The organism is Kineococcus sp. TRM81007, from assembly GCF_022669155.1.
GTDB lineage: Bacteria > Actinomycetota > Actinomycetes > Actinomycetales > Kineococcaceae > Kineococcus.
The window spans coordinates 1-57,088 of sequence record NZ_JALBVB010000034.1 but is presented as its reverse complement, the minus strand read 5'-3'; the positions used below and the strand labels follow the sequence as shown (position 1 = coordinate 57,088).

Annotated in this window: 55 protein-coding genes and 1 pseudogene (1 of these 56 cut by a window edge); 27 read left to right on the top strand and 29 right to left on the bottom strand. The window is 75.0% G+C overall.

Annotation, left to right across the window (positions count from 1 at the left end; translation table 11 throughout):
• On the bottom strand, positions 1 to 244 hold the 5' end (the start) of the coding sequence (locus MN205_RS04065; protein WP_242124545.1) for an ABC transporter ATP-binding protein. It extends 578 nt beyond the left edge of the window; the window shows 244 of its 822 coding nt (coding positions 1-244); the start codon lies at positions 242 to 244; its stop codon lies off the left edge, out of view.
• A 71-nt stretch (positions 245 to 315) separates the two neighbouring features.
• Between MN205_RS04065 and MN205_RS04060 the strand changes: the two genes are divergently transcribed.
• Positions 316 to 1,116, top strand: a complete 801-nt coding sequence (locus MN205_RS04060; protein WP_242124543.1) for a hypothetical protein — start codon at positions 316 to 318, stop codon at positions 1,114 to 1,116.
• A 45-nt stretch (positions 1,117 to 1,161) separates the two neighbouring features.
• Here the strand turns inward: MN205_RS04060 and MN205_RS04055 are convergent, their stop codons facing one another.
• Entirely contained in the window at positions 1,162 to 2,070 is a 909-nt protein-coding gene (locus MN205_RS04055; protein ID WP_242124541.1) for a LysR family transcriptional regulator ArgP, read from the bottom strand.
• Positions 2,071 to 2,142: 72 nt separating this feature from the next.
• Between MN205_RS04055 and MN205_RS04050 the strand changes: the two genes are divergently transcribed.
• Entirely contained in the window at positions 2,143 to 2,760 is a 618-nt protein-coding gene (locus MN205_RS04050) for a LysE family transporter (RefSeq protein WP_242124539.1), read from the top strand.
• Between the two features lie 44 nt (positions 2,761 to 2,804).
• Here the strand turns inward: MN205_RS04050 and MN205_RS04045 are convergent, their stop codons facing one another.
• The 3 genes from MN205_RS04045 to glgA are packed head-to-tail and all read right to left on the bottom strand — an operon-like array spanning position 2,805 to position 5,634.
• Positions 2,805 to 3,338, bottom strand: coding sequence for an isoprenylcysteine carboxylmethyltransferase family protein (locus MN205_RS04045; RefSeq protein ID WP_255817920.1), 534 nt, complete (start codon positions 3,336 to 3,338; stop codon positions 2,805 to 2,807).
• A 5-nt stretch (positions 3,339 to 3,343) separates the two neighbouring features.
• On the bottom strand, positions 3,344 to 4,429 hold the full coding sequence (locus MN205_RS04040) for a type III polyketide synthase (protein ID WP_242124535.1): 1,086 nt from the start codon (positions 4,427 to 4,429) through the stop codon (positions 3,344 to 3,346).
• 14 nt (positions 4,430 to 4,443) lie between these two features.
• Positions 4,444 to 5,634: a glycogen synthase gene (gene glgA / locus MN205_RS04035; protein ID WP_242124533.1), complete on the bottom strand. Its 1,191-nt coding sequence runs from the start codon at positions 5,632 to 5,634 to the stop codon at positions 4,444 to 4,446.
• Between the two features lie 122 nt (positions 5,635 to 5,756).
• Here glgA and glgC point away from each other — a divergent pair, with 122 nt between their 5' ends.
• The 3 genes from glgC to serB are packed head-to-tail and all read left to right on the top strand — an operon-like array spanning position 5,757 to position 9,155.
• On the top strand, positions 5,757 to 6,998 hold the full coding sequence (gene glgC / locus MN205_RS04030) for a glucose-1-phosphate adenylyltransferase (RefSeq protein ID WP_242124531.1): 1,242 nt from the start codon (positions 5,757 to 5,759) through the stop codon (positions 6,996 to 6,998).
• Between the two features lie 49 nt (positions 6,999 to 7,047).
• Positions 7,048 to 7,875 carry an LLM class F420-dependent oxidoreductase gene (locus tag MN205_RS04025; RefSeq protein WP_242124529.1) on the top strand — a complete coding sequence of 276 codons (828 nt, stop codon included), beginning with the start codon at positions 7,048 to 7,050 and terminating at the stop codon, positions 7,873 to 7,875.
• 17 nt (positions 7,876 to 7,892) lie between these two features.
• Positions 7,893 to 9,155, top strand: a complete 1,263-nt coding sequence (gene serB / locus MN205_RS04020; protein WP_242124527.1) for a phosphoserine phosphatase SerB — start codon at positions 7,893 to 7,895, stop codon at positions 9,153 to 9,155.
• A gap of 165 nt (positions 9,156 to 9,320) precedes the next feature.
• On the opposite strand, the gene fabI is transcribed toward serB, so the two are convergent.
• Entirely contained in the window at positions 9,321 to 10,088 is a 768-nt protein-coding gene (gene fabI / locus MN205_RS04015; protein WP_242124525.1) for an enoyl-ACP reductase FabI, read from the bottom strand.
• Between the two features lie 28 nt (positions 10,089 to 10,116).
• Positions 10,117 to 10,872: a 3-oxoacyl-ACP reductase FabG gene (gene fabG, locus MN205_RS04010; RefSeq protein ID WP_242124523.1), complete on the bottom strand. Its 756-nt coding sequence runs from the start codon at positions 10,870 to 10,872 to the stop codon at positions 10,117 to 10,119.
• 100 nt (positions 10,873 to 10,972) lie between these two features.
• Between fabG and MN205_RS04005 the strand changes: the two genes are divergently transcribed.
• The 4 genes from MN205_RS04005 (at position 10,973) to MN205_RS03990 (ending at position 13,628) form a co-directional block, all read left to right on the top strand.
• The gene (locus MN205_RS04005) at positions 10,973 to 11,389 is read left to right on the top strand and encodes a DUF3099 domain-containing protein (RefSeq protein ID WP_242124521.1); all 417 of its coding nucleotides are present in this window, start codon (positions 10,973 to 10,975) and stop codon (positions 11,387 to 11,389) included.
• Positions 11,390 to 11,529: 140 nt separating this feature from the next.
• The gene (locus MN205_RS04000) at positions 11,530 to 11,721 is read left to right on the top strand and encodes a hypothetical protein (RefSeq protein WP_374115838.1); all 192 of its coding nucleotides are present in this window, start codon (positions 11,530 to 11,532) and stop codon (positions 11,719 to 11,721) included.
• Entirely contained in the window at positions 11,718 to 12,797 is a 1,080-nt protein-coding gene (locus tag MN205_RS03995; RefSeq protein ID WP_242124518.1) for an SURF1 family protein, read from the top strand. The genes MN205_RS04000 and MN205_RS03995 overlap by 4 nt, the downstream gene beginning before the upstream one ends.
• 78 nt (positions 12,798 to 12,875) lie before the next feature.
• Positions 12,876 to 13,628 (top strand): SDR family oxidoreductase, encoded by a 753-nt coding sequence (locus MN205_RS03990; protein ID WP_242124517.1) that lies wholly within the window; start codon positions 12,876 to 12,878, stop codon positions 13,626 to 13,628.
• A gap of 70 nt (positions 13,629 to 13,698) precedes the next feature.
• Here the strand turns inward: MN205_RS03990 and MN205_RS03985 are convergent, their stop codons facing one another.
• Together MN205_RS03985 and MN205_RS03980 are read right to left on the bottom strand one after the other, a co-directional pair.
• Positions 13,699 to 13,977, bottom strand: coding sequence for a helix-turn-helix domain-containing protein (locus MN205_RS03985; protein WP_242124802.1), 279 nt, complete (start codon positions 13,975 to 13,977; stop codon positions 13,699 to 13,701).
• Between the two features lie 70 nt (positions 13,978 to 14,047).
• The gene (locus MN205_RS03980) at positions 14,048 to 15,646 is read right to left on the bottom strand and encodes an ABC-F family ATP-binding cassette domain-containing protein (protein WP_242124515.1); all 1,599 of its coding nucleotides are present in this window, start codon (positions 15,644 to 15,646) and stop codon (positions 14,048 to 14,050) included.
• A 136-nt stretch (positions 15,647 to 15,782) separates the two neighbouring features.
• Here MN205_RS03980 and MN205_RS03975 point away from each other — a divergent pair, with 136 nt between their 5' ends.
• The 3 genes and pseudogenes from MN205_RS03975 to MN205_RS22250 form a co-directional block, all read left to right on the top strand.
• On the top strand, positions 15,783 to 16,424 hold the full coding sequence (locus MN205_RS03975; RefSeq protein ID WP_242124513.1) for a biotin transporter BioY: 642 nt from the start codon (positions 15,783 to 15,785) through the stop codon (positions 16,422 to 16,424).
• A 46-nt stretch (positions 16,425 to 16,470) separates the two neighbouring features.
• Positions 16,471 to 17,142 carry an energy-coupling factor ABC transporter ATP-binding protein gene (locus tag MN205_RS03970; RefSeq protein ID WP_242124511.1) on the top strand — a complete coding sequence of 224 codons (672 nt, stop codon included), beginning with the start codon at positions 16,471 to 16,473 and terminating at the stop codon, positions 17,140 to 17,142.
• Positions 17,067 to 17,735 (top strand): annotated as a pseudogene (locus MN205_RS22250) (CbiQ family ECF transporter T component); the annotation flags it as partial. The gene MN205_RS03970 and the pseudogene MN205_RS22250, both read left to right, overlap by 76 nt.
• Positions 17,736 to 17,858: 123 nt before the next feature.
• Here MN205_RS22250 and MN205_RS03960 read toward each other — a convergent pair.
• From MN205_RS03960 to MN205_RS03940, 5 genes are read right to left on the bottom strand one after another with little or no spacing between them, the layout of a single operon-like run.
• Positions 17,859 to 18,242 carry a metal-sulfur cluster assembly factor gene (locus MN205_RS03960; RefSeq protein WP_374115831.1) on the bottom strand — a complete coding sequence of 128 codons (384 nt, stop codon included), beginning with the start codon at positions 18,240 to 18,242 and terminating at the stop codon, positions 17,859 to 17,861.
• A gap of 16 nt (positions 18,243 to 18,258) precedes the next feature.
• On the bottom strand, positions 18,259 to 19,017 hold the full coding sequence (gene sufC, locus MN205_RS03955) for a Fe-S cluster assembly ATPase SufC (RefSeq protein WP_242124507.1): 759 nt from the start codon (positions 19,015 to 19,017) through the stop codon (positions 18,259 to 18,261).
• Entirely contained in the window at positions 19,017 to 20,243 is a 1,227-nt protein-coding gene (gene sufD, locus MN205_RS03950) for a Fe-S cluster assembly protein SufD (protein WP_242124505.1), read from the bottom strand. Before sufD ends, sufC begins: the two co-directional genes overlap by 1 nt.
• Complete coding sequence (gene sufB / locus MN205_RS03945; RefSeq protein ID WP_242124503.1) at positions 20,243 to 21,691, bottom strand: Fe-S cluster assembly protein SufB; 1,449 nt, start codon at positions 21,689 to 21,691, stop codon at positions 20,243 to 20,245. The genes sufD and sufB overlap by 1 nt, the downstream gene beginning before the upstream one ends.
• Positions 21,688 to 22,488 carry a helix-turn-helix transcriptional regulator gene (locus MN205_RS03940; RefSeq protein ID WP_374115830.1) on the bottom strand — a complete coding sequence of 267 codons (801 nt, stop codon included), beginning with the start codon at positions 22,486 to 22,488 and terminating at the stop codon, positions 21,688 to 21,690. Before MN205_RS03940 ends, sufB begins: the two co-directional genes overlap by 4 nt.
• Positions 22,489 to 22,600: 112 nt before the next feature.
• Between MN205_RS03940 and MN205_RS20235 the strand changes: the two genes are divergently transcribed.
• The 3 genes from MN205_RS20235 to MN205_RS03925 all read left to right on the top strand — a co-directional run bounded on the left by MN205_RS20235 (position 22,601) and on the right by MN205_RS03925 (position 25,357).
• Positions 22,601 to 23,563, top strand: coding sequence for an ABC transporter ATP-binding protein (locus MN205_RS20235; RefSeq protein WP_308220230.1), 963 nt, complete (start codon positions 22,601 to 22,603; stop codon positions 23,561 to 23,563).
• Positions 23,564 to 23,631: 68 nt separating this feature from the next.
• Positions 23,632 to 24,375, top strand: coding sequence for an ABC transporter permease (locus MN205_RS03930; protein ID WP_255817902.1), 744 nt, complete (start codon positions 23,632 to 23,634; stop codon positions 24,373 to 24,375).
• Positions 24,376 to 24,463: 88 nt separating this feature from the next.
• Positions 24,464 to 25,357 (top strand): heme A synthase, encoded by an 894-nt coding sequence (locus MN205_RS03925; RefSeq protein ID WP_374115837.1) that lies wholly within the window; start codon positions 24,464 to 24,466, stop codon positions 25,355 to 25,357.
• Between the two features lie 322 nt (positions 25,358 to 25,679).
• Here the strand turns inward: MN205_RS03925 and MN205_RS03920 are convergent, their stop codons facing one another.
• The gene (locus tag MN205_RS03920; protein ID WP_242124495.1) at positions 25,680 to 26,702 is read right to left on the bottom strand and encodes a heme o synthase; all 1,023 of its coding nucleotides are present in this window, start codon (positions 26,700 to 26,702) and stop codon (positions 25,680 to 25,682) included.
• 386 nt (positions 26,703 to 27,088) lie between these two features.
• Here MN205_RS03920 and tkt point away from each other — a divergent pair, with 386 nt between their 5' ends.
• The 5 genes from tkt to pgl all read left to right on the top strand — a co-directional run bounded on the left by tkt (position 27,089) and on the right by pgl (position 34,060).
• On the top strand, positions 27,089 to 29,182 hold the full coding sequence (gene tkt / locus MN205_RS03915; protein ID WP_242124493.1) for a transketolase: 2,094 nt from the start codon (positions 27,089 to 27,091) through the stop codon (positions 29,180 to 29,182).
• A 121-nt stretch (positions 29,183 to 29,303) separates the two neighbouring features.
• Complete coding sequence (gene tal / locus MN205_RS03910; protein ID WP_242124491.1) at positions 29,304 to 30,425, top strand: transaldolase; 1,122 nt, start codon at positions 29,304 to 29,306, stop codon at positions 30,423 to 30,425.
• Positions 30,422 to 31,957, top strand: coding sequence for a glucose-6-phosphate dehydrogenase (gene zwf / locus MN205_RS03905; protein WP_242124489.1), 1,536 nt, complete (start codon positions 30,422 to 30,424; stop codon positions 31,955 to 31,957). Before tal ends, zwf begins: the two co-directional genes overlap by 4 nt.
• Before the next feature lie 61 nt (positions 31,958 to 32,018).
• A complete protein-coding gene (gene opcA / locus MN205_RS03900; protein WP_242124487.1) occupies positions 32,019 to 33,311 on the top strand; it encodes a glucose-6-phosphate dehydrogenase assembly protein OpcA in 1,293 nt (430 codons plus the stop codon).
• Complete coding sequence (gene pgl, locus MN205_RS03895) at positions 33,308 to 34,060, top strand: 6-phosphogluconolactonase (RefSeq protein WP_242124485.1); 753 nt, start codon at positions 33,308 to 33,310, stop codon at positions 34,058 to 34,060. The genes opcA and pgl overlap by 4 nt, the downstream gene beginning before the upstream one ends.
• 105 nt (positions 34,061 to 34,165) lie before the next feature.
• On the opposite strand, the gene MN205_RS03890 is transcribed toward pgl, so the two are convergent.
• The 12 genes from MN205_RS03890 to MN205_RS03835 all read right to left on the bottom strand — a co-directional run bounded on the left by MN205_RS03890 (position 34,166) and on the right by MN205_RS03835 (position 47,276).
• Entirely contained in the window at positions 34,166 to 34,516 is a 351-nt protein-coding gene (locus tag MN205_RS03890) for an RNA polymerase-binding protein RbpA (protein ID WP_242124483.1), read from the bottom strand.
• Between the two features lie 83 nt (positions 34,517 to 34,599).
• On the bottom strand, positions 34,600 to 34,851 hold the full coding sequence (secG, locus tag MN205_RS03885) for a preprotein translocase subunit SecG (RefSeq protein WP_242124481.1): 252 nt from the start codon (positions 34,849 to 34,851) through the stop codon (positions 34,600 to 34,602).
• 121 nt (positions 34,852 to 34,972) lie between these two features.
• Positions 34,973 to 35,758: a triose-phosphate isomerase gene (gene tpiA / locus MN205_RS03880; RefSeq protein ID WP_242124479.1), complete on the bottom strand. Its 786-nt coding sequence runs from the start codon at positions 35,756 to 35,758 to the stop codon at positions 34,973 to 34,975.
• A gap of 44 nt (positions 35,759 to 35,802) precedes the next feature.
• A complete protein-coding gene (gene pgk, locus MN205_RS03875; RefSeq protein ID WP_242124477.1) occupies positions 35,803 to 37,029 on the bottom strand; it encodes a phosphoglycerate kinase in 1,227 nt (408 codons plus the stop codon).
• A gap of 95 nt (positions 37,030 to 37,124) precedes the next feature.
• Positions 37,125 to 38,129 (bottom strand): type I glyceraldehyde-3-phosphate dehydrogenase, encoded by a 1,005-nt coding sequence (gene gap / locus MN205_RS03870; protein WP_242124475.1) that lies wholly within the window; start codon positions 38,127 to 38,129, stop codon positions 37,125 to 37,127.
• Between the two features lie 187 nt (positions 38,130 to 38,316).
• Positions 38,317 to 39,297, bottom strand: a complete 981-nt coding sequence (gene whiA / locus MN205_RS03865) for a DNA-binding protein WhiA (protein ID WP_242124473.1) — start codon at positions 39,295 to 39,297, stop codon at positions 38,317 to 38,319.
• Between the two features lie 94 nt (positions 39,298 to 39,391).
• Positions 39,392 to 40,441: a uridine diphosphate-N-acetylglucosamine-binding protein YvcK gene (gene yvcK, locus MN205_RS03860; protein WP_308220229.1), complete on the bottom strand. Its 1,050-nt coding sequence runs from the start codon at positions 40,439 to 40,441 to the stop codon at positions 39,392 to 39,394.
• Complete coding sequence (rapZ, locus tag MN205_RS03855; protein WP_374115836.1) at positions 40,438 to 41,268, bottom strand: RNase adapter RapZ; 831 nt, start codon at positions 41,266 to 41,268, stop codon at positions 40,438 to 40,440. Before rapZ ends, yvcK begins: the two co-directional genes overlap by 4 nt.
• Before the next feature lie 279 nt (positions 41,269 to 41,547).
• Positions 41,548 to 43,614 (bottom strand): excinuclease ABC subunit UvrC, encoded by a 2,067-nt coding sequence (gene uvrC / locus MN205_RS03850; protein ID WP_242124469.1) that lies wholly within the window; start codon positions 43,612 to 43,614, stop codon positions 41,548 to 41,550.
• Positions 43,615 to 43,685: 71 nt separating this feature from the next.
• Positions 43,686 to 44,804: an FAD-dependent oxidoreductase gene (locus MN205_RS03845; RefSeq protein ID WP_242124467.1), complete on the bottom strand. Its 1,119-nt coding sequence runs from the start codon at positions 44,802 to 44,804 to the stop codon at positions 43,686 to 43,688.
• Positions 44,805 to 45,046: 242 nt separating this feature from the next.
• Positions 45,047 to 45,856, bottom strand: coding sequence for an SDR family oxidoreductase (locus MN205_RS03840; protein ID WP_242124465.1), 810 nt, complete (start codon positions 45,854 to 45,856; stop codon positions 45,047 to 45,049).
• Positions 45,857 to 45,953: 97 nt separating this feature from the next.
• Positions 45,954 to 47,276, bottom strand: a complete 1,323-nt coding sequence (locus MN205_RS03835; RefSeq protein WP_255817891.1) for a M20/M25/M40 family metallo-hydrolase — start codon at positions 47,274 to 47,276, stop codon at positions 45,954 to 45,956.
• Between the two features lie 128 nt (positions 47,277 to 47,404).
• Between MN205_RS03835 and MN205_RS03830 the strand changes: the two genes are divergently transcribed.
• The 6 genes from MN205_RS03830 (at position 47,405) to MN205_RS21480 (ending at position 53,369) form a co-directional block, all read left to right on the top strand.
• Positions 47,405 to 48,115: a GntR family transcriptional regulator gene (locus MN205_RS03830; RefSeq protein ID WP_242124461.1), complete on the top strand. Its 711-nt coding sequence runs from the start codon at positions 47,405 to 47,407 to the stop codon at positions 48,113 to 48,115.
• 121 nt (positions 48,116 to 48,236) lie between these two features.
• Positions 48,237 to 49,244, top strand: a complete 1,008-nt coding sequence (locus MN205_RS03825) for a sugar phosphate isomerase/epimerase (protein WP_242124459.1) — start codon at positions 48,237 to 48,239, stop codon at positions 49,242 to 49,244.
• A gap of 22 nt (positions 49,245 to 49,266) precedes the next feature.
• On the top strand, positions 49,267 to 50,976 hold the full coding sequence (locus tag MN205_RS03820; RefSeq protein WP_242124457.1) for a dihydroxyacetone kinase family protein: 1,710 nt from the start codon (positions 49,267 to 49,269) through the stop codon (positions 50,974 to 50,976).
• 15 nt (positions 50,977 to 50,991) lie between these two features.
• Positions 50,992 to 51,501 (top strand): ribose-5-phosphate isomerase, encoded by a 510-nt coding sequence (locus MN205_RS03815; protein ID WP_242124455.1) that lies wholly within the window; start codon positions 50,992 to 50,994, stop codon positions 51,499 to 51,501.
• A 31-nt stretch (positions 51,502 to 51,532) separates the two neighbouring features.
• On the top strand, positions 51,533 to 52,327 hold the full coding sequence (locus MN205_RS03810; protein WP_242124040.1) for a triose-phosphate isomerase family protein: 795 nt from the start codon (positions 51,533 to 51,535) through the stop codon (positions 52,325 to 52,327).
• Between the two features lie 64 nt (positions 52,328 to 52,391).
• The gene (locus MN205_RS21480) at positions 52,392 to 53,369 is read left to right on the top strand and encodes a 3-hydroxyacyl-CoA dehydrogenase family protein (RefSeq protein WP_242124042.1); all 978 of its coding nucleotides are present in this window, start codon (positions 52,392 to 52,394) and stop codon (positions 53,367 to 53,369) included.
• A gap of 46 nt (positions 53,370 to 53,415) precedes the next feature.
• Here MN205_RS21480 and MN205_RS03800 read toward each other — a convergent pair whose 3' ends face one another.
• Both MN205_RS03800 and MN205_RS03795 read right to left on the bottom strand, forming a co-directional pair.
• Positions 53,416 to 54,294, bottom strand: coding sequence for a hypothetical protein (locus MN205_RS03800; protein ID WP_242124044.1), 879 nt, complete (start codon positions 54,292 to 54,294; stop codon positions 53,416 to 53,418).
• A gap of 219 nt (positions 54,295 to 54,513) precedes the next feature.
• The gene (locus MN205_RS03795; protein WP_242124046.1) at positions 54,514 to 55,656 is read right to left on the bottom strand and encodes a DUF2332 domain-containing protein; all 1,143 of its coding nucleotides are present in this window, start codon (positions 55,654 to 55,656) and stop codon (positions 54,514 to 54,516) included.
• Positions 55,657 to 55,866: 210 nt separating this feature from the next.
• On the opposite strand from MN205_RS03795, the gene MN205_RS03790 reads away from it, so the two are divergent.
• Positions 55,867 to 57,088 (top strand): methyl-accepting chemotaxis protein (locus MN205_RS03790; RefSeq protein ID WP_242124048.1); only part of this gene is annotated, 1,222 nt, incomplete at its 3' end.

Below are 57,088 nucleotides of genomic sequence, written 5' to 3'. Positions count from 1 at the left end.
CGAGCCGCTCGCCGAGGACGCGCACGGCGCCGGTGGTGGGGAACAGCCGTGCGGCGGCCACCGACAGCAGCGTGGACTTGCCGGCGCCGTTGGGGCCCAGGACCACCCAGCGCTCGCCCTCGTGCACGCGCAGGTCCACCGCGTCCAGCAGCAGGCTCGTGCCGCGGCGCACGGTGACGGCGTCGAGGCCCAGGACCTCGTCCTCGTCGGGGGCGGTCTGCGCGGCGGCGGGGGTGACGGGCACGGGGGGAACCCTAGCCAGGGCGGGGCCCCGCCGCCGCCGGGGGTGGGCGGCGCCGTCGTAGGCTGCCGCGCGTGCTGGACCTGCCCCGTTCCGCGCGGCTGGCGGCCTGGGGCACCGGTGTGCTCACCGGTGCCGCCGGGCTGGACGCCGCGGTCGCCGCGGTCGTGCGCGACGACGAACCGCACGCCGTGCGCTGGGCCGAGGGAGCGCCCGACGCGCCCGGCCCGGACCCGGCCGACGTGCGCGGCCTGCTGGGTGCGCTGACGGCGGCCGGGTGCGGCCCGCTGCTGCTGGCGCTGCCGGTGCCGGGCGACCCGCGCGGGTTGCCCGGGCCGGCGGCGGTCAACGCGGCGGCGCTGGAGGCCGGCGAGTGCGTGGTCGCCGAGCCGCCGGGCGCGCGGGGCCGCTGGGCACTGGTGCCGGAGGTGACCGAGTTCGGCTCGGTGTGGGAACCGGGCGCCTTCGTGACGTGGTCGGTGCTGGGCGCGGCGCCGCGGCGCGCGCCGGAGTCCTCCAGCGTGGCGGAGGCGGAGGCGGAGCTGCGCGGGGCGCTGGCCACCGCGACGCGGGCGCTGGCGGCGCTGGACGTGGCGCGCTGGCGCGAGGACGCCGCCGACCGCATCGCCGCGGTGCGCGACGGCGGCCTGGCCCGCGACGCCCTGCCGCCGGGCACGGCGCCGCGCGCGGCCCGGGTGCTGCAGACGGCCGCGCGCGTGCTGGCCATCGTGGAGCTGGCCGCCGAGGACGACGGCGCGGCCGTCACCAGCTTCGAGGCGACCTCCCGCGCGCAGGCGCTGCGGGAGGTCGCGCAGGTGGCGCGGCGGGCCGTGGTCGCAGCGGTCAACGCGCACGCGGAGCCGGTGCGCGCCTAGTTGCCCGGCCCCGGGGCACCGGGGGTCACTGCACCAGGCCGGGGGTCACTGCACCAGGTGGCGGCGCGCGGCGGCGGTGACGGCGGCCGCCACCCGGTCCAGCGAGGCCGAGCGCAGCTTCCACTGCTGCCAGTGGAGGACGACGTCGACCGCACCGGAGGGGTCGACGTCCACCAGTGACCCGTCGGCCTCGTCGGGACGGCTCTGCAGGTCCGGCAGCATGCCCCAGCCCAGGCCCAGGCGGACGGCGGTCAGGAAGTCCGCCGAGGAGGGCACGTGGTGCACCGGTGGCTGCGCGGCCCGCTGCGTCCCGGGCAGGCGCCGCCGCAGGTACCGGTGCTGCAGGTCGTCCTCGCGGTCGAAGACCACCACGGGGGCGCGCGCCAGGGCCTGGGCGGTGGGGCCGTCGGGGAACCACTCGCGGGCGCGGGCGGCGGCCACCAGCGGCCGGTAGCGCATGGCCCCCAGCCGGGTGACCGAGCAGCCGGACACCGGCTCGGCGTCGGTGGTGACGGCGGCCACCACCGTGCCCTCGCGCAGCAGGGACGCGGTGCGCCCCTCGTCCTCGCGGTGGATCTCGAAGCACGCGGAGCCGGCCAGCGGGGCCAGCGCGGGCAGCGCCCAGGTGGCCAGGGAGTCGGCGTTGACGGCGATCGGCAGCGTCTGCACGCCCCGCGGCGCCGGGCCGCCCGCCCCGTCGGCGTCCAGCTCGGCGAGGGTGTCGCCGGCCAGCAGCTCGACCTGGCGGGCCAGGCGCAGCAGGACCTCACCGGAGCCGGTGGGCCGCACCGGTCTGCTGCGCACCAGCAGCACCCGGCCGGTGGCGACCTCCAGGGCGCGCAGGCGCTGGCTGATCGCCGAGGGGGTCACGTGCAGGGCCCGTGCGGCGGCCTCGAAGGTGCCCCCGGACACCGCTGCGCTCAGGGCGCGCAACTGCCCCAGGTCCAGGTCCACGAACAGCGATGCTAATGGTGGGACAGGAACGTGAGCTTCTCTCCCGCCACCTCCGGTGCCTACGGTCGTCGGGTGCTCCCCGGTCTCCTCGCCGCCGCCTCCGGCCTCGGCCTCGGCCTGTCGCTGATCGTCGCGATCGGCTCGCAGAACGCCTTCGTCCTGCGCCAGGGCCTGCGCCGCCGGCACGTGGGCGCGGTGGTGCTGGTGTGCCTGCTCTCCGACGCGGTGCTCATCACCGCGGGCGTGGCCGGCGCCGGCGCCGCCGTCCGCAACCACCCCGGCCTCCTGGACGTCGTGCGGATCGCCGGCGCCGCCTTCCTGGCCGCCTACGGGTTCCTCGCGGCCCGCCGCGCGCTGCGCCCGCAGGCCCTGGACGCCACGGGCGCGGCCTCGCCGGCCTCACCTCTCGCGGCGGTGGCCACCGCCCTGGCGCTGACCTGGCTGAACCCGCACGTCTACCTGGACACCGTGGTCCTGCTCGGCTCGATCGCCCAGAGCCACCCGGGGCGCCAGTGGTGGTTCGCCGCCGGTGCGGTCCTCGCCAGCGCCGCGTGGTTCGCCGCCCTCGGGTACGGCGCGGCGCTGCTGCGCCCCCTGTTCGCCCGCCCGCGCGCCTGGCGGGTGCTCGACGCGGTGATCGCCTCGGTGATGTTCGCCCTGGCCGCGTCCCTGCTGCTGTCCACCGCCTGAGCGGCGCCCCGCGACGGGCCCGACCGCCGCGGCGCCGCCCCGCGTCAGCCCGCGGTGCGCTGCGCGGCCGGCAGCGCGGCCAGCGCCCGGTTCTCCGCCGGCAGCCGGAACCGCAGCAGCAGCACCGCGTTCAGGACGGTGAACGCCGCCGCGGTGACCCAGCAGGTGTGCACCAGCGGCAGCGCGAAGCCCTCGACGACCACGACGACGTAGTTGGGGTGCTTGAGGAACCGGTACGGCCCGCGGGTGACCAGGGGCATGCCCGGCACCACGATGACGCGGGTGTTCCACCGCCGTCCCAGCGAGCCGATGCACCACCAGCGCAGCACCTGGCTGAGCAGCGCGAGCGCCAGCATCGGCCAGCCGAGGGCGGGCAGGAACGGGCGGTCGGCGAGCGCCGCCTCGGCCAGGCAGGCCAGGAGCAGACCGGTGTGCAGCACGACCATGGGGCCGAAGTGACCGCGGCCGGTCTCGATCCCGCCGCGCGCGAAGGACCAGCGCGCGTTGCGGGTGGAGACCACCAGCTCGGCCACCCGCTCGGCACCGGTGGCCAGCACCAGGGCGGTGAACCAGGCCAGCGAGCTCACGCGGCGGCCCGCAGCAGGACCTGCTCGGTGCCCACCCCGGGCCCGACGGCCAGCACCACGGCGTGCTCGCCGGGGTGGTGCTCGGTGGCGGCGAGCACGTGCAGCACGGAGGAGCTGGAGAGGTTGCCGACCTCGCGCAGCGAGGCCCAGCTGGCGGCCAGGGCGTCCTCGGGCAGGTCCAGGGCACCGGCCACGGCCTGCAGCACCTTCGGCCCGCCGGCGTGCACCACCCAGCGCCGCACCTGCTCCACGTCCAGGTCGGCGCCGGTGAGCAGGGTGCTCACCTCGCCGCCGAGCTCGTCGGCGAGCAGGCCGGGCAGGTCCGGGGAGAGCACGATGCGCATCCCGGAGCTGCCCACGTCCCAGCCGAGGGCGTCGGCGGTGCCGGGGAACAGCCGGCTGCGCGAGTCGAGCACGTCCCACCCGGGCGTGCCCGCGGCGCGCTCGGCACCGGCCAGGACGACGGCGGCGGCGCCGTCGCCGAACAGGCCGCTGGCGACGAGGTTGGCGGTGGAGGGGTCCTCGCGCTGCAGGGTCAGCGAGCACAGCTCCACCGAGACCAGCACCCCCACCTCGCCGGGGCGGCCCAGGAGGTAGTCGGCCACCCGGGCCAGCCCGGCGGCGCCGCCGGCGCAGCCCAGCCCGAAGCTCGGCAGGCGCTTGACGTCCGGGCGCAGGCCCACCCGTCCGGCGAGCACCGCGTCCAGGGAGGGGGCCGCCACACCGGTGACGGTGGTGAACAGCAGGAAGTCCACCTCCTCCGGTGCCACGCCGGCCGTCGCGAGCGCCCCCTTCACGGAGCGCTCGGCCAGGTCGAGGCCCACCTCCGCGAACGCCGCGTTGGCGGCGGTGAAGGAGCCCAGGTGCGCGTAGCGCTCCAGGGGCAGCGCCAGGTGCCGGTGCTCCACGCCACCGGCCGCGTGCAGGCGGTGCAGCAGCTGGCGCCGCGCGCCCTCGGGGACGAGCAGGGGCGCCAGCTCGGCGGTGATCTCCGCCTGCTCGTAGCGGTGCGGCGGCAGGACCGGCTCCACCGCCACCACCCGCGGGGGCGGTGGCGCGGCGGGCGGTCGGGTGGCGGGCATGGCCCGATGCTGTCTCAGAGCACGGACTCGTACACCTCGAGAGTGCGGCGGGCGATCGCAGACCAGCTGAACGCCTCCACGGCGCGGCGCCGGCCGGCAGCGCCGCGCTCGCGGGCGCGGTCGGGGTCGGAGACGGCGTCGGTGAGGGCGGCGGCCAGGTCGGCGACGAACCGGTCGGGGTCCACCGGGGCGCCCGTGCCGTCCTGCACCTGTTCGATGGGCACCAGCCAGCCGGTCGTGCCGTCGTCGACGACCTCGGGGATGCCGCCGGTGGCGGTGCCGACGACCGCGGCGCCGCACGCCATGGCCTCGAGGTTGACGATGCCGAGCGGCTCGTACACCGACGGGCACACGAAGACGGTGGCCTGCGACAGGTGCTGCAGCAGTTCGGCGCGGCTGAGGTGCCGGTCGAGCCAGACCACGCCGGAGCGGTGCTGCTGCAGCTCGGCGACCAGCGCGGAGACCTCCGCGGCGATCTCGGGGGTGTCGGGGGCACCGGCGCACAGCACCAGCTGCACGTCCGGCGGCAGCTGCGCGGCGGCGCGCAGCAGGTGCGGCAGGCCCTTCTGGCGGGTGATGCGCCCGACGAAGACGACGCTGGGCCGGTCCGGGTCCACGCCGTTGGCGCGCACGAGGTCGCGGCCCTCGACGGGCGTCCACTCGGTGGCGTCGATGCCGTTGTGCACCACGTGCACGCGCCCGGGGTCCAGGGCCGGGTAGCTGCGCAGGATGTCCGCGCGCATCCCGGCGCTGACGGCGATCACGGCGGCGGCCGCCTCGAAGGCGGTGCGCTCGGCCCAGCTGGACAGGGCGTAGCCGCCGCCGAGCTGCTCCGCCTTCCACGGCCGCAGCGGTTCCAGGCTGTGCGCGGTGACCACGTGCGGCACCCCGTGCAGCAGCGAGGCCAGGTGGCCGGCGGTGTTGGCGTACCAGGTGTGCGAGTGCACCAGGTCCGCGCCGGCCGCGCCGGCGACCATCGGCAGGTCGACGCCCAGGGTGCGCAGGGCCGCGTTGGCGCCGGCCAGCTCCGCGACCTCGCCGTAGGCGGTGACGCCCTCCTCCTGCCGCGGGGCGCCGAAGCAGCGCACGAGCACCTCGGGGCCGCCGTCCGCGCCGCGCAGCGCCCGGACCAGCTCGGCGACGTGCACGCCGGCACCGCCGTACACCTCCGGCGGGTACTCCTTCGTCAGCAGGTCCACGCGCATGTCCGCTCCTCGTCCTCGCAGCTCGTCCACCGCACCGCCGCGGGGCCCCGCGGCGGCCACGCGCGGGATCTTCCCCCGCGTCGCCCGGGCATCGTGGCGTTCGCGGGCCTATCGTGCCCCTCGTGGCTGCTCCCAACGTCCTCGCGATCGTCCTCGCCGGCGGGGAGGGCAAGCGGCTCATGCCCCTCACGGCCGACCGGGCCAAGCCCGCGGTGCCCTTCGGCGGCACCTACCGGCTCATCGACTTCGCCCTCTCGAACCTGGTCAACGCCGGCTACCGCAAGATCGTGGTCCTGACCCAGTACAAGTCGCACAGCCTGGACCGGCACATCTCCCAGTCCTGGCGCATGTCGAACCTCTTCGGCAGCTACATCGCCTCCGTGCCGGCGCAGCAGCGCGTCGGCAAGCGCTGGTACCTCGGCAGCGCCGACGCGATCTACCAGTCGATGAACCTCATCTCCGACGAGCGTCCCGACATCGTCGTGGTCGTCGGCGCCGACCACGTGTACCGGATGGACTTCTCCCAGATGGTCGACGCGCACATCGCCTCCGGCGCGCCGTGCTCGGTGGCCGCGATCCGCCAGCCCATCTCGCTGGCCGACCAGTTCGGCGTCATCCAGACCGAGCCCGGCTCGTCCCGGATCGCGCAGTTCCTGGAGAAGCCGAAGGACCCGCAGGGCCTGGCCGACTCCCCGCACGAGGTCCTGGCCTCGATGGGCAACTACGTCTTCGACGCCGACGCGCTGGTGGACGCGGTGACCCGCGACGCCGAGGAGGAGGACTCCAAGCACGACATGGGCGGCGACATCGTGCCCGACTTCGTCGAGCGCGGCCTGGCGAACGTGTACGACTTCAAGGACAACGAGGTGCCCGGGGCCACCGACCGCGACCGCGCCTACTGGCGCGACGTGGGGACGCTGGACTCCTACTTCGAGGCCCAGATGGACCTCATCTCGGTGCTTCCGGTGTTCAACCTCTACAACTACGAGTGGCCCATCATCGCCGCGCAGGACTTCTACCCGCCGGCGAAGTTCGTGCACGGCTGGCAGGGCACCTACGGGCACGCGGTGAACTCGATCATCTCCGCCGGCACGGTCGTCTCCGGCGCCCTGGTGGAGAAGTCGGTGGTCTCGCCGAAGGTGCGGCTGGACTCGTGGGCGCACGTCAGCGAGTCGGTGCTCATGGACAACGTGCAGGTGGGCCGGCACGCGGTGGTGCAGCGCGCCATCCTCGACAAGAACGTCGTCGTGCCCGACGACGCGCGCGTGGGCGTGGACCCCGAGGAGGACCGCGCGCGCGGCTTCACCGTCACCGACTCCGGCATCACGGTCGTCGGCAAGGGGCAGACCGTCCCGCCCGGCTGACCGGCGCGCCCCTGTCGCCGGGCGGGGCGGGTGCGGCAGCATCCGTGCCATGACCTCCCCCGACCCCGCCGGCGAGCGCCCGGTCCGCATCGGCGTCCAGCTGCAGCCCCAGCACGCCACCTACCCCGCGATCCGCGCCGCCGCGGCCCGCGCGGAGGAGATGGGCCTGGACGTGGCGTTCAACTGGGACCACTTCTACCCGCTCTACGGCGACCCCGACGGGTTGCACTTCGAGTGCTGGACGATGCTCGCGGCGTGGGCGGAGGCCACCACCCGCATCGAGATCGGCGCCCTGGTCACCTGCAACAGCTACCGCAACCCGGAGCTGCTGGCGGACATGGCGCGCACCGTGGACCACGTCTCGGCCCACGACACGGGCACCGGTCGGCTGGTGCTCGGCATCGGCTCGGGCTGGTTCGAGAAGGACTACGACGAGTACGGCTACGAGTTCGGCACCGCCGGCGGGCGCCTGGACAAGCTCGCCGAGGACCTGCCGCGCATCTCCTCGCGCCTGGCGAAGCTCAACCCGGCCCCCACCCGGCGGGTCCCGGTCCTCATCGGCGGCGGCGGGGAGAAGAAGACCCTGCGCATCGTGGCCCGGCACGCGGACATCTGGCACGGCTTCGGCGACGTGGAGACCATCGCGCGCAAGCACGCGGTGCTCGACGGGCACTGCGCCGCCCTCGGCCGCGACCCGGGCGAGATCGAGCGCTCCGCCGGCGTGGACGCCGCCGACGACCCCGCCGACAAGGGCGAGGCGCTGCACGCGGTGGGCACCCGCCTGTTCACCATCGGCGTCGGCGGCCCGGACTTCGACCTGGCGCCGCTGGCGGACTGGCTGGCCTGGCGCGACGGGAAGAACGCCGTCGGTTCTTGACCGGTAGCCTTCGGCGCGTGCCCGGAACCCTCGACGCCACGGCCCCGGGCTCCGCGCCCACCACCGCCCCGGCCCTGCTGGTCACCGTCACCGGCGCCGACCGCCCCGGGGTGACGTCGGCGCTGTTCACCGCCCTCGCCGGCACGGACGCGGAGGTCCTCGACGTCGAGCAGGTCGTCGTCGGCGGGGTGCTGACCCTGGCGGTGCTCGTGGGCACCGGGGACCCGGCGGCCGTCACCGCCACCCTGGCCGGCTGGGGCGCCCCGCGCGGGCTGGACGTCACGTGCACGGTGCGCGAGCCCGCGGCGCCGGTGGTGCGCCCGCGACGGCTGCACGTGACGCTGCTGGGCGCCCCGCTGCGGCCGGCGGCGATCGCCCGCACCACCGCGGTGCTCGCCGAGCGCGGGGCCAACGTCGACCGGGTGCGGCGCATGTCGGCCACCCCGGTCACCAGCGTGGAGTTCGACGTCTCGGTGGACGCGGGCGCCGAGGAGGTCCTGGACCTGCGCCGCGCCCTGGCGGTGGAGGCGGCCCGGCACGGCCTGGACGCGGCGGTCTCCCCGGGCGGGCTGGCCCGGTTGGGCCGGCGCCTGGTCGTCATGGACGTGGACTCCACGCTGATCCGCCAGGAGGTCATCGAACTGCTGGCCGCGCACGCCGGCCGCGAGGCGGAGGTGGCCGCGGTCACCGAGCGCGCCATGCGCGGGGAGATCGACTTCGCCGCGTCGCTGCGCGAGCGGGTCGCCTGCCTGGAGGGCCTGGACGTGTCCGTCGTGGAGCGGGTGCGCGAGGCGGTGGTGCTCACCCCCGGCGCACGCACGCTGTGCCGCACCCTGCACCGCCTCGGGTTCACCCTGGCGCTGGTCTCCGGAGGGTTCCTGGAGGTCGTGGGGCCGCTGGCCGCCGAGCTGGGCATCGCGCACGTGCGCGCCAACCGGCTGCAGGTGGTGCACGGCCGGTTCACCGGGCGCCTGCTGGGCCCGGTGGTGGACCGGGCCGCCAAGGCCACCGCGCTGCGGGAGTTCGCCGCCGCGGAGGGCCTGCCGATGCACCGCACCGTGGCCGTCGGCGACGGCGCCAACGACCTGGACATGATCGGCGCGGCCGGCCTCGGCATCGCCTTCAACGCCAAGCCCGTGGTGCGCGAGCAGGCCGACGCGGCGCTGAACGTGCCCTACCTGGACGCGGTGCTGCCGCTGCTGGGCATCACCCGCGAGGACGTCGAGGACGCCGACCTGGCCGACGAGGCGCTGGCCGGGCAGGTGCCGGCCGGCCGCTGAGGGGGCCGGCCGGCGCGGGCGGGGTGTCAGCCCTCACGGGTGTCAGCCGTTGCGGCTGGCCCAGGTGGCCAGGGCGATCAGCGCGACGACGACGAGGAGCATCGCGGCGGCCACCGCCAGCAGGCGGCGGCCCCCGGAGGGCGGGGGCTCGGGCGCCACGCGCGCTCAGGACCCCATGGCGTGGAACCCGCCGTCGACGTGGATCATCTCGCCGGTGGTGGCGGGGAACCAGTCGGACATCAGCGCCAGGGCCGCGCGCGCCGGCGGCTCGGTGTTCGTCACGTCCCAGCCCAGCGGGGACCGCTCGCCCCAGGTGCCCTCGAGGGTCTCGAAGCCGGGGATGGAGGTGGCGGCGGTGGTGCGCAGCGGGCCGGCGGAGACGACGTTGACGCGCACGCCCTTCGGGCCGAGGTCGCGCGCCAGGTAGCGGGCGGTGGACTCGAACGCGGCCTTGGCCACGCCCATCCAGTCGTAGACCGGCCACGCCACGCGGGCGTCGAAGGTCAGGCCCACGACGGAGCCACCGCCGCTCATCAACGGCAGCGCGGCCACCGACAGCGACTTCAGCGAGTACGCCGAGATCTGCACCGCCGTGGCCACGCTGGACCACTCGGTGCTCAGGAAGTTGCCGCCCATGGCGTCCTTGGGCGCGAAGCCGATGGAGTGCAGCACCCCGTCCAGGCCGTCGACGTGCTCGCGCACGCGGCCCTCCAGCGCCGCGAGGTCCTCCTCGCTGGTGACGTCCAGCTCGATCACCGGTGCGGGCTTCGGCAGCCGCTTGGCGATCGTGGAGGTGATCTTCATCTGGCGCCCGAAGGACGACAGCACGACCTCCGCGCCCTCCTCCTGCGCCACGCGGGCGACCGCGAACGCGATCGAGCGGTCGGTGAGCACTCCGGTGACGAGCAGCCGCTTGCCGTCCAGCAGACCCATGGGGTTCCTCTCAGTCCTTCGGTCGGTGTCAGTGGCCCATGCCGAGGCCGCCGTCGACGGGCAGCACCGCACCGTTGACGTAGCCGGCGTCGGCGAGGAAGAGCACGGCCTGCGCGACGTCGTCGACGGCGCCGAAGCGGCCGGCGGGGATGCGGCCCTTGTAGTCGGCCTGGGTGGCCTCGGGCAGCTCGCGCGTCATGTCGGTGTCGATGAACCCGGGCGCGACGACGTTGGCGGTGATGCCGCGCCCGCCGAGCTCGCGGGCGATGGAGCGGGCCAGGCCCACCATGCCGGACTTGCTGGCGGCGTAGTTGGTCTGCCCCGGCGAGCCGTACAGGCCCACGACGCTGGAGACGAAGACGATGCGGCCGCGCTTGGCGCGCACCATGCCGCGCACGGCACGGCGAGCGCAGCGCCACGCGCCGGCGAGGTTGGTGTCGACCACGGCGTCGAAGTCGTCGTCGCCCATGCGCATCAGGAGCTGGTCGCGGGTCACGCCGGCGTTGGCGACCAGGACCTCCACGGGCCCGTGCGCGGCCTCCACCTCGGCGAACGCGGCGTCCAGCGAGGCTCCGTCGGTGACGTCGGCGCGCACCCCGAGCAGCCCCTCGGGCACCTCGCCGGAGCGGTGCGTCACCGCCACGCGGTCGCCGCGCGCGGCGAAAGCGCGGGCGACGGCCAGACCGATGCCGCGGTTGCCGCCGGTGACCAGCACGCTGCGCGGTGCGGTGGGCGGGGCACCGGCCGGGGTCCGGGGCGTGGGGTCGGTCGTGGCGTCGGGCACGGGGAGGAAAGCTAACGCATCCCCGCCGGTGCCCGGCCGCCGCCCGCGCCGGGACCGGGACCCCGGGCGCGTGTCGGACCCAGCGCTTACCGTGGACGACGTGCCTTCGCACCCCACCCCCACCGGCGGGCACACCGCTCCCGCGGAACCGCCCGGCGTCTACCGGATCACCGCCGCTCCCACCGCGCACACCGACGACCTCGGCGTGCGCTACCGCAAGTACGTCGTCTCGATGCTCGTGCGCACGGCCTGCTTCGTGCTGTTCGTGGTGATCGAGCACTGGACCCGCTGGTTCTTCGTGGCCGGCGCGGTCTTCCTCCCGTACGTGGCCGTCGTGCTCGCCAACGCGGGCCGGGAGTCCAAGGGCCCGCCGCCGGAGTCCTTCTCCGTGCCCACGGCCCCCGTGCACGAGCTGCCGGCGCTGGAGGCGCGCGTCACGTCGGTGCGCTCGCCCGGCGACGAGCACCCCGGTGCGGACGGCGGCACCCCGCACGAGCGGACCGGACGGGCTTCCTGAGGAACCCGCCGGCCACCCCGGTGCCGTCGCCCGGCGCGCCGGTGCGGTGCGAGACTGGCGCCGTGGACACTCCAGCCGTCCCGGCGGGACCGCACGCGCGCGGCACCGCCGGCGAACCGGGGCACGAGCCGCCGTCCGACCTGGTGTGCAGCGCCCGCGGCTGCACGTCGCCCGCGGACTTCGGCCTGCTGTGGAACAACCCCAGCCTGCACACGCCCGAGCGGCGCAAGACGTGGCTGGCGTGCGAGCAGCACCGCGAGCACCTGGCGCGGTTCCTCGGCGCCCGCGGCTTCCTGCGGGAGGTCGTCGGGGTCGACGCGCTGCCCTCGTGAGCGGCACCGCGCAGGCGGGCGGCGGCACGGCCGGGGACGCCGGCGGCACTCGTGCGACGGGCACCGGGGTGCGCGGCGTGCTGGGCCTGCTGCGCGAGCCCGGCTGGCGCCGCGGCCTGGCCCTGGCCGTCGTCGTCGCCGTGGCGTGCCTGCTGCTGGGCCAGTGGCAGTGGCACCGCCGCCAGGCCCGGCTGGCCGCCAACGCCCCGCTGGTGGAGAACTACGACGACGCGCCGGTGGCCCTGGACTCCGTCCTGCCCGCGGGAGGGACGCCGCTGGCAGCGCGGGACGCCTGGACACCGGTGCGCGTGACGGGGACCTACGACGCGTCCGCGAGCGTGCTGGCGCGCAACCGCCAGCACGGGCAGTCGGTGGGCTACGACGTGCTCGTGCCCCTGGTCCTGGACGACGGCACCGCGCTCCTGGTGGACCGCGGCTGGGTGCCGGCCGGCAGCAGCAGCCGAGCGCCGGACACCGTGCCGGCGCCACCGGGCGGGGAGGTGACGGTGACGGCGCACGTGCGCCCGTGGGAGCCCGCCCGCGACAGCACGGTGCCCGAGGGGCAGGTGGCCTCCATCGCCGCCGGTCCGGTGGCGCGCGCCGCCGACGCGGCCGGTGCACCCCCGCTGCGCGATGCCTACGCGGTGCTGGCCGAGGAGGAGCCCGCCCCGGCACAGGCCCCCGCCGCCCCGGAGCGCCCCGAGGTCGACGAGGGCCCGCACCTGGCGTACACGGTGCAGTGGTACGGCTTCGCCCTGACGGCCCTGGTCGTCTGGGTGATCGCCGGCCGCCGGGAGCTGCAGGCGCGCTCGGCGCCCGTGGACGTGCCGGCACCGGTGGGTGGCGGCGTGCCCGACGGTGGCGTGCCCGACGGCGCTGCCCCCGCCGGTGGCAGCCGCTCCGGCGCCGGCTCCCCCGGTGACGGCCTGTCGGCGGCGGCCGCCGCGCCCCGCCCGGCGGCGCTGCGACGGCACCCGGCGCGCGGTGCGCGACGGGTGCGGCCCGGCAGCGACGAGGAGGCCGAGGACCTCGCGATCGCCCGGGCGGGGGACGAAGCGGCGCGCCCGCCGCGCTGACCGGCCGCAGCACCACCCCACCGGACCACGGGGGTGATGCTGCGTGTCTCACCTGCCACTCTGCGCAACAATGCGTTCATGGACCTTGGCCTGACCGACCGCGTGTACATCGTCTCCGGCGCCTCGACCGGCCTGGGGCGCTCGTGCGCGCAGTTGCTGGCCGACGAGGGCGCCCTGCTGGTGCTGTCCGCCGCCGACCCCGAGGAGCTGGCCGCGGCCGCGGGGACCATCGGCTCACCGGAGCGGATGCTGCTGGTGCCCGGAGACATCTCCGAGCCCGGCACCGAGACGCGCCTGGTCGCGGCCGCCAACGCCCGCTTCGGGCGACTGGACGGTGCGGTCGTCTCCTGCGGTGCCGCACCGACGTCCTCCGTCCTGGAGGCCACCGACGCCTCCTGGCGCGAGGCGTTCGAGACGAGCGTGCTGGGCCCGTTGCGCCTGGCGCGCTCCGTCGCCAAGGCCGCCACGGGCGAGGGTGCGTCGCTGGTGATGCTGCTGACGAGCACCGTGCGCAGCCCCGACAAGGAGGCCGGGGTCGGCAACGGCCTGCGGCCCGGGCTGGCCATGGCCGCCAAGGCGCTGGCCGACGAGCTGGGTCCGCGCGGCATCCGCATCAACAACGTGCTCGTCGGGCGCGTCGAGACCGACCCGCCGCTGGAGTTCGAGGAGCCCGTCGTCCTGGACGGGGACGGCCTGGAGTCCATCCCGCTGCGCCGGGCGGGGCAGCCGGACGAGTTCGCCCGAGCGGCGGTGTTCCTGCTCTCGCCGGCGGCGTCCTACGTCAGCGGGGCGTCGCTGACCGTGGACGGGGGTGCCGACCGCTCGCTCTGAGCGGCCGACACACCCGCCCGCGGCCCCCTCACCAGGCCCTCCCCCGGGCTCGTCGCCCGGGGGAGCCGCCTCAGCTGGCTCGCTGCTCCGGCTGGGGCTGCTCCTTGGAACGCCCCCGGGTGGCTCCGCCCCTGCTGCGCAGCGACACGTCGCTCTCGCTCAGCAGCCGGTGGACGAAGCCGTACGAGCGGCCGGCTTCCTCCGCCAGCGCCCGGATGCTCTTGCCTTCCGCGTAGCCCTTCGACAGCTCCTCGGCGAGCTGCGCACGTTCCGCTCCGCTCAACCGGGATCCCCGCTTGACCGCCTCGGTCACACCGACCTCCTCCACGTCGTCGCCGACGCCCACCATGGTCACCACCCGCGGCGGGATCGGCCACTCGAACGCGTCGAACCGGTGCCGGCAGCCGGGCGGGAAGGGCTCAGGCCAGCGAGATCAGCTCCGCGTAGGAGGCGTTCCACAGGTCCTCCACGCCGTCGGGCAGCAGCACCACCCGCTCCGGGTCCAGGGCCTCCACCGCCCCCTCGTCGTGGGTGACGAGCACCACGGCGCCCTCGTAGTGCCGCAGCGCGTCGAGGATCTCCGCGCGGCTGGCGGGGTCGAGGTTGTTGGTCGGCTCGTCCAGCAGCAGCACGTTGGCGCTGGAGACGACGAGCGTGGCCAGCGCCAGGCGCGTCTTCTCCCCGCCGGAGAGCACCCCCGCCGGCTTGCCGACGTCGTCGCCGGAGAAGAGGAACGACCCCAGCACCGTGCGCACCCGGGTGTCGTCCAGGTCGGGGGCGGCCGAGCGCATGTTCTCCAGCACCGTCCGCTCGGTGTCGAGCGTCTCGTGCTCCTGCGCGTAGTAGCCGATCTTCAGGCCGTGACCGGGCACGATGCGCCCGGAGTCGGGCCGCTCCACCCCGCCGAGCATGCGCAGCAGCGTCGTCTTGCCGGCGCCGTTCAGGCCCAGGACGACCACGCGGCTGCCCCGGTCGATCGCCAGGTCGACGGAGGTGAAGATCTCCAGCGACCCGTACGACTTCGACAGCCCCTCGGCCATCAGCGGGGTCTTGCCGCAGGGGGCCGGCTGCGGGAAGCGCAGCTTGGCCACCTTGTCCTGGACGCGCACCTCCTCCAGCCCGCCCAGCAGCCGCTCGGCCCGCTTGGCCATGTTCTGCGCCGCGACCGCCTTGGTGGCCTTCGCGCGCATCTTGTCGGCCTGGGCCAGCAGCGTGCCCGCCTTCTTCTCGGCGTTGGCGCGCTCGCGGCGCCGGCGCTGCTCGTCGGTGTCGCGCTGCTTGAGGTAGTTCTTCCACCCGACGTTGTAGACGTCGATCGTGGCGCGGTTGGCGTCCAGGTGGAACACCCGGTTGACGACGACCTCCAGCAGCTCCACGTCGTGGCTGATGACGATGAGGCCGCCGGCGTAGCTGCGCAGGTGCTCGCGCAGCCAGGCGATGGAGTCCGCGTCCAGGTGGTTGGTCGGCTCGTCCAGCAGCAGCGTCTCGCTGGCGGAGAAGAGGATGCGCGCCAGCTCCACGCGGCGGCGCTGACCGCCGGAGAGCGTCTTCAGCGGCTGCGTCAGGACCCGCTCGGGCAGGTTGAGGTTCGCGCAGATGCGCGCCGCCTCGCTCTCGGCGGTGTAGCCGCCCATGGCGACGAAGCGGGCGTCGAGCTTGGTGTAGCGGTCCATCGCGCGGTCGCGGACCTTCGCGTCGTCGCTGGCCATCTCCTGCTCCGCGCGGCGCAGCCGGGCGACGACGTCGTCCAGGCCGCGCGCGGACAGGATGCGGTCGCGCGCGAGCATCTCCGGGTCACCGGCGCGGGGGTCCTGCGGCAGGTACCCGATCTCCCCGGAGCGGGTCACCGCGCCCGCGGCCGGCTGCCCCTCCCCGGCCAGGACCTTCGTCAGGGTGGTCTTGCCGGCGCCGTTGCGCCCGACCAGGCCGATGCGGTCGCCGGGGGCGACGCGGAAGGTGACCGACTCCATGAGGAGCCGGGCTCCGGCACGCAGTTCGAGGTCGGTGGCGACGATCACGGAGGGCAGCTCTCAGCGCAGGAGGAGTCGAGGGGACGCGCCCATCCTAGGGCGTGCGGGCGCCCACCCCCTCCCGGTCGGCGACCCGATCGGTGAGCGCCCCCTGCGCTCGGGTCCGGTCCGCTACCGTCCTGGCGTGCCCTCGCCCCTGCACCGCTCACCCCTGCGCCGCTCGTCGCTGCGCACCACCGCGGCTCCCGCCACCGACGGCGTCCGCCGTCCCGCCGGGCGCACCGGCGACCTGGCCCTCGTGGCGGTCTTCGCCGCCCTGGTCGCCGCCCTGGCGCTGATGCCGGCGTTGCCCACCGGGCCGGTGGGGGTGCCGATCACCCTGCAGACGCTGGGGCTCATGCTGTGCGGGGCGGTGCTGGGCCCGTGGCGCGGTGCGCTGGCGGCGCTGGTGTACCTGCTGATGGGGCTGGCCGGGCTGCCGGTGTTCGCCGGCGGCGCCGCGGGCCTGGCGGTGCTGGCGGGCCCCAGCGCGGGCTTCCTGCTCGCCTACCCCGCCGGCGCGCTCGTCACCGGCGCCCTGGCGCGCGCCGGCGCGCGGCGCGGCGCGGCGGGGCTGGGCTGCGCGGCCGGCTGCCTGCTGGGCGGCATCGCCGTGGTCCACGCCGGAGGCGTCCCCGGCATGGCGCTGGCCGGTGGGCTGAGCCTGACCGAGGCCGCGTGGGCGTCGCTGCGCTACGTGCCCGGCGACCTGGTCAAGCTCGTCGTGGCCGTCGTGGTGGCCGCCGCGGTGCACCGCGCCTCGCCGCGGCTGCTGCTGGGTCGCTGAGCGCGGCGCGGGGCCGCGCCGGGCTGCCCGTGGCGGGCGGGGTGCGGTGATCCGCCTCGTGCGGGCGGAGGTGCGCGCCGGCGAACGGACGGTGCTGCACCCGCTGAGCGTGGAGCTCGCCGAGCCGTCGGTGGCGCTGGTGGGGCCCAACGGCTCCGGCAAGTCCACCCTGCTGCGGCTGCTCAACGGCCTGGTGCTGCCCTCCGCGGGCACCGTGGAGGTGGACGGCCTGCAGCCCGAGCACGCCCTGGCGGCGGTGCGGCGCCGGGTGGGGTTCGTCTTCCCCGACCCGGACGCGCAGGTCGTCATGCCCACGCCCCTGGAGGACGTGGTGCTCTCGCTGCGACGGGCCGGCGTGCCCCGCCGCGAGCGCGAGGCCCGCGCGCGCCGGCTGCTGGCCGAGCAGGGCCTGGCCGAGGGCGCCGACGCGGAGGTGCGTCGGCTGTCCTCCGGGCAGCGGCAGCTCCTGGCCCTGACGGCGGTGCTGGCCACCGAGCCGTCGGTGCTGGCCTGCGACGAGCCCACCACCCTGCTGGACCTGCGCAACGCCCGCCGGGTGGCCGAAGTGCTGCTGGGCTCGAGCGCGCAGCTGGTCGTGGCCACCCACGACCTGGACCTGGCCGCACGCACCCGGCGGGCGCTGTGGCTGGACGGCGGGCGCCTGGTCGCCGACGGCCCGGCCGCGGACGTGGTGGCCGCCTACCGGGTGGGCGCGTGAGGTGGCGCCGCCCGCGCCGGCGCGGGCTTCCGGTGGACCCGCCGCTGCTGGGGCGGCTGCAGCCGGGCACCTCCTGGCTGCACCGGGCACCGGCAGGCCTCAAGCTGACCGCCCTGGCCGTCGTCGGGCTGGGCACGGGCCTGGCGCGGTGGCTGCTGCCGCCGGTGCCGGCGGCCGTGGCGCTGGTGGCACTGGGCACGGCCGTCGCGGCCGTCGCGCTGAGCGCGGGGCTGGCGGTGCGCTACCTGGCCGGTCAGGTGCGCTCGCTGGCGTGGGTGCTGGTGGCGCTGGGTGCCTTCCAGCTGTGGGCGCAGGGCCCCGCCCGGGCCGGCGCGGTGCTGGCCGGGCTGCTGGCGTGCCTGTGGGCGGCCGGCGCGGTGAGCGCCACCACCCCGGTGCCGGTGCTGCTGGACGCGATCGCCGCGGCGGCGCGGCCGCTGCGGCGGGTGGGGGTGCACCCCGAGCAGGTGGCGCTGACGTTCACGGTGGCGGTGGCCGCCGTCCCGGTGGTGGCCGGGCTGCTGACCCGGGCCCGCGAGGCGGCCGCCGCCCGCGGGGTCCAGCGCAGCCCGGGGGCGGTGCTGGTGCCGGTGGTGGTGCGCACCGTCGCGCACGCGGAGGCGGTCGCGGAGGCTCTGGCCGCGCGGGGGCTGGAGCACGGCGAGGACGACCCGGACCGCGCCCCCGGTCGAGGGTGCTGCGGGTCGGGCGCCGGATCAGACGTTGAAGCCGAGCGCGCGCAGCTGCTCGCGCCCGTCGTCGGTGATCTTCTCCGGACCCCACGGCGGCATCCACACCCAGTTGATGCGGTGGCCGGCGACCACGTCGGTCAGCGTCTGCTGGACCTGGTCCTCGATGACGTCGGTCAGCGGGCAGGCCGCGCTGGTGAGCGTCATGTCGATGGTCGCCACGTTGTCCTCGGAGACCGTCAGCCCGTAGATCAGGCCGAGGTCGACGACGTTGATGCCCAGCTCGGGGTCGACGACGTCCTTGAGGGCCTCCTCGACCTCCTCCACGGGGGCCGGGGCCGGGCCCGCCGCCGCGGGGGCGGCGGGCTGCTCGACGGGCTGCTCGGTGCTCCGGGTGGTGGTGTCGCTCACGACGACCTCCAGGGTCTCAGGCGCGGGTGAGGAAGCGGTCGTAACCGGTCTCCTCGAGGGAGTCGGCGAGCTCCGGGCCGCCCTGCTCGGCGACGCGGCCCTCGACGAAGACGTGGACGAACTGCGGCTTGATGTAGCGCAGGATCCGCGTGTAGTGCGTGATCAGCAGCACGCCGGGGCCGGTGCTCGCCAGGGCGCGGTTGACGCCCTCGGAGACGACCTTCAGCGCGTCGACGTCGAGGCCGGAGTCGGTCTCGTCGAGGATCGCGAACTTCGGCTTGAGGAGCTCCATCTGCAGGATCTCGTGGCGCTTCTTCTCGCCGCCGGAGAAGTGCTCGTTGACGTTGCGCTCGGCGAAGGTGGAGTCCATCTTCAGGTCGTCCATGGCCTGCTTGACGTCCTTGACCCAGGTGCGCAGCTTCGGCGCCTCGCCGTCGATGGCGGTCTTGGCGGTGCGCAGGAAGTTCGACACCGTCACGCCCGGCACCTCGACGGGGTACTGCATGGCGAGGAACAGCCCGGCGCGGGCGCGCTCGTCGACGCTCATCGCCAGGACGTCCTCGCCGTCCAGCGTCACCGTGCCGCCGGTGACGGTGTACTTGGGGTGGCCGGCGATGGAGTAGGCCAGGGTGGACTTGCCGGACCCGTTCGGGCCCATGACCGCGTGCACCTCGCCCGACTTCAGGGTGAGGTCGACACCGCGGAGGATCTCCTTGGTGCCGCCGTCGGCCTCGTCGACCGTGACGTGCAGGTCGCGGATCTCCAGCGTGGGCATCAGTTCTCCTCGGTGCTGCTCGCGCCGGCCAGGGCGGTGGCGGCGAGCTCGGTCTCGATCGTGGTCATGAGGCGCTCGGAGATCTCCGGCACGCCGATGCGCTCGACGATGCCGGCGAAGAAGCCGCGCACCACCAGCCGGCGGGCCTCGTCCTCGGGGATGCCGCGCGCCTGCAGGTAGAACAGCTGCTCGTCGTCGAAGCGGCCGGTCGCCGAGGCGTGACCCGCCCCGACGATCTCGCCGGTCTCGATCTCCAGGTTCGGCACCGAGTCGGCGCGCGCACCGTCGGTGAGGACGAGGTTGCGGTTGAGCTCGTAGGTCTCGGTGGCCTCGGCGGCGGCGCGGATGAGGACGTCGCCGATCCACACCGCGTGCGCGTCGTCACCCTGCAGGGCGCCCTTGTACTCGACGTAGCTCTTGCAGTTCGTGGCCTCGTGGTCCACGAACAGGCGGTGCTCCAGGTGCTGTCCGGCGTCGGCGAAGTACACGCCCAGGGCCTGCGCGTCGCCGCCGGGCGCGGCGTAGCGCACGTTGGTGGACACCCGCACCGCCTTGCCGCCGAGGCTGACGGCGATGTGCCGCACGCGGGCGTCGCGCCCGACCAGGACGTCGTGCTGACCGACGTGCACGGCGTCGGCGTCCCACTCCTGCAGGGTCACCACCGTCAGGTCGGCCCCGTCGCCGGCGCGCACCTCCACGCCACCGCGGTGAGCGCCGGAGCCGGTGTGCGCGAGGACGACGAGCGCCTTGGCGTGGTGCCCGGCCTCGACGACCAGGTGCCCGGAGGTGGTGCTGCCGGCGGTGCCGCGCACCGTCACGACCACGGGGGCGTCCAGCTCGGCCTCGGCCGGGACGGAGACCAGGTGCGCCTCGGTGGTGGTGGCCCACCCGGCGGCCGCGGCCCGATCGCCGGGGGTGAACGCCGTGCCGGCGCCCACCTCCTGCAGCGTGCCGGTGCGGTGCACCACCGCGTCGGGCGCGGTGACCTCCACCCGGGCGGAGCCCGCCGGGCCGGCCTCGAACAGGGGGGCGAACTCGCGCAGCGGCGAGAACTTCCACTCCTCCTCGCGGCCGGTGGGCACCGTGAAGTCGGCGACGTCGAAGGACGTCACGCGCTCGGCGCGGCTGGCGTCGGGCACGGTGCCGGCGCCGTGGCTGTGCGCCCGGGCGGTGTTGGCGGGCGAGCCCGCCGCCGGGTCGGTGGTCGTCTCGTCGACGGCGGTCATCAGCCGACGGCCCCTTCCATCTGCAGCTCGATCAGGCGGTTCAGTTCCAGCGCGTACTCCATGGGCAGCTCGCGCGCGACGGGCTCGATGAAACCACGGACGATCATGGCCATCGCCTCGTCCTCGGCCATGCCGCGGCTCATGAGGTAGAAGAGCTGGTCGTCGCTCACCTTGGAGACGGTCGCCTCGTGCCCCATGACGACGTCGTCCTCGCGGATGTCGTTGTAGGGGTAGGTGTCCGAGCGGGAGATCGTGTCCACCAGCAGGGCGTCGCAACGCACCGTGGAGGCCGAGTGGTGCGCACCCTCCAGGACCTGGATCAGGCCGCGGTAGGACGTCCGGCCGCCGCCACGGGCGATCGACTTGGACACGATCGAGCTCGCGGTGTGCGGCGCGGCGTGCACCATCTTGGCGCCGGCGTCCTGGTGCTGGCCCTCACCGGCCATCGCGATCGACAGGGTCTCGCCCTTGGCGTGCTCGCCCATGAGGTAGATCGCCGGGTACTTCATCGTCACCTTGGAGCCGATGTTGCCGTCGATCCACTCCATGGTGGCGCCCTCGGCGGCCGTGGCGCGCTTGGTCACCAGGTTGTAGACGTTGTTCGACCAGTTCTGGATGGTCGTGTACCGCACGCGGGCGTTCTTCTTCACGACGATCTCCACGACCGCGGAGTGCAGCGAGTCGCTCTGGTAGATCGGCGCGGTGCAGCCCTCGACGTAGTGCACGTAGGAGCCCTCGTCGGCGATGATCAGCGTCCGCTCGAACTGGCCCATGTTCTCGGTGTTGATCCGGAAGTAGGCCTGCAGCGGGATGTCGACGTGGACGCCCGGCGGCACGTAGATGAAGGAGCCGCCCGACCACACCGCGGTGTTCAGCGAGGCGAACTTGTTGTCGCCGACCGGGATGACGGTGCCGAAGTACTCCTTGAAGAGCTCCTCGTGCTCGCGCAGGCCGGTGTCGGTGTCGACGAAGATGACACCCTTCTCCTCCAGGTCCTCGCGGATCTGGTGGTAGACGACCTCGGACTCGTACTGGGCCGCGACACCGGCGATGAGCCGCTGCTTCTCGGCCTCGGGGATGCCGAGGCGGTCGTAGGTGTTCTTGATGTCCTCGGGCAGCTCGTCCCAGCTGGTGGCCTGCTTCTCCGTGGAGCGCACGAAGTACTTGATGTTGTCGAAGTCGATGCCGGTGAGGTCCGAGCCCCAGTTCGGCATGGGCTTGCGGTCGAACATCCTCAGCGCCTTCAGGCGCAGCGCGAGCATCCACTCGGGCTCGTCCTTCTTCGAGGAGATGTCGCGCACGACCTCCTCGGACAGCCCGCGGCGGGCGGTCGCGCCCGCGCTGTCGGAGTCGGCCCAGCCGTAGCGGTACTTGCCCAGGCCCTCCAGCTCGGGGGGTCCTGCCAGCTCCTGCGTGGTGTCGGACACGGTGTCGGTCACGGTCGTCATCCTTCCGTCGGCGTCCGGTTCCCCGCAGCGGGGGCGGCGAGGCGGTTCTGGGGTTCGTGCGGCCGCGGGACCGGGCCGTCACCCGGTTCGTGCGGCACGTAGGTGGTGCACACGTGGTCGCCGTGCGCGAGCGTGGCCAGGCGCTGCACCCGGGTGCCCAGCACGCGCTCGAAGGCGCGCCGCTCGGCCTCGCACAGCTCGGGGAACGCCTCGGCGACCCGGCGCACGGGGCAGTGCCCCTGGCACAACTGCGTCCCCTCGGCCGGTGTTCCGCGGCCGACGGGACGGGCGGAGGCGGAGTGGCCCTGCGCGGCCAGGGCCGCGGCGAGGGCGCGCACCCGCTCCGGCACGGGGGCGACGGGGTCGACGGAGGCGGCCAGCCGCTCACCCAGCGCCGCGAAGCGCTGCTCGGCGAAGCCGGTGACCGCGTCCGGGCCCTGGACCGCGGCGAGGTGGGTCAGCGCGGCCACCGCCAGCTCGTCGTAGCCGGAGGTCATCGCGTCGTGGCCGGCGCTGGAGACGACGAACTCGCGGGCGGGGCGCCCGCGGCCCCGCCGGCGGCCGGGGGCGGGCTCGCGCGCCTCCAGGACGCCCTCGGCCACCATCGCGTCCAGGTGCCGGCGCACGGCGGCGCCGGTCAGCCCCAGCAGCTCGGCGATGCGGGCGGCGCTGACGGGGCCGAGCTCGGCCGCGGCGGCGTGCACCCGGGTGCGCGTGCGCAGCTCCGCGGCGTTCGGCTCACCCCCGGCGAGATCGCCCCGGGGTGAGGTGACCCTCACCAATTCCACAACGTCCATGTTAGCTAATTCGCCCCCGCTGTCGGAACCGGGGGTCCCCCGGCGACGGGGTGAGGCGGGACACAGCCGCGGCGGACCGCGGCTACTACCGCGACTCGTAGACTCGTGCCCCGTGGCCGCCGCCTCCCCCCTACCCCCCGCCCCCGCGCCGGGCGACGCCGCGGACCCCGCGGTCGAGGCGCACGGGCTGCGCAAGAGCTACGGCGGCACCACCGTCCTGGACGGGCTCAGCTTCACCGCCCGCCGCGGGCGCGTCACCGCCCTGCTCGGCCCCAACGGCGCCGGCAAGACGACCACCGTGGCCTGCTGCGAGGGGCTGCGCCGGGTCGACTCCGGCACCCTGCGCGTGCTCGGGCGGGACCCCGCCACCGACGGCGCCTCCCTGCGCCCGCGCGTCGGCGTGGTCCTGCAGGACGGCGGCCTGCCCACCGGAGTCGGCGCGCTGGAGGTGCTGCGCCACGTCGCCGGCCTGCACAGCGACCCGCTGCCCGTGGGGCCGCTCGCCGAGCGCCTCGGGCTGACGTCCTTCGCCCGCACCCGCGTGCGGCGCCTGTCCGGCGGCCAGCGCCAGCGCCTCGCCCTCGCCTGCGCCCTCGTGGGGCGCCCGGAGCTGCTCTTCCTCGACGAGCCCAGCGCCGGGCTCGACCCGCAGGCGCGCCTGGCGGTCTGGGACGTGGTGCGCGAGGCGCGCGACGCCGGCGTCGCGGTGCTGCTGACCACCCACCTGATGGAGGAGGCCGAGCGGTTGGCCGACGAGGTGGTCGTCGTCGACCACGGGCGCGTCGTGGCCGCCGGCTCCCCCGCCGACCTCACCCGCGGCACCGCCGCCCTGACGTTCACCGCACCCACCGGGCTGCCCACCGCCTCCCTGACGTCCGCCCTGCCCGCCGGGGCGGTGGTGACCGAGACCGAGCCGGGCCGCTACGCCGTCACCGGCGTGCCCGCCGACCCGCGCACCGCCGCCACCGTCTCCTCCTGGTGCGCCACCCACGACGTGCTCCCCCAGGGCCTGGGGGCCGCTCGCCGTACCCTCGAGGACGTGTTCCTCGACCTCACCGGCCGGACCCTGCGGTGAACGGCGCGCGCGTGGCCGCCTCACCCGGGTCCGGAGCACCGTCCGACGCCGGCGCTCCCCGGCCCGCGCTGGACCTGGCCCCCCGCGGGACCGCCGCCCCGTTCCTGCGGCGCACCCTGCGCCAGGCGGGCCTGGAGACCCGCGTGGCCCTGCGCAACGGCGAGCAGCTGCTGCTCACCCTGGTGCTGCCGGTGATCGTCCTGGTGGCCGCCGCGCGCACCACCTCCGTCGACCTGGGCGAGGGCGACCGGCCGTCCCTCGCGCTGGCCGGGGTGCTGGCCGTCGCCGTCGTCTCCACCGCCTTCACCGGCCAGGCCATCGCCACCGGCTTCGACCGCCGCAACGGCGTGCTGCGCCTGCTGGCGACCAGCCCGCTCGGCCGCACGGGCCTGCTGGCCGGCAAGGCCGGGGCCGTCGCCGCGCTCGTGGGCGTGCAGGTCGTCGTGCTGTGCGCCGTCGCCGTCGCCTGCGGCTGGCAGCCGGACCCGCTCGGCCTGCTCGCGGCGCTGCCGGCCCTCGTGCTCGGCTGCGCCGCCTTCACGGCGCTCGCGCTGCTGCTGGCGGGCACCGTGCGCGCCGAGGCCACCCTGGCCGCCGCCAACTTCGTGTGGGTGCTGCTGCTGGCCGGGGGCGGCCTGGTGCTGCCCTCACCGGTGCCGGCGCTCACGTCCGCGCTGCCGTCCGGCGCCCTGGGCACCGCCCTGCGCAGCGCCCTCACCGAGCACGCCGTGGCCGTCGGCCCGCTGCTCGTCCTCCTCGCGTGGGCGGTCGCCGCCGCCGCCGCGTCCGCCCGATGGTTCTCCTGGGAGTAGTGAGCACGACGTGGGACTGACCTCCGCCCCCGCGGGCGCAGAGACCCGCACCGGCGCGCGCGCCGGTGCGCTCGGCACCTGGGGCGCCCTGGTGCTGCTGCTGAACGTGCTCGGGGAGTGCCTCATCGTCGTCACCGGCGGCGTGGTGCGCCTGACCGGTTCCGGCCTGGGCTGCCCCACCTGGCCCGAGTGCGTGCCCGGCTCCTACACCCCGGTGGTGGTGCAGGAGGAGGGCTTCCACAAGTGGATCGAGTTCGGCAACCGCACCCTCACCGGCCTGGTCGGCCTGCTGGCGCTCGCCTGCCTGGTGGTGGTGTGGCGCAACCGGCGCCGCGACCTCCTGCCGTACGTGGGGCTGCTGATCTTCGGGATCCTCGCGCAGGCCGTCATCGGCGGCATCACCGTGCACACGGACCTGCACCCCGGGTTCGTCATGACCCACTTCCTCGTCTCGACGCTGCTCGTGACGGCCTCCACCGTGCTGTGGCGCCGGGGGCTGGAGCCGCCGGGACCCCGGCAGCCCGTCGTGCGCCGGGAGGTCCGCGGGGCCGCGTGGCTGTCCGCCGCCGTGCTGTACGCGGTGATCGTCGTCGGCACCGTCGTCACCGGCTCCGGCCCGCACTCCGGCGACGCCGACGAGCCCGCCCGCTTCGGCCTGGACCCGCAGTCCGTCAGCTGGCTGCACGCCGACCTCGTCATGGCCTACACCGGCCTGCTGGTGGGCGTCGTCGTCGCCCTGCGCGCCACGGGCGCCCCCGCACCCGCCCGCCGCGCCTCCGTGCACCTGCTCCTCGTGACGCTCGCCCAGGCCACCGTCGGCTACGTGCAGTACTTCACCGACCTGCCGTGGGTCCTCGTCGCCGTCCACATGGCCGGTGCCTGCGCCCTGCTGGTCTTCCAGGTCCGACTGCTGTGCGCCCTCACCGCCCCCCGCGAGGCCCTCTCCCCCGCCGCCCCGGCCCCCGCGGTCGCCACCGCCTGACCCGGGTCTCGTCACCGCGGTCGCCTTCGCAGCCGGGTGGGGGGCAGGTCCGCTCGTCGAGCTCTCCGCCCGCTGCTCCCCCGCACCGGCTCACCGGTACGGACGGGGCGGGCTCCGGACGCCCGTCGAGCGGACCTGCTCACCACCCTCCGACCGCACCGGGCCGCCCGGTCACCCCTCGTCCTCGCGCCTCCGGTGGTGCCGGAACGGCTCGGGGCTCCCGGTTCGACGAGGTCACGGGAGTGCGCCGAGCCACGCGCGGACGAGACGCGAAGAGCCCCCGCCGACCGGGAGGTCGACGGGGGCTCGGAGCCGAACGGCCTCAGAAGGGCCAGGCGATCCGCACGAACGGGTCCACCGCCACGGCGATCGACAGCAGCGTCAGGTACGTGATGGAGCCGTGGAAGACGCCCATGGGGCTGATGCGCTTGAGCTGCTCGACGGTGCCGGCGTCGCGCCCGCCCGTCTCGCGCTCGAACCGGCGGGCGCGGGCGTGCAGCGCCAGGGTCTGGGCGAGGAAGCCCGCGCCGAGCAGGAGCGCGGCGACGCCGTAGACGAGGCCCGCCCCGCCGACGGGGACCAGCAGCAGCGAGCACACCACCATCGCCACGGTGTAGGCGATGATCTGGCGCGAGACGGTGGTGGGGCGGGCGACGACGGGCAGCATGGGCACGCCCGCGTTGGCGTAGTCCTCGCGGTAGCGCACGGACAGCGGCCAGTAGTGCGGCGGGGTCCACAGGAAGATCACGCCGAAGAGCACGAACGGCGCCCAGTCGAGGCGGCCGGTCACGGCCGTCCAGCCGATGAGCACCTGCATGCAGCCGGCCACGCCGCCCCAGACGATGTTCTGGGAGGTGCGCCGCTTCAGCAGCAGCGTGTAGCCCAGGATGTACAGCGCGATGGCCGTGACGGCGAGGACCGCCGAGAGCACGTTGACGAACGCGACGAACAGCGCCACGGACACCAGCCCGAGGACGGCGGCGAACACGAGCGCCTGGCGCGGGGTGACCTCGCCGGTGACCAGGGGCCGCTTCGCGGTGCGCTTCATCAGCGCGTCGATGTCGCGGTCGAAGTAGCAGTTCAGCGTGTTGGCGCAGCCGGCGGCGAAGGCGCCTCCGACGAACGTCGCCAGCACCAGGCCCAGCGGCGGCAGCCCGCCGGCCGCGAAGACCATGACGGGGATCGTCGTGATGAGCAGCAGCTCGATGATGCGCGGCTTCGTCAGGGCGAGGTAGGCCGCGGCGCGCGGGAACCGGCTGGGTCCCCGGGGAGCCCCGCGCCGGCGTCCCACGAGGGGCCGCGAGTGCGCAGGGGCGTCGGAGGGACGCGGGTCGACGACAGTCACAGGATCCTCTGGGCGAGGCGGCAGCGGGCAGAGCCGATGCTACGCCTCTATTACGTCGTGTCGTTGTCCGGGGCGCGTCGTGGCGGGGAGAAGCCCGGGGACCGGCCGTGAGCTGCGCCACGCTCCCCTGCGAGTAGGCTCGCTGTGCAGTGATCCGCCGACCCGCCCGTCGTCGCCCCGCGCGACGGCCCACGGCCGGCACCACTGACGACGACCGCGGGCGGCCCGGGTCCCGTCGCAGCCCCCGGGCAGCGGCGCCGTGCCGCACCGGGGACCGGTGACGGCGCCGGGGACGAACGAGACGCAGACAGAGAGCGGACCACGGCCGGTTCCCCCACCGCCCCGGCGGCGCTGGACGGTCGGCTGGTTCGCACGGGAGGAGACACGTGAGCCAGCAGAGCCTCGAGTGGAGCGATCTCGATCGCAAGGCGGTCGACACCGTCCGCGTCCTGGCGATGGACGCCGTGCAGCGCGCGGGCAACGGGCACCCCGGCACGGCGATGAGCCTGGCCCCCGTCGCCTACACGCTGTTCCAGAAGCTCCTGCAGCACGACCCCGCCGCCCCGGACTGGACGGGGCGCGACCGCTTCGTCCTGTCCTGCGGGCACTCCAGCCTCACCCTCTACATCCAGCTGTACCTGGCCGGCTACGGCCTGGAGCTGGACGACCTGAAGGCGCTGCGCAAGTGGGGCAGCAAGACGCCGGGGCACCCCGAGCACGGCCACACCGCGGGCGTGGAGATGACGACCGGCCCGCTGGGCCAGGGCATCTCCTCCGCCGTCGGCATGGCCATGGCGGCCCGCCGCGAGCGCGGCCTGCTCGACCCGGACGCCCCGGCGGGCACCAGCCCGTTCGACCACTCCATCTACGTGCTGGCCTCGGACGGGGACATCCAGGAGGGCGTGGCGGCGGAGGCCTCGGCCATCGCCGGGGTGCAGGAGCTGGGCAACCTCATCGCGATCTACGACGCGAACCACATCTCGATCGAGGACGACACCGCGATCTCGCTGGCCGAGGACACCGGCAAGCGCTACGAGGCGTACGGCTGGCACGTGCAGACCCTCGACTGGACCAACGGCGGCGAGGGCCCCTACACGGAGGACGTGCAGGGCCTGTGGGACGCGCTGCAGGCGGCGAAGGCGGAGACCACCAAGCCGTCGATGATCGTCCTGCGCACGACGATCGCCTACCCCGCGCCGAACCTGCAGAACACCGGCAAGTCGCACGGCTCCGCCCTGGGCGAGGACGAGGTCAAGGCCACCAAGGCGGTCCTCGGCTTCGACCCCGACCAGACCTTCGAGGTGCCCGAGGACGTCCTCGCGCACACCCGCGCCGCCCGCGAGCGCGGCAAGGCGCTGCGCGAGCAGTGGCAGGGCCGGCTGGACGCGTGGCGCGAGGGCGCCGGTGAGCGCGCCGGGCTGCTCGACCGCATGAGCACCCGCACGCTGCCGGACGGCTGGCAGGACGCGCTGCCCGTGTTCGAGCCGGGCAAGGCCATCGCCACCCGCAAGGCCTCCGGCGAGGTCCTCAACGCGCTGGCCCCGGTGCTGCCGGAGCTGTGGGGCGGCTCGGCCGACCTGGCGGAGTCGAACCTGACGAGCATGAAGGGCGAGCCGTCCTTCCTGCCCGCCAGCCGCACGACGAAGACGTGGGACGGCAACCCGTACGGGCGCACCCTGCACTTCGGCATCCGCGAGCACGCGATGGGCGCGATCCTCAACGGCATCGCCCTGCACGGCGGCACCCGCCCCTACGGCGGCACCTTCCTGGTGTTCAGCGACTACATGCGCCCCTCGGTGCGCCTGGCGGCGATCATGAAGCTGCCGGTGACGTACGTGTGGACGCACGACTCCATCGGCCTGGGCGAGGACGGCCCCACGCACCAGCCGATCGAGCACCTGGCGGCGCTGCGCGCCATCCCGGGTCTGGACGTGGTCCGCCCGGCAGACGCCAACGAGACCGCGTGGGCGTGGCGCACGGTCCTGGAGAACACCGACCGCCCGGCGGGCCTGGCGCTGTCGCGCCAGAACCTGCCGACCTTCGACCGCTCCCAGCCCGGCTGGGGCGCGGCCGAGGGCGTCGCCAAGGGCGGGTACGTCCTGGTGGAGGCCTCCGCGGCGACCCCGCAGGTGATCCTCATGGGCACCGGCTCCGAGGTGCAGATCGCCGTGGCCGCCCGCGAGAAGCTCGAGGAGGCCGGCATCCCGACCCGCGTGGTCTCGATGCCGTGCCGCGAGTGGTTCGACGAGCAGCCGCAGTCGTACCGCGACACCGTGCTGCTGCCCCAGGTGAAGGCGCGCGTGTCGGTCGAGGCCGCCATCGCGCAGGGGTGGCACGAGCTGGTCGGCGACGCCGGCCGCGTGGTGGGCATCGAGCACTTCGGCGCCTCGGCGGACTACCAGGACCTGTACCGGGAGTTCGGCCTGACGGACGAGGTGGTCGTGACGGCCGCCAAGGAGAGCCTGGCCGGCCTGCAGTGACACCCCGCCCCGCGGGGNCGGCGGCCCCGCGGGGCACCGGCGTCCCGCCACCGCGCGGGGACGCCAGCAGCGAGGGCGCCGTCCCGGCGCCCGCGGCGGACGAACGGAACGGAGAGATCCCGTGAGCAACAACCTCGAGACCCTGCGCCAGCACGGCGTGTCGGTGTGGCTGGACGACCTGTCGCGCGAGCTGACCGGTTCCGGCGAGCTGCAGCGGCTCGTCGAGGCCGGCGTGCTGGGCGTGACGTCCAACCCGACGATCTTCGCCACGGCGCTGGCCAAGGGCGACGCCTACACCGAGCAGGTCAAGGAGCTCGTGGCCTCCGGCGCCGACACCGAGGAGGCGGTCTTCCAGATCACCACCGAGGACGTGCGTCGCGCCTGCGACATCCTGCGCCCGGTGTACGACCGCACCGACGGCCTCGACGGTCGCGTGTCCCTCGAGGTGGACCCGCGCATGGCCCACGACACCGCGGCGACCGAGGCGTCGGCCCGGAAGCTGTGGGCCGCGGTGGACCGCCCCAACCTCTACATCAAGATCCCGGCGACGGTCGAGGGCCTGGCGGCGATCAGCACCGCCATCAGCGAGGGCATCAGCGTCAACGTCACGCTGATCTTCTCGCTGGACCGCTACCGCGCCGTCATGCAGGCGTTCCTGACCGGCCTGGAGCAGGCGCAGCAGAAGGGCCTGGACGTCTCGAAGATCGAGTCGGTCGCTTCCTTCTTCGTCTCGCGCGTGGACAGCGAGGTCGACAAGCGCCTGGACGCCGTCGGCACCGACGAGGCGAAGGCGCTGCGTTCCAAGGCCGGTCTGGCCAACGCCCGCCTGGCGTACCAGGCCTACGAGGAGGTCTTCGCCACCCCGCGCTGGCAGGTGCTGAAGGAGGCCGGCGCCAAGGCGCAGCGGCCGCTGTGGGCCTCCACGGGCGTGAAGGACCCGAACCTGCCGGACACCCTGTACGTGACCGAGCTGGTGGCGCCGAACACGGTCAACACCATGCCGGGCAAGACGCTGGACGCCACGATCGACCACGCCGAGGTCACCGGCGACACGATCCGCGGCTCCTACGGCGAGTCGCAGGCCGTGCTCGACGACCTGGAGCGCCTGGGCGTGTCCTACACCGAGGTGGTGGACCTGCTCGAGCGCGAGGGCGTGGACAAGTTCGAGAAGAGCTGGAACGAGCTGCTGCAGACGGTCACCGACGAGCTCGACCGCGTGAAGACCCAGGTCGAGGGCAAGTGAGCCCCACCCCGGCGGGCACGAACCCGCTGCGCGACCCCCGCGACCGCCGCCTGCCGCGGATCGCGGGGCCGTGCGGGATGGTGATGTTCGGCGTCACCGGCGACCTGGCCCGCAAGAAGCTGATGCCGGCGATCTACGACCTCGCCAACCGGGGACTGCTCCCGCCGGGGTTCGCCCTCACCGGGTTCGCCCGCCGCGACTGGGTCGACCAGGACTTCGGCAAGATCGTGTACGACTCGGTGCGCCAGCACGCGCGCACGCCCTTCCGCGAGTCGGTGTGGGCGCAGCTGGCCGAGGGCTTCCGGTTCGTGCCCGGCGAGTTCGACGACGACGAGGCCTTCGACCAGCTGGCCGCGACGGTGGCGGACCTGGACCGCGTGCGCGGAACCGGCGGCAACCACGCGTTCTACATGTCGATCCCGCCGCGGTTCTTCCCGGTGGTCGCCAAGCAGCTGGCGCGCAGCGGCCTGAGCGCCCAGCACGGCGACCAGTGGCGCCGGGTGGTCATCGAGAAGCCGTTCGGGCACGACCTGAAGTCGGCCCGCGAGCTGAACACCGTCGTCGAGGACGTCTTCCCCGCCGACTCGGTGTTCCGCATCGACCACTACCTGGGCAAGGAGACGGTCCAGAACCTCCTCGCCCTGCGGTTCGCCAACCAGATGTTCGAGCCGCTGTGGAACGCCAACCACGTCGACCACGTGCAGATCACGATGGCCGAGGACATCGGCATCGGCGGCCGCGCCGGCTACTACGACGGCATCGGCGCGGCCCGGGACGTCATCCAGAACCACCTGCTGCAGCTGCTGGCGCTGACGGCGATGGAGGAACCGGTCTCCTTCGACGCCGCCGACCTGCGCGCGGAGAAGGCGAAGGTCCTCTCGGCCGTCCGGCCGGCGAAGGACCTGGCCCGCTCCACCGCCCGCGGCCAGTACTCCGCCGGCTGGCAGGGCTCCGAGCACGTCAAGGGGTACCTGGACGAGGAGGGCATCCCCGCGGACTCCACGACCGAGACGTTCGCCGCGATCGAGCTGGAGATCGACACCCGCCGCTGGGCGGGCGTGCCGTTCTACCTGCGCGCCGGCAAGCGCCTGGGCCGGCGGGTCACGGAGATCGCGGTCGTCTTCAAGCGGGCTCCCCACCTGCCGTTCGAGCACACGGCCACGGAGGAGCTGGGGCAGAACGCCCTGGTGATCCGGGTGCAGCCCGACGAGGGCGTGACCCTGCGGTTCGGCTCCAAGGTGCCGGGCACCGCGATGGAGGTCCGCGACGTCACGATGGACTTCGGGTACGGCCACGCCTTCACCGAGTCCAGCCCCGAGGCGTACGAGCGGCTCATCCTCGACGTGCTGCTCGGCGACCCGCCGCTGTTCCCCCGGCACGAGGAGGTCGAGCTGTCCTGGAGGATCCTCGACCCGATCATCGAGTTCTGGGCCCGCAACGGCGCGCCCGAGCCGTACGCGTCCGGCACGTGGGGGCCGGCCTCGGCCACGGCCATGCTCGAGCGCACCGGCCGCTCGTGGCGGCGGCCGTGACGCGCGCCGCCCGCACGGCGGACCCCACGACCGGACAGCACCTCGACGGGGAGCGGACGAAGTGATCATCGACCTGCCCAGCACGTCCACCAGCGCCATCAACAAGGCCCTGGTCGACCTGCGCGACTCCGGGGGCGCGGTCGCGCTCGGCCGGGTGCTCACGCTCGTCGTCGTCACCGACGACGCGCACGCCGAGGACGCGATCGCCGCGGCCAACGAGGCGAGCCGCGAGCACCCGTGCCGGGTGCTGGTGCTGGCCCGCGGCAACAAGCGCGGGACGGCCCGCCTGGACGCCCAGATCCGGGTGGGCGGCGACGCCGGGGCCAGCGAGGTCGTGGTGCTGCGCGCGTACGGCCCGCTGGTCGACCACGGGCAGACCACGGTGGTGTCCCTGCTGCTGCCGGACGCGCCGATCGTGGCGTGGTGGCCGGGAGCGGCGCCGGACGACCTGGCGAACGACCCCATCGGGCGGATCGCGCAGCGGCGGATCACCGACTCCGCCGAGGTCCGCGACCCGCGCAAGGCGCTGGAGCAGCGCCGCGCCACGTACCGCGCCGGGGACACCGACCTGGCGTGGACGCGCCTGACCAACTGGCGGGCGCTGCTGGCCGCGGCGCTGGACCAGCCGCCGTTCGAGCGGGTCACGTCCGTCACCGTGGCCGGGGCGCCGGACAGCCCGAGCACCGAACTGCTGGCGGCCTGGCTGGCCGTGAAGCTGAAGGCGCCGGTGCTGCGGGCACGCACGAAGAAGGGCACCGGGGTGCAGAGCGTTCGCCTGGAGCGCGCCTCCGGCGCCGTGGAGCTGGTGCGGCCCGACCAGAACGTGGCGACGCTGACGCAGCCGGGGCAGCCGGACCGGCGCATGGCGCTGGCCCGCCGGCTCGTCAAGGACTGCCTGTCGGAGGAGCTCCGCCGTCTGGACCCGGACGAGGTCTACGGCGAGGTGCTGCGCGAGGGGCTGCCGAAGGTCGGCTCCAAGGTCGTCACGGTGCGCGCTGCGCAGGCGCAGGGCCGGCTGCGTCCGCCGGCGGAGACGGCGCGCGAGCAGGCCGCTGCGGAGGTGGAGTCGGCGCGCGTGTCCCGGGCGATGAAGCGGGCCCGCCCCACCGAGCCCACGCAGCGCGTCGGCGGCACCGCGGTGCCGAACGACGAGCACTCCGAGAACGCCTCGGACCGCGGCACCGCACCGGCCGAGAAGGTCGCGGCGGCGAAGCGGACGGCGAGCGCCGGCCGGGGTGCGGCCGCGAAGAGGACCAGCGCGGCGAAACCCGCGGCGGCGAAGAAGGCAGCACCCGCGAAGCGGGCCGCGTCCGGCGGTACCGCCGGGCGCACGAACCGGAGGACGTCGGCGTGAGCGCGCACCCCCTGGTCGTCGTCCACCCCACGCCCGAGGTGCTGGCGCACGCCGCGGCCGGCCGGCTGCTGGCGGCCGTCACCGATGCGCTCGCCCAGCGGGGGGTCGCGCACGTGTCGCTCACCGGCGGGACGATCGGCGGCAAGACCCTCGAGGCCGTCGCCGCCTCCCCCGCCCGCGACGCCGTGGACTGGCGGCGGGTGCACCTGTGGTGGAGCGACGAGCGTTTCCTGCCCGCCGGTGACCCGGACCGCAACGCCACCCAGGCTCGCCGCGCCCTGCTGGACGCGCTGGACCTGGACGCGGCGACGGTGCACGAACCGCCCGCCTCGGACGGGCCGGACGGGGACGACCCGGACGCGGCGGCCGCCCGGTACGCCGCGGAGCTGGCGGCCGCGGCGGGCGGTGCGGAGGTGCCCGCGTTCGACGTGCTGCTGCTGGGGATGGGACCGGACGGGCACGTCGCCTCCCTGTTCCCGCACCACCCCGGCCTGGCGCGGGACGAGTCCAGCGTCATCGGGGTCCGTGAGTCGCCCAAGCCGCCGCCGGTGCGCCTGTCGTTCACCTTCGGTGCGCTGGCGCGTGCCCGGCAGGTGTGGGTGATCGCCTCCGGCACGGAGAAGGCGGGCGCCGTGGCGCGCGGTGTGGCCGGGGGGGACGTGAGCGCCACCCCCGCGGCCGGGGTGCGCGGCAGCGAGTCGACGCTGTGGCTGGTGGACGCCGCGGCCGCTGCGGAACTGCCCGGCTGACCGCTGACTCGCCACCACCACGCGTGAAGGCCCCGACCGGGAACGGTCGGGGCCTTCACGCGTGCGGAGCAGACCTGCGAGCAGGGACCCCGGTGAGCTGCCGGGTCAGCGGATCAGGCCGCGGGCTCGCAGCCCTTCCAGCGCCTCGTTGAGGATCGCCTCGCCGTCGGCGTCACTGCGCCGCTCCTTCACGTACGCGAGGTGCGTCTTGTAGGGCTCGTTCCTCGGCGGAGCCGGCGGGTTGGCCCGGTCGGTGCCGGCCGGGAAGCCGCAGCGCGGGCAGTCCCACGTCTCCGGCGGCTCGACACCGGACTCCTCGGCGAAGCTGGGCTTCGTCTCGTGCCCGTTCGCGCACCAGTAGGAGATGCGGATGCGCGGAGCGGTGTCCCCGCGCTCGGCCTCCCCCATGGGGCCGGCGCCGACCCTGCTGCCCCGGATGGCGTTGCCACCTGCCACGTTGAACGTCTCCCCTCGTCCGCTGCTCGCGGTGTGGTGCTGGTCGTGCTGGGTGCTGGTCGCTCAGACCGCGTACCGGTCGCTCAGAAGTCGTCGGTGAACCTCTGCACCAGGCCGAGCAGCACGATGGAGGTGAACCAGAGCAGAGCCACCCCGACCGTGAAGCGGTTGAGGTTGCGCTCGGCCATGCTCGACCCCGACAGGCTGGTGGTGACGCCGCCGCCGAACATGTCCGACAGCCCACCGCCCTTGCCCTTGTGCATGAGGATCAGCAGCGTCAGGAACAGGCTGGACAGCGCCAGCAGGACCTGCAGCACGGTGCGGAGGACGGTCACGCGGATCCTTCGTCTCGAGGCCGCCCGCGCTGCGGGCCGACCGGGTCGGTGCGGGACCAGGGTAGGCCATCGGCGGAGCGTCCCGGGGGACGCGGTGCCGGTGGCGCGCTGCGGGGAGTGCTCAGGCGGGGTGGTCGCGGTAGCGGACGATGGCGGCGAAGTCGCCGGCGTCGGTGCTGGCACCGCCCACGAGGGCGCCGTCCACGTCCGACTGCCGCATGATCGCGGCGATGCTGGCCGGCTTGACGCTGCCGCCGTAGAGGATGCGCACGGCCTGCGCGGTGTCGGCGTCGAACTGCCCGGCGACCGCGGCGCGCACCGCCTCGCACACCTCCTGGGCGTCCTCGGGGGTGGCGACCTCGCCGGTGCCGATGGCCCACACCGGCTCGTAGGCCAGGACCAGCCCGGCGACCTGCGCGGCGCTCAGGCCCTCCAGGGCGGTGGTGACCTGCCCGACGGTGAAGGCCACGTGCTCGCCCGCCTTGCGCACGTCCAGCGCCTCGCCCACGCAGACGATCGGGGTCAGGCCGTGCTCGAGCGCCTTGGCGGTCTTCGCGCGCACGGTGGCGTCGTCCTCGCCGTGGTACTGGCGGCGCTCGGAGTGGCCCACCGCGACGTACGTGACACCCAGCTTGGCCAGCTGCGCGGCGGACACCTCGCCGGTGTACGCACCGGACTCGTGCGCGGACACGTCCTGGGCGCCCAGCTTGATCGGGAGCTGGTCGCCGTCGATCAGGGTCTGGATCGTGCGCAGGGACGTGTGCGAGGGCAGCACGGCGACCTCGACGGCCGCGTGGTCGTGCTTGGCGTCCTTCAGGGTCCAGTCCAGCTTCTGCACCAGCAGGGTGCCCTGCTGGTGGTCCAGGACCATCTTCCAGTTCCCGGCGATCAGGGGGGTGCGGGCCACGTGGGGTCCTCCTCGGGTGGGGGTCGGTCGGCGGTGCGGGCCGGTCAGCCGAGCACGTCGAGGCCGGGCAGCTGCTTGCCCTCGAGGTACTCCAGGCTGGCGCCGCCGCCGGTGGAGATGTGGCCGAACTGGGAGTCGGCGAAGCCGAGTGTGCGCACGGCCGCGGCCGAGTCGCCGCCCCCGACGACGCTGAACGCCTCCGAGTCGGCCAGGGCCTGGGCGACGGCGCGCGTGCCGCCGGCGTACGGCTCCATCTCGAACACGCCCATCGGCCCGTTCCAGAAGACCGTGCGCGCGTCGGCGAGCTTCGCCGTGAAGGTCTCCGCGGAGTTCGGGCCGATGTCCAGGCCGAGCCGGTCGGCGGGGATGGCCTCGACGGGCACGACGTCGTGCTCGGCGTCCGCGGCGAACGCGGCGGCCGCCACGACGTCCGTGGGCAGCACCAGCTCCACGCCCTTCTCGGCGGCGGTGCGCACGTAACCGCGGACCGTCTCCAGCTGGTCCTCCTCCAGCAGGGACTTCCCCACCTCGTGTCCGGCGGCCTTCAGGAAGGTGAACACCATCCCGCCGCCGACGAGGACGCGGTCGCCGGAGGTCAGCAGCGAACCGAGCAGGTTGTCGATGACGCCGAGCTTGTCGGAGACCTTCGAACCGCCCAGCACCACGGCGTAGGGGCGCTCGGGCGAGGCGGTCAGCCGGCGCAGCACCTCCACCTCGGCGGCGACCAGGCCGCCGGCGGCGTGCGGCAGGCGCTGCGCGACGTCGTAGACGCTGGCGTGCTTGCGGTGCACGGCGCCGAAGCCGTCGGAGACGTAGCCGTCGGCCAGCGCGGCCAGCGCGTCGGCGAACCCGCCGCGCTCGGCGTCGTCCTTGCTGGTCTCCGCGGCGTTGAACCGGACGTTCTCCAGCAGCACCAGGGAACCGTCGGCGAGCGCCTCGACGGCCGCGGTGGCCTCGTCGCCGACGGTGACGGGGCAGAAGGAGACGTCCACGCCCTCGAGCAGCTCGGCCAGGCGGGCGTGCACCGGCGCCAGGGAGTACTTCGCCTCGGGAGCACCCTTCGGGCGGCCCAGGTGGGCGGTGACGACGACGCGGGCGCCGGCGTCCAGCAGGCGGCGCAGCGTGGGCACCGAGGCGCGCACGCGCCCGTCGTCGGTGATGCGCGGCGCGTCGCCGGAGTGGTCCAGGGGGACGTTGAGGTCGCTGCGCACGAGGACCCGCTTGCCGCGCAGGCCGCCGAGCTGCTGCTCGAGGTCGTCGATGGTCTTCACGGTTCCTCCGGTGGGGCGTCGGGCGCGGTGGCGGGAGCGGGCTGGGGGCAGCCCTGACCGGTCCGGGGCGACGAGCCCCGGACCGGTGGAGGGGATCAGAGGGAGCTGCCGACCAGCTTCACGAGGTCGACGAGGCGGTTGGAGTAGCCCCACTCGTTGTCGTACCAGCCGACGACCTTCACCTGGTCGCCCATGACCTTGGTGAGGCCCGAGTCGTAGATGCAGGACGCGGGGTCGGTGACGATGTCGCTGGAGACCAGCTCCTCGTCGGAGTACACCAGGTAGCCCTTCAGGGGGCCCTCGGCGGCGGCCTTGTACGCGGCGTCGACCTCCTCCGCGCTGACCTCGCGGCTCAGCGTCACGGTGAGGTCGGTGGCGGAACCGGTCGGGACCGGCACGCGCAGCGCGTAGCCGTCCAGCTTGCCCTTCAGCTCGGGCAGGACCAGGCCGATGGCCTTGGCCGCACCGGTGCTCGTGGGCACGATGTTCAGGGCGGCGGCGCGGGCGCGGCGCAGGTCCTTGTGCGGGCCGTCCTGGAGGTTCTGGTCGGCGGTGTAGGCGTGCACCGTGGTCATCAGGCCGCGCTCGATGCCGAAGGCGTCGTTGAGCACCTTCGCCAGGGGCGCCAGGCAGTTGGTGGTGCACGAGGCGTTGGAGATGACGGTGTGCTTCGCCGGGTCGTAGTCGCCGTCGTTGACGCCCATGACGACGGTGACGTCGTCGTTCTTGGCGGGCGCGGAGATGACGACCTTCTTGGCGCCGGCCTCGACGTGCGCCTTGGCCTTCTCGCCGTCGGTGAAGAAGCCGGTGGACTCGATGACGACGTCCACGCCCAGCTCGCCCCAGGGCAGCTTGCCCGGGTCGCGCTCGGCGAGGACCTTCACGGTGCGGGAGCCGACGACGATGGAGTCGCCGTCCACGCGCACGTCCTCGGCGAGCTTGCCCAGCACGGAGTCGTGCTTGAGCAGGTGGGCCAGCGCCTTCGCGTCGGTGAGGTCGTTCACGGCGACGACCTCGAGGTCCGCGCCGGAGGCCAGCGCGGCGCGGAAGAAGTTGCGGCCGATGCGGCCGAAGCCGTTGATGCCGACCTTGGTGGTCATGCGCTCTCCTCCTCGACGCACCGGGCGTTCCCCGGGCGCGTCAGCTGTGCGTGCTCGTCTGCGTACTCGTCTCGTGCTGCGCCCGCCGCAGCGCCGCGGCGACGGGTCGACCCTATGGCCTGGGTCACGTCGGGCGCAGCGGGGGTGGGTCGGGCTCCGGCGGCACCCGCGCGCCGGCGGGCGCCGCTCAGGCGTCGAGCATGTCGGCCGTCAGCCCCGAGTCGGTGCCCGGGACGCCCAGCTCGACGGCCCGCTTGTCCGCCATCCCCAGCAGGCGGCGGATGCGCCCGGCGATGGCGTCCTTCGTCATGGGCGGGTCGGCGAGCTGCCCCAGCTCCTCCAGGCTGGCCTGCTTGTGCTGCAGGCGCAGCCGGCCCGCCTGCAGCAGGTGGTCGGGCACGTCGTCGCCGAGCAGCTCCAGCGCCCGCTCCACGCGCGCACCGGCGGCCACGGCGGCGCGCGCCGAGCGGCGCAGGTTGGCGTCGTCGAAGTTGGCCAGGCGGTTGGCGGTGGCGCGCACCTCCCGGCGCATCCGCCGCTCCTCCCACGTCATCATGGCGTCGTGCGCGCCCAGCCGGGTCAGCAGCGCGCTGATGGCGTCGCCGTCGCGCAGGACGACGCGGTCCACCCCGCGCACCTCCCGCGCCTTGGCGGACAGCTCCAGGCGCCGCGCGGCACCCACCAGGGCCAGCGCCGCCTCCGGTCCGGGGCAGGTGACCTCCATCGCGGCGGACCGGCCGGGCTCGGTGAGGGAGCCGCGGGCCAGGAACGCCCCCCGCCAGGCCGCCTCGGCGATCTGCGTGGAGGAGGACACGATGTGGGACGGCAGGCCGCGCACGGGGCGGCCACGCCCGTCCAGCAGGCCCGTCTGCCGCGCCAGGGACTCGCCCTCGCGCGCCACGCGCAGCACGTAGCGGGTGGCGCGGCGCAACCCCGAGGCCTGCACCACGAGCAGGTCGCTCGGGTGGCCGAACACGTCCGCGATGTCCCGGCGGAGCCGGCGCGCGATCGAGGCGGAGTCCAGCTCCGCCTCGATGACGATGCGCCCGGAAACGATGTGCAGGCCCCCGGCGAAGCGCAGCATCACCGACACCTCGGCCTTGCGGGCCGCGGTGGTCGTCACCGGCAGCCGGCTCAGCTCGTCCTTGACCGCCGCCGTCATCGCCATGCCCTGTCCTCCTCGGACGTCGCGTCCCCCTGCGGCGCGCACCGCGCCGCCTCCTGCGTACCCACCCCGTCCGGCGTCCCCACCCCGCCCGGCGTCACGGACCACCCCGCGGGGCCGACGCCGCGCCCCGCGCGGGACCCGGCGGCCCGGCGAAGAGGTCGCGGTAGGCCGCCGCCAGCAGCAGGGCGTCGTGGCGGGCGGTGCCGTCGCCCAGCGCCACGGGCCGCAGCAGCAGCCGGGCACCCAGCCCGTCGGTGACGAGCGCCAGCGCCGCCGGGTCGGCCACGGCCACCGGGTCGGCGAGCACGGCGTCCACCCGCAGGCCGGGCGCGTGGGCGGCCAGGACCTCCAGGTGCTCCTCGGCGCTGAAGCCGTCGGTCTCCCCCGGCTGCCCGGCCAGGTTCAGCGTCACGCACACCCGCGCCCTCGTCTCGCACAGCGCCTGCGCCAGGGCGGGCACCAGCAGGTGGGGCAGGACGCTGGTGAACCACGAGCCGGGTCCCAGCACCACCCAGTCCGCGGTGCGCACGGCGTGCAGCACCTCGGCCGGCACGGGCGGGTCCGGCGGCACCAGGCGCACCCCGCTGACGCGCCCGGTGGTGGAGGCGACGGCGACCTGGCCGCGCACGGCCGTCACCGCCGTCCCGTCCCCGGGCACCAGGCCCAGCACGTCCGCCTCGATGTCCAGCGGCACCGCGGCCATCGGCAGCACCCGCCCGCGGGCGCCGAGCAGGCGGGCCACCCAGTCCAGGCCGGTGACCTCGTCGCCGAGCAGCTCCCACAGGGTGGCGATGAGCAGGTTGCCGGTGGCGTGCTGGTGCAGCCCGCCGCCCGAGTCGAAGCGGTGCTGCAGCACGTCGCGCCAGGTGCGGCCCCACTCGGAGTCGTCGCACAGCGCCGACAGGGCCATGCGCAGGTCCCCGGGGGGCAGCACCCCGAGCTCCCGGCGCAGCCGGCCGGAGGAGCCGCCGTCGTCGGCGACGGTGACGACCGCGGTGAGGCGGTCGGTGAGGTGGCGCAGGGCCGACAGGGACGCGGACAGCCCGTGCCCGCCGCCCAGGGCGACGACCGCGGGCGCGTCCGAGGACGGGCTCCGGGGCGACAGCGCGCCGGTGACGGGGATCGGGCCGGTGGGCAGGTTCACTCGCGCCCCAGGTCGCGGTGCAGCACCCGCACCACCACGCCGGTGCCGCGCAGACGCGCTCCGAGCTCCTCGGCCATCGCCACCGAGCGGTGCTTGCCGCCGGTGCAGCCGAACGCGATGGTCGCGTAGCGCTTGTTCTCGCGGCGGTACCCGGTCAGCACCGGCTCCAGCGCCTCGACGTAGCGGTCGAGGAAGGGGCGGGCGCCCTCGGCGGCCAGCACGTACTCCGAGACGGGGGCGTCCTGGCCGGTCAGGGGCCGCAGCTCCGGTTCCCAGTGCGGGTTGGGCAGGAAGCGCAGGTCGGCGATGTGCTCGGCGTCGGCGGGGGTGCCGTACTTGAAGCCGAAGCTCATGACGGTCACGCGCAGGTCGTCGGTGCCCTCGGCCTCGAACAGGGACGCCACGAGCGCACCGAGCTGGTGCACGTTGAAGGAGGAGGAGTCCACGACGACGTCGGCGCGCGAGCGCAGGTCGCCGGTCAGGGCGCGCTCGCGGGCGATGCCGTCGACGATGCGGTCGTCGCCCTGCAGCGGGTGCGGGCGGCGCACGGACTCGAAGCGGCGCACGAGGACCTCGTCGGTGGCGTCGAGGAACAGCACGCGCGGGGAGACGTGGCGGGTGTCGAGCGCGGCGAGGGCGCCGGTGAGCTGGGCGAAGAAGCTGCGGCCGCGCACGTCGACGACGACGGCGATGCGCGGCACGGACAGCCCGGCGCGCGCGGCCAGCTCCGCGAGCGGCTCGAGCATCTGCGGCGGGAGGTTGTCCACCACGTACCAGCCGAGGTCCTCCAGCGCCTTGCCGGTGGTGGAGCGGCCGGCGCCGGACATGCCGGTGATGACGAGCAGCTCGGGGCGGCGCGGGCGCTCGCCCGCCGGGGGCTCCCCGTGCGCCTCCTCGGGCGGCTGCCCCTGCCGCGCCTGCACGGGGGCGTCCCCGGGGTCGGCGGCCGGCACGCCGGCGCGGGCGTCGGTGCTGTCGTCGGCCGGTTCTCCCACGAGCGCCATCCTGTCACCCCGGGCGTGTCGCGCACGACAGGCCCCGCACGCTCCGCTGTCGCGTGGTGACGGGATGTTCTCCTGGCGCTCGGGGTGCCGCGACGCACCGGCTCAGTCGAGCACCTCGCCGGTCGCGGTGTTCACCGCGGGCTCGCCGGCGCCGGCACCGGCGAGCGCGGCGACCACGGCGGCCGCCGTCCGCGGCCCCATCCCCGGGACGGCGGCGACCTCCTCGACGGTGGCCGCGCGCAGCCGCTTGACGGAGCCGAAGTGCTTCAGCAGCGCGGCCCTGCGCGTCTTGCCGAGCCCGGGCACGCCGTCCAGGGCGCTGCCGGTCATGGCACGGCTGCGCTTGGCGCGGTGGTAGGTGATGGCGAAGCGGTGGGCCTCGTCGCGCACGCGCTGCAGCAGGAACAGGCCCTGGCTGGTGCGCGGCAGCACCAGCGGGTGCTCCTCCCCCGGCAGCCACACCTCCTCCAGCCGCTTGGCCAGCCCGCACAGGGCGACGTCGACCACGCCGGCGTCGGCGAGCGCGCGCGCGGCCGCCTCCACCTGCGGGCGGCCGCCGTCCACGACGACGAGGTTGGGCGCGTACGCGAAGCGGCGGGGCCGGCCGGTCTCCGGGTCCACGCCGCCGGGCAGCGCCGGGGCCACCTCGCCGTCGACCTCCACGACCTCCACCGCCGCGCCGCGCCCGGCCGGACCCGCCGCACCGGCGGCGGCGCCCTCGAGCGCCGCTTCCGCCTCGCCGGCCACGAGCACCGCGCCGGTGTCCTCCTCGGCGCGGGCGCGGCGGAAGCGGCGAGTGAGGACCTCGCGCATGGCGCGGGTGTCGTCGAGGCCGCCCTCGTCGCCGCGCACGCTGAAGCGGCGGTAGTCGCCCTTCTTCGGCAGGCCGTCCTCGAAGACCACCATGGACGCCACGACGTTCGTCTCCTGGGTGTGCGAGACGTCGAAGCACTCGATGCGCAGCGGCGCCTCGTCCAGGCCCAGGACCTCCTGCAGCTCCTGCAGCGCCTGGCTGCGGGTGGTCAGGTCCCCCGCGCGGCGCGTCTTGTGCAGCCCCAGCGCCTGGACGGCGTTGCGCTGCACCGTCTCCATGAGGGCGCGCTTGTCGCCGCGCTGCGGCACCCGCAGGTCCACGCGCGAACCGCGCAGCTCGGCGAGCCAGTCCTCCACCTCGGCCTCGCCGGTGGCCGGCAGGTGGGGCACCAGCACCTCGCGGGGCACGCTCTCGCCGCTCTCGCCGCCGTAGACCTGCAGCAGCAGCTGCTCGACCAGCTCGGCCGGGCCGACGTCCTCGACCTTCTCCACGACCCAGCCGCGCTGGCCGCGCACCCGCCCGCCGCGCACGTGGAAGACCTGCACGGCGGCCTCCAGCTCGTCGTCGGCGACGGCGAACACGTCGGCGTCGGTCGCGTCGGGCAGCACGACGGCGGACTTCTCCAGCGCCTTCTGCAGGGCGCCGAGGTCGTCGCGCAGCCGGGCGGCGCGTTCGAAGTCCAGCTCGGCGGCGGCGTCGCGCATCTCCCGCTCGGTGCGACGCACGAACCGCGCGGTGTTGCCGGCGACGAAGTCGCAGAAGTCGCCGGCCAGGGCCCGGTGCTCGTCCACCGAGACCCGCCCCACGCAGGGCGCGGAGCACTTGTCGATGTAGCCGAGCAGGCACGGCCGGCCGGAGGCCGCGGCGCGCTTGTAGACCCCGCTCGAGCAGGTGCGCACGGGGAAGACGCGCAGCAGCAGGTCGACGGTCTCCCGGATGGCCCAGGCGTGCGTGTAGGGGCCGAAGTAGCGGGTGCCCTTGCGCTTGGGCCCGCGGACGACCTGCACGCGCGGGACCTCCTCGCCCATCGTGACCGCCAGGTACGGGTAGGACTTGTCGTCGCGGTACTTGACGTTGAAGCGCGGGTCGTACTCCTTGATCCAGGAGTACTCCAGCTGCAGGGCCTCGACCTCGGTGGACACCACCGTCCACTCCACGCTCGCGGCGGTGGTGACCATCGCCGTGGTGCGCGGGTGCAGCGCGGACAGGTCCTGGAAGTAGTTGGCCAGGCGCTGGCGCAGGCTCTTCGCCTTGCCGACGTAGATCACGCGCCCCTGCGGATCGCGGAAGCGGTACACGCCCGGCTCGTCGGGGATCTCCCCCGGCTTGGGGCGGTAGGTGGAGGGGTCAGGCACGCCAAGAGGTTAGGACGCACCGGCGACGTCCCGGGCGCCGAGCCGGTGCCCGGCCGGCGCCCGGGACGTCGTCAGCGGACGGGCAGGGGCAGCAGCGCGGCTGCGGCGCGCCCGGCGGGCAGCCCGTCGCCCGCACCGGGCACCGGGCCGTCCTCGGCGCGCACCAGCCCCACGGGCAGGGCACCGGGGACCTCGGTCAGGGCCGCACCGGGCACGGGGGCGCTCGCGGGCAGGTGCACCACCGCGTGCTCCAGGACGCGCACGGGGCGGGTGACCCCCAGGGCGGGCAGCTCGGCCACGACGAGGTCGCGCAGGGCCGCGTCGTCCAGGGTGGCCACCTCGTCGCCGGCGGCGGTGCGCAGCTCGGCGCGCAGGACGGCGCCGGCGGGACCGGCGAGCGCGCGGGGGCGCCAGGCGCGGGCCGCCGTCAGGCGGCGGGTGCGCAGGGAGGGGTCCTCGACGGTGACCTCGTGCGCGGGCGGCCCGACGGGGGCGCCGTCGGGGGCGTCCACGAGCAGGTGCACGAGGTGGGTGTCGAGGCTGCGCGCGACGGCCACGGCCCCGGGGGCGAGCAACCGGCGGTGGGCCGGCAGGGCGTCCACGACGGCGCGGGCGGCGACGACGTGCTCGCCCGCGGCGTCGCGCACGCACAGGCCCCGCACGCGGCCGTCCTGGACCTGCAGGCCGACGGCCGTGGCTCCCAGCAGCAGGACCGCGCCGCGCGCGCGCAGCCGGCGGGCCAGCTCCGCCCACAGGGCGCCCGTGCCGGCGACGGGACTGAGCACGTCGTGCCTCCCGGCGAGGGCCGGGGCGCCGGCGAGGCGGGCGGCCGAGCGCGCGAGCCGCCCGGCCGGTCGCGCCGGGCCGGTGGGCCGGCCGCCGCGGACGGTGGCCCGGTGGGCGGCGGTGCGCTCCACGTGGCCCCCGGCGAGGTCGAGCCACTGCGCGGGCACCCCGGCTGCGGCGGAGCCGGGCACGCCGGGTGCGGCGAGGGAGTGCGGCAGCCCCCACAGCTCGACGGAACGGGCCAGCCCTCCCACCGCGTCGGCGGCCTCGACGACGACGACCGACCGGCCCGCGTCGAGCAGGGCCTCCGCGGCCGCCAGGCCGCGCGAGCCGCCCCCGGCGACGACGATCGGCAGGTCCGTCCCGGCACGCGCCTGCGGGCGCGTGAGAGTCGGTGCGCTCACGGGTCCTCCCCTCCCCTGCGCCGCCCCGCCGTGCTGCTGCGCACGGCCGGGGTCCCCCGGCGCTCTCCCCGTCATCCGGCGCCCGGTCGGGTCGCGCGGAGGTGGGCAGTCTTCCAGCACGGAACCGCCGTGTGCGGCATTTCCGCCACTCGCCCATCAACTACTACCGTCGGTCACCGAGCAGTACCGGTGAGTAGTCAACGAGGGGTGTGGGGAACACCCGGGTGGACCGCGCCCGCCCCTCAGTCCGCCGATCCGGGCTCGGCGAGCTTGCCCTGCCCCTTGGCCAGCGGCGCGTTCGGGGAGAGGTTGGCCGCAGCACCCTGCAGCTTCGTGCCCAGCGACCCGGTGACCACGTGGTCGCGGCCCTTCTGCAGCGCCTCGAACGCCTGCTCGGCGACCGTGGCCGGGTCGTCCTTGGCGGACGTGTGCGCCATCTTCGTGTCCTCCATGCCGGCGCGCTCGAAGAACTCCGTGTCGGTGGGACCGGGCAGGAACGCGGTGACGCTCACGCCCCGCTGGCCCAGCTCCTGGCGCAACGACTGCGCCAGCGACTGCACGAAGGCCTTGGTGGCCCCGTACACGGCCTGGTACGGGGCGGGCACGCGCGCGGCCAGCGATGAGGTGAACAGCAGCCTCCCCTCACCGCGCGCCGCCATGGCGCGCGCCGCCAGCTTGGCCAGGTGCACGGACGAGACGACGTTGAGGTCGATCACGCGCAGCTCGTCCTCGAGGTCGTTCTCGACGAACTCCCCGCCCGCACCGACGCCGGCGTGGATCGCCACCGCGTCGACGGCCCGCCCACCGGCGGTCGCGGCGGCCCACAGCTGCTCCACGCCCGCGGCGGTGGCCAGGTCGACCCGCACCGCCTCGACGCGGGCAGCGGCCTCCACCTCGGCCAGCTGGTCGGGCACGCCCGTGATCCGCTCGTCCTCGGCGGCGACCAGCAGGTCGTACCCACCGGCCGCGAACCGCTTGGCCAGCTCCAGGCCGATGCCGGAGGAGGCTCCGGTGACGACGGCGAACGGGCGGGACGTCTCTACGCTGCTCACTGCGGACCTCCGGGGTGCTCGTCGATCGGGCCGCCCCGCGGCGACCCCTGCTGCAACCCCTTCCCCGTGCGGCGCGGACCATGCGCGCCGCGGCGCCTCAGCAGGTGGCGACGAACCGCTGCAGCACCCGCACGCCGAAGCGCAGCGCGTCCAGCGGCACCCGCTCGTCCACACCGTGGAACATGCCGGCGAAGTCCATGCCGGCCGGCAGGCGCAGCGGCGCGAAGCCGTACCCGCGCACACCCAGGTGCGAGAACGACTTGTTGTCGGTTCCACCCGCCAGGCAGTACGGCAGGACCGCCGCCCCGGGGTCCTCCGCCTCCAGGGCCGAGCGCATCCGGTCCACCAGCGGCACGGCGAAGTCCGTCTCCAGCGCCACGGACTCGTTGACCGTCTCCACGTCGACGCGCTCGCCGGCCAGTTCGCGGATCGTGGCCAGCAGTTCCTCCTGGCGCCCGGGCAGGTAGCGGCAGTCCACCAGCGCCGTGGCGGTGCCGGGGATGACGTTGTGCTTGTACCCGGCATCCAGCAGCGTCGGGTTGGCGGTGTTCTGCAGCGTGGCACCCACCCAGCGAGCGGTGGTGCCCAGCGTCGCCAGCAGCGCGGAGGGGTCGTCCTCGTCGAAGGCCACGCCGGTGATCTCCGAGACCCCCCGCAGGAACTGCCGCACGGTGGCGGTGTACTCGATCGGCCACTCGTGCGCGCCGATGCGCGCCACGGCCGCGCACAACCGGGTGACGGCGTTGTCGGTGCCGACCTGCGAGCCGTGCCCGGCGCGGCCGTGCGCCACGAGCCGCAACCAGGCCAGGCCCTTCTCCGCGGTCTGCAGCAGGTACGCGCGCCGGCCGTCCAGGTCGACGGAGAAACCCCCGACCTCGCTGACGGCCTCGGTCACGCCCTCGAACAGGTCGGGGCGGTGGTGCACGAGCCACTCGGCGCCCTGCACCCCGGCGGCCTCCTCGTCGGCCAGGAACGCCACGACGAGGTCGCGCGGCGGCCTCTGCCCGGTGCGCGCCAGGTCGCGCACGACGGCCAGCAGCATCGCGTCCATGTCCTTCATGTCCACGGCGCCGCGGCCCCAGAGGCAGTCGTCGGCGATCTCGCCGGCGAAGGGGTCGACGCTCCAGTCCGCGGCGCGGGCGGGCACGACGTCCAGGTGCCCGTGCAGCAGCAGCGCGCCGCGCTCGGCGGTGCCGCGCTCGTCGCCGGGGATGCGCAGGACGACGTTGCCGCGACCCGGGAAACCCTCGACGTACTCCGGTTCCAGCCCCACCTCGTGCAGCAGGGTCGCGACGTGCTCGGCGGCGGCCCGCTCGCCCGGGCCGGAGCCGTCGCCGGGGTTGGACGTGTCGATGCGGATGAGGTCGCGGGCGAGGTCGACGACCTCGTCCTGGGCCACCTGCCGCGCCTGCGCGGACAGGCCCGCCCCCTCGCCGCTCGCCCGGCCGCCGTCCGTCGCGTTCCCCTGTGCGCTCACGGTCGCCACGCTAGACGCCGCCCGCCCGGTGCGCGGGCCGGGCCCGGTGCGGACGGTAACGTCCGCGTGCCATGGGAACCCCACCACCCGCCTCCGCCGCCGCACCGGCGCGCCCGGCCGGCGCGGACGAGTGGACGGGCGAGGGGCACCGCGGGGTGACCGACGCCGTCCACGACGCGCTGCTAGAACTGCTCATGAGCCGCGGGGTCGAACCCGGTTCGGCGCTGCGCACTCAGGGGCTCGCCGACCGACTGGGGGTCTCGGCCACCCCGGTGCGCGAGGCGCTGGCGCGCCTGGAGGGCACCGGCCTGGTGGTGCGCAGCGCCCGGCGCGGTTACCGGGCGGCACCGCTGCTGTCGGCGCACGAACTGGTCCAGCTCGTCGACGTGCGCCTGCTGGTGGAACCGGGCAACGCCGAGCGGGCCTGCGCCCGCGCCGACGACACGTTCGTCGCCCGGCTGCACGTCGCGGTCGAGCGGCAGCGGCACGCCCCCACGGGCCCCGGCTACAGCGGGTTCAAGGACTACCTGGCCGCCGACTGGGCCTTCCACGAGCTCGTCGCCGAGGGCACCGGCAACCCGTTCATCGTGCGCACCCTGGACTCCTTCCGCGGGTTCGTGCAGCGCCTGCACCAGGTGGAGCAGCACGTGCCGGACGCCGCGGAGAGCGTGGCGGAGCACGAGGCGATCGTGCGGGCCTTCGAGGAGCGCGACCCGGCAGCGGCGGCCGCGGCGATGCGGGTGCACCTGGAGGGCGTGCTGGCGCGGGCCGCGCCGGACTGACCGGCTGCACCGGGCACCCGGACGGGCCCCGGGCCGTTGACAGCTCGGAGCGCGTGGGGCAGTCTGCTCCCCGTCCTGATTTTCTATAGAATCTGGGGCCCGGGCCCCGATGGAGCGAGACGTGAGCGACGACGCCGCACAGCCCACCCAGCGCACGACCGTCTTCGACGGCTACCCCGAGGTCCTGACGCGGGAGAACTGGCCGATCACCGTGCCGATGATGCCGCACCCGCACGTGCTGGCCGACGGCACGACGGTGCAGGACCAGTCCGCCGAGGGCTGGGCCGCGACGTTCGACGTCATGGTCGACGCCGGGTACACGAGCATCGACCCCACCGACACGTGGATCCGCATCGCGGACCTGTCGCCGGAACGGCTGCAGGAGTTCGCCCGCACCGTGCGCGCCGCGGGCCTGAGCATCCCGGCGTTCTCCACCTCGCGCCGCAGCGTCATGGACCACGAGAGGGCCGACGAGAACCTCGCCTACTCGCACCGCGCGATCGACGCCTGCGCCGCCATCGGCATCCCGCTGGTGAACTTCGGCTTCATGCGCGGCTTCACCCCCGCGCAGGCGAAGGCGCTGTGGTTCTGGCTGGAGCCCGGCTACTCCGACGACTTCTCCGACGAGGCGCGCCGCACCGCCGTGAAGAAGATCCAGGAGCTGGCGAAGCACGCCCAGGAGGTGGGTGTGCAGATCGCGCTGGAGATGTACGAGGACACCTACCTCGGCACCGCCGACTCGGCCGTGCAGTTCATCCACGAGGTGGGCTACGACAACGTCGGCCTGAACCCCGACTTCGGCAACATCTGGCGCCTGCACCGCCCCGTGGAGCCGTGGGAGGAGATCGCGGCGAAGATGCTGCCGCACACCAACTACTGGCACCTGAAGAACTACTACCGCGACGAGGAGCCCGGCACCGGCTCGGTGCGCACGCACCCCGCGCCGCTGGAGTTCGGCACGATCAACTACCGCAAGGCCATCGCCATCGCGATCGAGTCCGGCTTCCGGGGCACGTTCTGCGTGGAGCACTACGGCGGCGACAGCATCAGCGTCGGCGCCACCAACCGCGAGTACATCCGGCGCGTGCTGCCCAAGCAGACGCCCTGGGCCCCGTTCCGCACCCTCTGAGCGATCGAAGGAGACCGTTCGAATGACGAAGATCTTCGGGAACCCGTCCTCGTTCGTGGACGACGCGATGGCCGGGTTCTGCGACCTGTACCCGCAGTACGTGCAGCCCGTGCCGCACGGGGTGATCCGCTCCACCGCCACGCCCGAGGGCAAGGTCGCCGTGGTCGTCGGCGGCGGGTCGGGGCACTACCCGGCCTTCGCCGGCTACGTCGGGCCGGGCCTGGCCGACGGGGCCGTGGCCGGCAACGTGTTCGCCTCGCCCTCGACCCGCTGGGTCTACGACGTGGCCAAGGCCGCGAACCGCGGCGGCGGGGTGCTGCTGGGCTTCGGCAACTACGCCGGTGACATCCTCAACTTCGGCCTCGCCGCCGAGCGGCTGCGCGCTGAGGGCATCCCGGCCGAGCTGCTGGTGGTCACCGACGACGTGGCTTCCGAGGGCCAGGGCGCGAACGGACAGCGCCGCGGCATCGCCGGCGACGTCGTCGCCTTCAAGATCGCCGGGGCGGCCGCCGAGGCCGGCTACGACTTCGACGGCGTCGTGCGCGCCGCGCGCCACGCCAACGAGATGACCCGCTCGATGGGCATCGCCTTCGCCGGGTGCACCCTGCCCGGCGAGACGGAGCCGCTGTTCACCGTCACGGACGGGCACATGGGCATCGGGCTGGGCATCCACGGCGAGCCCGGCATCTCCGAGGAGCCCATCGGCACCCCCGAGCAGATCGCGCAGCTGCTGGTGAGCAAGGTCCTGGACGGCAAGCCCGCCGGCGCACCCGAGGGCGGGCGCATCACGGTCCTGGTCAACGGCCTGGGCTCGACGAAGTACGAGGAGCTGTTCCTCCTCTACGGTCCCGTCGCCGCCGGGCTGCGCGAGGCCGGGTACGAGATCGTCGCCCCGCAGGTGGGTGAGCTGGTCACGTCCCTGGACATGGCCGGCGCCTCGCTGACGGTGACGTGGCTGGACGAGGAGCTGGAGCGGCTGTGGACCGCCCCGGCGCAGGCGCCCGCCCTCAGCGTCGGCCCGGTCATCGAGACCACCCCCGCCCCCGTGTACGAGGTGCCCGAGGACGAGGTCGCCGACTACTCCGGCACCCCGGAGCCCGCGCAGCAGGCCGGCCAGAAGGTCGCCGCGCTGATCGAGGCCGTGCGCGACGCGCTCAAGGACGCCGAGGCCGAACTGGGCCGCATCGACGCGATCGCCGGCGACGGCGACCACGGCACCGGCATGGTCAACGGCTCCGTCGCCGCCGCGCAGGCGGCCCGCGCCGCCGCCGACGCCGGCGCCGGTGCCGCCTCGACGCTGGCCGCGGCCGGCGGGGCGTGGGCCGACCGCGCCGGGGGCACCTCCGGGGTGATCTGGGGGGTGCTGCTGCACGCCTTCGCCGACCAGCTCGGCGACCAGGACACCCCCGCCCCGCAGCAGGTGGCCGCCGGCGCCACCGCGTCGGTGGAGGCCGTGCAGCGCCTGGCCGGAGCCCGCGTGGGCAACAAGACCATGCTGGACGCGCAGGCACCGTTCGCGGAGGCGCTCGCCGAGCGCATCGACGCCGGCGACGACCTCAAGACCGCCTGGGCGGCGGCCGCGCAGGTCTCCACCGAGGCCGCGGAGGCCACCAAGGACCTGCGACCGCAGATCGGGCGGGCCCGGCCGCTGGCCGAACGCTCCCTGGGCCACCCCGACGCCGGCGCGATCTCCATGGCGCTGGTGACCCGCACCATCGCCGACAAGCTCTGAACCTGGAGGAAGACCGTGACTGAGCCGCAGTGGCGCGTCGTGCTCGCCGCCGACGAGGCCGGGCTGTCCTACAAGGACGCCATCAAGGCCGACCTGGAGAAGGACCCGCGCGTGAAGGAGGTCATCGACGTCGGCATCAACGGCGACGAGGACACCGCCTACCCGCACGTGGCGGTGGCCGGTGCCCGCAAGATCGCCGCCGGTGAGGCCGACCGCGGCATCTTCGTGTGCGGCACCGGCATGGGCGTGGCCATCGCCGCGAACAAGGTCAAGGGCGTGCGCGCCTCGACCGCGCACGACTCCTTCTCCGTCGAGCGCCTGGTGCTCTCCAACGACGCGCAGGTCCTCACCCTGGGCGAGCGCGTGATCGGCAAGGAGCTCGCGCGCCGGCTGGCCAAGGAGTTCCTCGGCTACGTCTTCGACCCCTCCAGCGCCTCCAAGGCCAAGGTCGACGCGATCTGCGGGTACGAGACCGACACCGACGCGTCCGACGCGGCCGAGGCCGATACGGTCGCCTCCTGCTGAGACCGCCGCACACCACCGGAGAGCACGCACCATGACCAGCCGTCCACGCCCGCTCGTCGGGGTCAGCCTCAAGATGTACTTCTCGCTGGCCCGCACGCGCAGCTACCTCGCCGACGTCGCGGCCCTCGGTCCGGACGTCGCGGCGAGCGGCGTGGACGCGTTCGTCATCCCCGACTTCCTCAACATCACCACGGCCGTGGACCTGCTGCGCGGCACGCCCGTGGCGGTGGGGGCGCAGGACGCCTCCTGGGAGGACTTCGGGGCGCTGACCGGCGAGGTCTCCCCCGCGGCGCTGCGCGAAGCGGGGGTCCGCTTCGTCGAGATCGGCCACGCCGAGCGCCGCCGCATGTTCGCCGAGGACGACATCGTCACCGCCCGCAAGGCCGCCGCGGCGGCCCGCAACGGCCTGGTCCCGCTGATCTGCATCGGCGAGAACGTGCGCATCGACGTCGAGGACGCGGCCCGCACCACGATCAGCCAGGTGCTGGCCGCCCTGGAGGAGGTGCCCGGTGACGCCGAGGTCGCCATCGGCTACGAGCCCAACTGGGCCATCGGGCAGACCGAACCGGCACCCCCGGAGCACGTCGTGGGCGTCACCACCCGGCTGCGCGAGGCGCTGTCGCACCGCAGCGGCACCACCCGGATCCTCTACGGCGGCAGCGCAGGCCCCGGCCTGTTCACCCAGGTCGCCGACGGCGTCGACGGCCTGTTCCTGGGGCGCTTCGCCCACGACGTCGCCAACTTCCGCGCGGTGATCGACGAGATCGCCGAACTGCGCGGCACCGCCGACCACGTCCCCGGCCCGCAGGCCGGCGACCGCGCCTGACCCCGCCCCGGCGGGGTGCGACGCGGCTCCTGCGGCCACCCACCACTCACGACCGGAGAACGCTGTGCCCACCGCACCCCGCACCGACAAGATCACCCGCGTCGCCCAGATCGGCACCGGCTACATGGGCGGCGGCATCGCCCAGTCGCTGGCACTGGCCGGCAACGACGTCTGGCTGGCCGACGCCGACAAGGAGTCGACCCAGCGCAACTACGAGCGCCTGCTGAAGGAGTCCGAGCTCTTCGAGGGGCAGGGCCTGTTCGCGCCCGGCAGCACCGAGGTGCTGAAGGAGAAGTTCCACCCCGCCGACTCCATCGAGGAGGCCGTCGCCGACGTCCACTTCGTCGAGGAGGCGGTCTTCGAGGACCCGGCCGTCAAGAAGGACGTCCTCTCCCGCGTCGAGAAGGCCGTCACCCCCGGCACCATCATCGGCACCAACACCTCCACCATCCCGGTCAAGGTGCTCGCCGAGGCCTTCGAGGACGCCTCGCTGTTCCTCACCGTGCACTTCTCCAACCCGGCGCCGTTCATCCCGGGCGTCGAGCTCGTCACCGGCGAGGCGACCGACCCGGCCGTCCTGCCCCTCATCGACGACCTGCTCACCCGCGCCGGCCGCAAGGGCGCGCAGGTGCAGGACGTGCCCGGCTTCGTCCTGAACCGCCTGCAGTACGTCCTGCTGAAGGAGGCCATGACGGTCGTCGAGGAGGGCGTGGCCACGCCCACCGACGTCGACACGATCGTCTCCACCACCTTCGGCTTCCGCCTGCCGTTCTTCGGGCCGTTCGCCATCGCCGACATGGCCGGCCTGGACGTGTACGCCAAGGGCTTCAAGGTCCTGGAGAACCACTTCGGTGAGCGCCTCTCGGCGCCGCAGAACCTGCTGGAGCTGGTGGCGGAGGGCAAGTTCGGCACCAAGACCGGTTCCGGGTTCCTGGAGCTGGAGCCGGAGAAGCTCGCCGCGCTCATCGACTACCGCAACAAGGCCTACAAGAAGATGGCCGAGCTGCTGGCCGACCTGGGCCCCTCGCCGCTCGCCGAGTGAGCACGATCGGCCCTCCACCCCGGGTGGAGGGCCGGTCCCGCCCGGGTCAGCTCCCGGGCACCCCTTCACCGGTCAGCGCCCGCACGCGTTCGGCCGGCACGTCGAGGCGCTGCAGCTGCGCGTGCAGCACGAGGCACCCGGCGTCCGGAGCGCCCTGGGCCGCGGCGCGTGCCGCGGCCGACGCCGCGGGCAGCTCGAGGCGGCGCAGCGCCCGGCCGCTGGCCTCCAGGACCCCCAGCACGACGGGGTCGGTCAGGCGCGGCAGGGAGCCCGCGGGGCCGTCCAGCGCCAGGCAGCCCACCACGGCCGACACGGGCCCGGAGTCGTCCACGAGCGGCACGGCGACCACGGCGCCGTACTTGCCGCGCAACCGGCGGTGCTCCTCGAACGTCAGCCCCTGCCTCGCCTCCGCGGGGAGGCGCCGCCAGCCGGCGGCGTCGACCTCGCCGAGGGCGCTCTCGGCGGCGGACACGTCCACGGCGACGACCTCCCCCTCAGCCACGCACCGGCCGATCACGCCCTTGCCGGGCGCCCAGACCGTCCCCGAGGCCGCGGGACGGCGCCCCGCGCGCACCCGGTGCAGCCGCAGCAACCGCGCGGGGCGCCCCGGCCACGCCGGCCGGTGCAGCCGGTAGGCGGCGACCGCCAGCTCGCGCGGGTCCAGCCCGGTCGCGTCCACGACGCTCCACAGCACCGCGTGCAGCAGGTCGTCCAGCACGTCCCGGTGCGCGGCCCGCCGTCCGGCGCGCCACCGGCCGACCGCCTGCTCGACAGTGGAGACGACGGCGAGGACGGCGGTGAGCAGCACCAGGGCGGCCACGACGCCCGGGCCGCCGTCCCAGGTGCCGGCCCGCTCCAGACCCAGCGCGGCGCCCGCCGCAGCCGCCAGCACGGCGAGCCCCACGTCCACGACCAGTCGCCGCACGCGCTCCTCCAAACCATCGAGACGCCGGGACCCGTCGTTCCGGCGTCCACACCGTAGGGAGGCGCGCAGACACCGGTTCCCCTCCGCTGCCGGATCGCACCGGGTTTTTTACCGGATTTTGTACCCGCGATAACGGCATTTTCTCCCAGTCGCGCGCGGCGATCACCGGAGCCCGACCGCGAGGCCCCCGAGCCCGGGGGCGGCGCCCGCGGACCCGGCCTACCGCTGGGCGTCCCACCGGACGGGGACGCCGTGCGGTGGAGCCGTCCCCACGACGCGGCGCTGCCCGCCCGGCCAGGTGGTGACGGTCACCGGGTAACCCGTCTCCCCGCGGTCGAAGGCGCCCGCGTCGCCACCACCGGGTTCCAGGGAGACCCGGGCCAGCGGGGCCGCGGGCGTCGCGGCCTCGCCGAGCTGCGCCAGCCGCCGCTCGGCGGCCTCCCGCTCGTCGTCGGGCAGGTACTGCCACACCACCGAGTGCTGCACCACCGTCAGCGCCCCGTCCTGCAGCCGGAGGTCCGCCAGCAGACCGGCCGCCCCGATCCGGCGGCGGTCCACCGGAACCCGCCGCGCCAGCTCGAGGGCGGTCTCCAGGCGTGCGGCGCGGTGCGGTTGGTCCGCCCACACGTACGAGCGCAGCAGCAGCGCGCCGTCGGCCGAGGTGGGGTCCACGACGTCCGGGTCGCCGCCGACGCGCTCGACGACCCGGAAGGAACCCGGCGCCGGCCACGCCGGCGGTTCGGAGTCCCAGGCCCCCTCCAGCTCGACGGGCGACTCCTCCGGCCCACGCACCCGCCCGTCGCCACCGCGGTAGCGGAAGCGGTCCAGCAGCAGGTTCAGCCCGGCGGAGCAGCCCACCTCCCGCAGCCGCACCGGCACGGGCGGGCCGGGAGTGGGGCGCACCTGCGCGACGGCGGTGAGCAGGCCGCCCAGCAGCGCCGCGGCCCGCCCCACCTCGTTGGTCTGCGGGGCCGTGCGCAACCCCGCGCGCACCTCCTCCCCCGAGGCGGCCAGCAGGTCGCGCAACGCCGACCAGGCGGCCTCCGCGTCGCCGTCACCGCCCGTGCTGGGCAGGTGCGCGGCGTAGCCGGGGGCGGCGCCGGACAGGGCCAGGCGGTGCGCGACGCCCAGCAGCCGCAGCGGCAGCGCCGCACCCGGCGGGTCGTCCTCGTGCCCGGCGAGCACCAGGCGCACCGGGCCACCGGCCAGGACGTCGTCGGCGGCGCGGGTGAGCAGTCGCGCGTACAGGGGGGAGCCGAGGTCGGCGCAGGCGCGCGCCTGGTCGCGCAGCAGGTCCACGAGCCGCCCGGCGCCTGCCGTCCCGCCCGCGTCCGCCCCGTCCCCCGCCCGCTCACCGGTCATCCACCCACGCTAGCGAGCGCCGGGCGCGGGCACCCCACCACGCCCGCACCCGTGCGCCCCGGACCGGAGCGCCCCGGACGGAACCGGCGGAACGCCTCGAACGCCTCAACCGACCCGGTGCCCGTGCCGATGAGCACGGCACAGGCAGCACCTGCCGAGCGCGGCGCACCCCCCGGGCCGTCCACGGCCGACGTCCGACGGAGGACCACCATGGCCAGCGCTCACCCGCCCACCCCCGGTCCCCGCGGGCCGCTCGGCGCCTTCCGCGACCTGAGGACCGCGTCGAAGCTGATGGCGGGCTTCCTCGTCGTCTGCTGCGCGGTCGTCGTGGTCGGCGTCCTGGGCCTGGCACGCCTGAGCGACTCCCAGGAACGCCTGAGCGCCTACGACGTCAACGTCACCCAGCCCCTGGACGAGCTCGAGCGTGCCCACGTCCGCCTGGAACGCTCCCTGGTCCAGCTCGACGAGCTCTTCATGCAGACCGACGCCTCGGCCGTCACCGAGCTGGTCGCCGAACTGGGGACCGTCGACGACGAGCTGGACGCGCACCTCGCCGCCGGCGCGGGCCCCGACGCCCCGGCCGCCACCGGCGAGTCCATCGCCGAGGTCGCGGACCTCGTCGCGCAGTGGCGCCAGGAGCGCGACACCGTCCTGGTGCCCATCGCCCTGGGCAGCAACGACGGCGGCGAGTACGCCGCCGCCCGCGCGGAGCGCGCCGACGCGCTCTTCGAGCAGGCGCGCACCCGGCTCGACGCCCTGAAGGTGGTCCAGCGCGACTTCGGCGCCGCCTACCTCGCGGACGCCCGCGAGGCCTACGCGACCGCCCGGACCGTCACCGTCGTCACCATCGTCGCCGCCGTCGCGCTGGGGCTGGCCCTGGCCGTCGGCATCGCGCGCATGGTCTCCAAGCCGCTGGAGCGCACCGTGGAGGTCCTCGAGGGGCTGGCCGACGGCGACCTCTCCCGCACCCTGGACGTCGACACCCGCGACGAGGTGGGCGACATGGCGCGCGCCCTGAACAAGGCCATCGCGGGGATGGCCGGCACCGTGCGCGCCATCTCCGGCAACGCCGACGCCCTGGCCACCGCCAGCGAGGAGCTGACGGCCACCTCCGCCCAGCTGTCGGCGAACGCGCGGGACTCCGCCGCCCGGGTCGAGCAGGCGTCGCAGGCCGTGGACGGGGTCTCCGGCAGCGTGTCCACCGTGGCCGCGGGCACCGAGGAGATGGGCGCGTCCATCCGCGAGATCGCGGACAACGCCGCCGGCGCGAGCGAGGTGGCCACGCGCGCCGTGGGGATGGCGCAGGAGACCGGCGAGATCGTCGACCGCCTCGGGCGCTCCTCCGCGGAGGTCGGCGACGTCGTGAGGGCCATCACCGCCATCGCCGAGCAGACGAACCTGCTGGCGCTGAACGCCACCATCGAGGCCGCCC

Excerpts from the sequence above, each read along its gene's own strand:
- whiA (WP_242124473.1), bottom strand. The coding sequence starts at position 39,297 with ATGGCGATGACGGCGGCGGTCAAGGACGAGCTGAGCCGGCTGCCGGTG.
- sufD (WP_242124505.1), bottom strand. The coding sequence starts at position 20,243 with ATGACCGCCGTCGACGAGACGACCACCGACCCGGCGGCGGGCTCGCCC.
- MN205_RS03985 (WP_242124802.1), bottom strand. The coding sequence starts at position 13,977 with ATGGTGGGCGTCGGCGACGACGTGGAGGAGGTCGGTGTGACCGAGGCG.
- MN205_RS03820 (WP_242124457.1), top strand. The coding sequence starts at position 49,267 with ATGACGAAGATCTTCGGGAACCCGTCCTCGTTCGTGGACGACGCGATG.
- sufB (WP_242124503.1), bottom strand. The coding sequence starts at position 21,691 with ATGACGACCGTGACCGACACCGTGTCCGACACCACGCAGGAGCTGGCA.
- MN205_RS03810 (WP_242124040.1), top strand. The coding sequence starts at position 51,533 with ATGACCAGCCGTCCACGCCCGCTCGTCGGGGTCAGCCTCAAGATGTAC.
- MN205_RS03940 (WP_374115830.1), bottom strand. The coding sequence starts at position 22,488 with ATGGACGTTGTGGAATTGGTGAGGGTCACCTCACCCCGGGGCGATCTC.
- MN205_RS04025 (WP_242124529.1), top strand. The coding sequence starts at position 7,048 with ATGACCTCCCCCGACCCCGCCGGCGAGCGCCCGGTCCGCATCGGCGTC.
- rapZ (WP_374115836.1), bottom strand. The coding sequence starts at position 41,268 with ATGTCCGGCGCCGGCCGCTCCACCACCGGCAAGGCGCTGGAGGACCTC.
- MN205_RS03830 (WP_242124461.1), top strand. The coding sequence starts at position 47,405 with ATGGGAACCCCACCACCCGCCTCCGCCGCCGCACCGGCGCGCCCGGCC.
- MN205_RS03795 (WP_242124046.1), bottom strand. The coding sequence starts at position 55,656 with ATGACCGGTGAGCGGGCGGGGGACGGGGCGGACGCGGGCGGGACGGCA.
- sufC (WP_242124507.1), bottom strand. The coding sequence starts at position 19,017 with ATGCCCACGCTGGAGATCCGCGACCTGCACGTCACGGTCGACGAGGCC.
- MN205_RS04040 (WP_242124535.1), bottom strand. The coding sequence starts at position 4,429 with ATGCCCGCCACCCGACCGCCCGCCGCGCCACCGCCCCCGCGGGTGGTG.
- glgA (WP_242124533.1), bottom strand. The coding sequence starts at position 5,634 with ATGCGCGTGGACCTGCTGACGAAGGAGTACCCGCCGGAGGTGTACGGC.
- MN205_RS03990 (WP_242124517.1), top strand. The coding sequence starts at position 12,876 with ATGGACCTTGGCCTGACCGACCGCGTGTACATCGTCTCCGGCGCCTCG.
- gap (WP_242124475.1), bottom strand. The coding sequence starts at position 38,129 with ATGACCACCAAGGTCGGCATCAACGGCTTCGGCCGCATCGGCCGCAAC.
- fabI (WP_242124525.1), bottom strand. The coding sequence starts at position 10,088 with ATGGGTCTGCTGGACGGCAAGCGGCTGCTCGTCACCGGAGTGCTCACC.